Source organism: Pseudoalteromonas sp. DSM 26666, assembly GCF_900116475.1.
Classification (GTDB): Bacteria; Pseudomonadota; Gammaproteobacteria; order Enterobacterales; family Alteromonadaceae; genus Pseudoalteromonas; species Pseudoalteromonas tetraodonis.
Window position 1 is genome coordinate 230,686 of sequence record NZ_FPAR01000003.1, and the last position, 57,671, is coordinate 288,356.

General features: G+C 40.7%; 59 protein-coding genes (2 of these 59 only partly in view). 30 read left to right on the forward strand and 29 right to left on the reverse strand.

Annotated features, from left to right (window positions below; genetic code table 11):
* Positions 1-1,247: the 5' end (the start) of a bifunctional acetate--CoA ligase family protein/GNAT family N-acetyltransferase gene (locus BM380_RS07205; protein WP_090493773.1), read on the reverse strand. It extends 1,420 nt beyond the left edge of the window; the window shows 1,247 of its 2,667 coding nt (coding positions 1-1,247); its start codon is at positions 1,245-1,247; its stop codon lies off the left edge, out of view.
* Positions 1,248-1,627: 380 nt separating this feature from the next.
* Between BM380_RS07205 and BM380_RS07210 the strand changes: the two genes are divergently transcribed.
* Entirely contained in the window at positions 1,628-2,344 is a 717-nt protein-coding gene (locus BM380_RS07210) for an SIMPL domain-containing protein (protein WP_016900587.1), read from the forward strand.
* Here the strand turns inward: BM380_RS07210 and BM380_RS07215 are convergent.
* The 8 genes from BM380_RS07215 to BM380_RS07250 form a co-directional block, all read right to left on the reverse strand.
* Entirely contained in the window at positions 2,336-2,995 is a 660-nt protein-coding gene (locus BM380_RS07215) for a hypothetical protein (RefSeq protein ID WP_013465858.1), read from the reverse strand. The genes BM380_RS07210 and BM380_RS07215 overlap by 9 nt on opposite strands.
* 105 nt (positions 2,996-3,100) lie before the next feature.
* Positions 3,101-4,933 carry a DUF885 domain-containing protein gene (locus BM380_RS07220; RefSeq protein WP_090493774.1) on the reverse strand — a complete coding sequence of 611 codons (1,833 nt, stop codon included), beginning with the start codon at positions 4,931-4,933 and terminating at the stop codon, positions 3,101-3,103.
* Positions 4,934-4,970: 37 nt separating this feature from the next.
* Positions 4,971-6,107: a radical SAM family heme chaperone HemW gene (gene hemW, locus BM380_RS07225; protein WP_058155239.1), complete on the reverse strand. Its 1,137-nt coding sequence runs from the start codon at positions 6,105-6,107 to the stop codon at positions 4,971-4,973.
* Positions 6,104-6,703: an XTP/dITP diphosphatase gene (locus BM380_RS07230; RefSeq protein ID WP_016900586.1), complete on the reverse strand. Its 600-nt coding sequence runs from the start codon at positions 6,701-6,703 to the stop codon at positions 6,104-6,106. Before BM380_RS07230 ends, hemW begins: the two co-directional genes overlap by 4 nt.
* 2 nt (positions 6,704-6,705) lie before the next feature.
* A complete protein-coding gene (locus BM380_RS07235) occupies positions 6,706-7,149 on the reverse strand; it encodes a DUF4426 domain-containing protein (protein ID WP_090493775.1) in 444 nt (147 codons plus the stop codon).
* Between the two features lie 57 nt (positions 7,150-7,206).
* Positions 7,207-7,740: a YggT family protein gene (locus tag BM380_RS07240; RefSeq protein ID WP_090493776.1), complete on the reverse strand. Its 534-nt coding sequence runs from the start codon at positions 7,738-7,740 to the stop codon at positions 7,207-7,209.
* Between the two features lie 26 nt (positions 7,741-7,766).
* The gene (proC, locus tag BM380_RS07245) at positions 7,767-8,588 is read right to left on the reverse strand and encodes a pyrroline-5-carboxylate reductase (protein ID WP_024600822.1); all 822 of its coding nucleotides are present in this window, start codon (positions 8,586-8,588) and stop codon (positions 7,767-7,769) included.
* A gap of 17 nt (positions 8,589-8,605) precedes the next feature.
* Positions 8,606-9,319: a YggS family pyridoxal phosphate-dependent enzyme gene (locus BM380_RS07250; protein ID WP_024600821.1), complete on the reverse strand. Its 714-nt coding sequence runs from the start codon at positions 9,317-9,319 to the stop codon at positions 8,606-8,608.
* A 2-nt stretch (positions 9,320-9,321) separates the two neighbouring features.
* On the opposite strand from BM380_RS07250, the gene BM380_RS07255 reads away from it, so the two are divergent.
* Positions 9,322-10,362, forward strand: a complete 1,041-nt coding sequence (locus BM380_RS07255) for a type IV pilus twitching motility protein PilT (RefSeq protein WP_013465851.1) — start codon at positions 9,322-9,324, stop codon at positions 10,360-10,362.
* Between the two features lie 9 nt (positions 10,363-10,371).
* Entirely contained in the window at positions 10,372-11,508 is a 1,137-nt protein-coding gene (locus tag BM380_RS07260) for a PilT/PilU family type 4a pilus ATPase (RefSeq protein ID WP_013465850.1), read from the forward strand.
* A 56-nt stretch (positions 11,509-11,564) separates the two neighbouring features.
* Here BM380_RS07260 and ruvX read toward each other — a convergent pair whose 3' ends face one another.
* The 6 genes from ruvX to BM380_RS07290 all read right to left on the reverse strand — a co-directional run bounded on the left by ruvX (position 11,565) and on the right by BM380_RS07290 (position 15,991).
* A complete protein-coding gene (gene ruvX / locus BM380_RS07265) occupies positions 11,565-12,014 on the reverse strand; it encodes a Holliday junction resolvase RuvX (protein ID WP_033102541.1) in 450 nt (149 codons plus the stop codon).
* Positions 12,015-12,031: 17 nt separating this feature from the next.
* Positions 12,032-12,589, reverse strand: coding sequence for a YqgE/AlgH family protein (locus tag BM380_RS07270; RefSeq protein WP_013465848.1), 558 nt, complete (start codon positions 12,587-12,589; stop codon positions 12,032-12,034).
* 135 nt (positions 12,590-12,724) lie between these two features.
* Positions 12,725-13,675: a glutathione synthase gene (gene gshB / locus BM380_RS07275; protein WP_013465847.1), complete on the reverse strand. Its 951-nt coding sequence runs from the start codon at positions 13,673-13,675 to the stop codon at positions 12,725-12,727.
* 66 nt (positions 13,676-13,741) lie between these two features.
* A complete protein-coding gene (rsmE, locus tag BM380_RS07280) occupies positions 13,742-14,476 on the reverse strand; it encodes a 16S rRNA (uracil(1498)-N(3))-methyltransferase (protein ID WP_064663512.1) in 735 nt (244 codons plus the stop codon).
* 70 nt (positions 14,477-14,546) lie between these two features.
* Positions 14,547-15,020: a hypothetical protein gene (locus tag BM380_RS07285; RefSeq protein WP_013465845.1), complete on the reverse strand. Its 474-nt coding sequence runs from the start codon at positions 15,018-15,020 to the stop codon at positions 14,547-14,549.
* 77 nt (positions 15,021-15,097) lie between these two features.
* Positions 15,098-15,991, reverse strand: a complete 894-nt coding sequence (locus BM380_RS07290) for a DUF350 domain-containing protein (RefSeq protein WP_013465844.1) — start codon at positions 15,989-15,991, stop codon at positions 15,098-15,100.
* Between the two features lie 78 nt (positions 15,992-16,069).
* Here BM380_RS07290 and glnE point away from each other — a divergent pair, with 78 nt between their 5' ends.
* The gene (gene glnE, locus BM380_RS07295) at positions 16,070-18,865 is read left to right on the forward strand and encodes a bifunctional [glutamate--ammonia ligase]-adenylyl-L-tyrosine phosphorylase/[glutamate--ammonia-ligase] adenylyltransferase (protein ID WP_090493778.1); all 2,796 of its coding nucleotides are present in this window, start codon (positions 16,070-16,072) and stop codon (positions 18,863-18,865) included.
* Positions 18,866-18,929: 64 nt separating this feature from the next.
* Here glnE and BM380_RS07300 read toward each other — a convergent pair whose 3' ends face one another.
* The 3 genes from BM380_RS07300 to tolC form a co-directional block, all read right to left on the reverse strand.
* A complete protein-coding gene (locus BM380_RS07300) occupies positions 18,930-19,502 on the reverse strand; it encodes a toxin co-regulated pilus biosynthesis Q family protein (RefSeq protein WP_028835648.1) in 573 nt (190 codons plus the stop codon).
* A gap of 37 nt (positions 19,503-19,539) precedes the next feature.
* A complete protein-coding gene (gene lpxL, locus BM380_RS07305) occupies positions 19,540-20,463 on the reverse strand; it encodes an LpxL/LpxP family Kdo(2)-lipid IV(A) lauroyl/palmitoleoyl acyltransferase (RefSeq protein ID WP_090493780.1) in 924 nt (307 codons plus the stop codon).
* 107 nt (positions 20,464-20,570) lie between these two features.
* Positions 20,571-21,929 carry an outer membrane channel protein TolC gene (gene tolC / locus BM380_RS07310; RefSeq protein ID WP_013465840.1) on the reverse strand — a complete coding sequence of 453 codons (1,359 nt, stop codon included), beginning with the start codon at positions 21,927-21,929 and terminating at the stop codon, positions 20,571-20,573.
* 158 nt (positions 21,930-22,087) lie between these two features.
* Between tolC and BM380_RS07315 the strand changes: the two genes are divergently transcribed.
* The 9 genes from BM380_RS07315 (at position 22,088) to rraB (ending at position 31,078) form a co-directional block, all read left to right on the forward strand.
* A complete protein-coding gene (locus BM380_RS07315) occupies positions 22,088-22,714 on the forward strand; it encodes an NUDIX domain-containing protein (RefSeq protein WP_090493782.1) in 627 nt (208 codons plus the stop codon).
* A gap of 31 nt (positions 22,715-22,745) precedes the next feature.
* Positions 22,746-23,204: a DUF1249 domain-containing protein gene (locus BM380_RS07320; RefSeq protein WP_013465838.1), complete on the forward strand. Its 459-nt coding sequence runs from the start codon at positions 22,746-22,748 to the stop codon at positions 23,202-23,204.
* On the forward strand, positions 23,191-23,976 hold the full coding sequence (locus BM380_RS07325) for a metallophosphoesterase (RefSeq protein ID WP_013465837.1): 786 nt from the start codon (positions 23,191-23,193) through the stop codon (positions 23,974-23,976). Before BM380_RS07320 ends, BM380_RS07325 begins: the two co-directional genes overlap by 14 nt.
* On the forward strand, positions 23,961-24,524 hold the full coding sequence (locus BM380_RS07330; RefSeq protein ID WP_008110593.1) for a YqiA/YcfP family alpha/beta fold hydrolase: 564 nt from the start codon (positions 23,961-23,963) through the stop codon (positions 24,522-24,524). Before BM380_RS07325 ends, BM380_RS07330 begins: the two co-directional genes overlap by 16 nt.
* 20 nt (positions 24,525-24,544) lie before the next feature.
* A complete protein-coding gene (parE, locus tag BM380_RS07335; protein WP_013465836.1) occupies positions 24,545-26,434 on the forward strand; it encodes a DNA topoisomerase IV subunit B in 1,890 nt (629 codons plus the stop codon).
* A 27-nt stretch (positions 26,435-26,461) separates the two neighbouring features.
* On the forward strand, positions 26,462-27,556 hold the full coding sequence (locus BM380_RS07340) for a PQQ-dependent sugar dehydrogenase (protein WP_090493784.1): 1,095 nt from the start codon (positions 26,462-26,464) through the stop codon (positions 27,554-27,556).
* 10 nt (positions 27,557-27,566) lie between these two features.
* On the forward strand, positions 27,567-29,864 hold the full coding sequence (gene parC / locus BM380_RS07345) for a DNA topoisomerase IV subunit A (RefSeq protein WP_013465834.1): 2,298 nt from the start codon (positions 27,567-27,569) through the stop codon (positions 29,862-29,864).
* 165 nt (positions 29,865-30,029) lie between these two features.
* Positions 30,030-30,743 (forward strand): 1-acylglycerol-3-phosphate O-acyltransferase, encoded by a 714-nt coding sequence (locus tag BM380_RS07350; protein ID WP_029610024.1) that lies wholly within the window; start codon positions 30,030-30,032, stop codon positions 30,741-30,743.
* Positions 30,743-31,078: a ribonuclease E inhibitor RraB gene (gene rraB / locus BM380_RS07355; RefSeq protein WP_008110603.1), complete on the forward strand. Its 336-nt coding sequence runs from the start codon at positions 30,743-30,745 to the stop codon at positions 31,076-31,078. Before BM380_RS07350 ends, rraB begins: the two co-directional genes overlap by 1 nt.
* A 66-nt stretch (positions 31,079-31,144) precedes the next feature.
* Here the strand turns inward: rraB and zntB are convergent, their stop codons facing one another.
* Positions 31,145-32,116 carry a zinc transporter ZntB gene (gene zntB, locus BM380_RS07360; RefSeq protein ID WP_013465832.1) on the reverse strand — a complete coding sequence of 324 codons (972 nt, stop codon included), beginning with the start codon at positions 32,114-32,116 and terminating at the stop codon, positions 31,145-31,147.
* A gap of 532 nt (positions 32,117-32,648) precedes the next feature.
* Between zntB and BM380_RS07365 the strand changes: the two genes are divergently transcribed.
* From BM380_RS07365 to BM380_RS07375, 3 genes are all read left to right on the forward strand, one after another.
* Positions 32,649-33,071, forward strand: coding sequence for an ATP-dependent zinc protease family protein (locus tag BM380_RS07365; RefSeq protein WP_008110607.1), 423 nt, complete (start codon positions 32,649-32,651; stop codon positions 33,069-33,071).
* Between the two features lie 66 nt (positions 33,072-33,137).
* Positions 33,138-34,043 (forward strand): 30S ribosomal protein S6--L-glutamate ligase, encoded by a 906-nt coding sequence (gene rimK, locus BM380_RS07370; RefSeq protein ID WP_008110610.1) that lies wholly within the window; start codon positions 33,138-33,140, stop codon positions 34,041-34,043.
* A complete protein-coding gene (locus BM380_RS07375; RefSeq protein ID WP_008110612.1) occupies positions 34,030-35,088 on the forward strand; it encodes a succinylglutamate desuccinylase/aspartoacylase family protein in 1,059 nt (352 codons plus the stop codon). The genes rimK and BM380_RS07375 overlap by 14 nt, the downstream gene beginning before the upstream one ends.
* Positions 35,089-35,186: 98 nt before the next feature.
* Here the strand turns inward: BM380_RS07375 and BM380_RS07380 are convergent, their stop codons facing one another.
* The 4 genes from BM380_RS07380 to recQ all read right to left on the reverse strand — a co-directional run bounded on the left by BM380_RS07380 (position 35,187) and on the right by recQ (position 39,790).
* Positions 35,187-35,762: a mechanosensitive ion channel domain-containing protein gene (locus BM380_RS07380; protein WP_013465831.1), complete on the reverse strand. Its 576-nt coding sequence runs from the start codon at positions 35,760-35,762 to the stop codon at positions 35,187-35,189.
* Between the two features lie 65 nt (positions 35,763-35,827).
* Positions 35,828-37,546, reverse strand: coding sequence for a POTRA domain-containing protein (locus tag BM380_RS07385; RefSeq protein WP_090493786.1), 1,719 nt, complete (start codon positions 37,544-37,546; stop codon positions 35,828-35,830).
* 128 nt (positions 37,547-37,674) lie between these two features.
* The gene (locus BM380_RS07390) at positions 37,675-37,959 is read right to left on the reverse strand and encodes a DUF3630 family protein (protein ID WP_013465829.1); all 285 of its coding nucleotides are present in this window, start codon (positions 37,957-37,959) and stop codon (positions 37,675-37,677) included.
* Between the two features lie 7 nt (positions 37,960-37,966).
* Entirely contained in the window at positions 37,967-39,790 is a 1,824-nt protein-coding gene (gene recQ / locus BM380_RS07395) for a DNA helicase RecQ (RefSeq protein WP_028835655.1), read from the reverse strand.
* 151 nt (positions 39,791-39,941) lie between these two features.
* Here recQ and BM380_RS07400 point away from each other — a divergent pair, with 151 nt between their 5' ends.
* Together BM380_RS07400 and rarD are read left to right on the forward strand one after the other, a co-directional pair.
* A complete protein-coding gene (locus BM380_RS07400) occupies positions 39,942-40,397 on the forward strand; it encodes a thioesterase family protein (protein ID WP_028835656.1) in 456 nt (151 codons plus the stop codon).
* A 51-nt stretch (positions 40,398-40,448) separates the two neighbouring features.
* Positions 40,449-41,369, forward strand: coding sequence for an EamA family transporter RarD (gene rarD / locus BM380_RS07405; protein ID WP_090493788.1), 921 nt, complete (start codon positions 40,449-40,451; stop codon positions 41,367-41,369).
* Between the two features lie 5 nt (positions 41,370-41,374).
* Here rarD and BM380_RS07410 read toward each other — a convergent pair whose 3' ends face one another.
* Together BM380_RS07410 and BM380_RS07415 are read right to left on the reverse strand one after the other, a co-directional pair.
* Positions 41,375-42,607, reverse strand: a complete 1,233-nt coding sequence (locus BM380_RS07410) for a response regulator (RefSeq protein ID WP_090493790.1) — start codon at positions 42,605-42,607, stop codon at positions 41,375-41,377.
* Positions 42,608-42,693: 86 nt separating this feature from the next.
* On the reverse strand, positions 42,694-43,068 hold the full coding sequence (locus BM380_RS07415; RefSeq protein ID WP_008110628.1) for a MaoP family protein: 375 nt from the start codon (positions 43,066-43,068) through the stop codon (positions 42,694-42,696).
* 89 nt (positions 43,069-43,157) lie between these two features.
* Between BM380_RS07415 and BM380_RS07420 the strand changes: the two genes are divergently transcribed.
* The 8 genes from BM380_RS07420 to ung all read left to right on the forward strand — a co-directional run bounded on the left by BM380_RS07420 (position 43,158) and on the right by ung (position 50,789).
* On the forward strand, positions 43,158-44,027 hold the full coding sequence (locus tag BM380_RS07420; RefSeq protein ID WP_013465823.1) for a LysR family transcriptional regulator: 870 nt from the start codon (positions 43,158-43,160) through the stop codon (positions 44,025-44,027).
* Between the two features lie 163 nt (positions 44,028-44,190).
* A complete protein-coding gene (locus tag BM380_RS07425; protein ID WP_033102554.1) occupies positions 44,191-45,120 on the forward strand; it encodes a porin in 930 nt (309 codons plus the stop codon).
* Between the two features lie 264 nt (positions 45,121-45,384).
* Positions 45,385-46,197 carry an ABC transporter ATP-binding protein gene (locus tag BM380_RS07430; protein WP_033102555.1) on the forward strand — a complete coding sequence of 271 codons (813 nt, stop codon included), beginning with the start codon at positions 45,385-45,387 and terminating at the stop codon, positions 46,195-46,197.
* Position 46,198: 1 nt separating this feature from the next.
* Positions 46,199-47,209 (forward strand): FecCD family ABC transporter permease, encoded by a 1,011-nt coding sequence (locus BM380_RS07435; protein ID WP_090493929.1) that lies wholly within the window; start codon positions 46,199-46,201, stop codon positions 47,207-47,209.
* On the forward strand, positions 47,209-48,690 hold the full coding sequence (locus BM380_RS07440; RefSeq protein ID WP_028835662.1) for a cobyric acid synthase: 1,482 nt from the start codon (positions 47,209-47,211) through the stop codon (positions 48,688-48,690). Before BM380_RS07435 ends, BM380_RS07440 begins: the two co-directional genes overlap by 1 nt.
* Entirely contained in the window at positions 48,683-49,282 is a 600-nt protein-coding gene (gene cobO / locus BM380_RS07445; RefSeq protein WP_028835663.1) for a cob(I)yrinic acid a,c-diamide adenosyltransferase, read from the forward strand. The genes BM380_RS07440 and cobO overlap by 8 nt, the downstream gene beginning before the upstream one ends.
* Complete coding sequence (locus tag BM380_RS07450; RefSeq protein ID WP_090493792.1) at positions 49,282-50,130, forward strand: cobalamin-binding protein; 849 nt, start codon at positions 49,282-49,284, stop codon at positions 50,128-50,130. The genes cobO and BM380_RS07450 overlap by 1 nt, the downstream gene beginning before the upstream one ends.
* Positions 50,127-50,789 carry a uracil-DNA glycosylase gene (gene ung, locus BM380_RS07455; protein ID WP_033102558.1) on the forward strand — a complete coding sequence of 221 codons (663 nt, stop codon included), beginning with the start codon at positions 50,127-50,129 and terminating at the stop codon, positions 50,787-50,789. The genes BM380_RS07450 and ung overlap by 4 nt, the downstream gene beginning before the upstream one ends.
* Positions 50,790-50,848: 59 nt before the next feature.
* Here the strand turns inward: ung and BM380_RS07460 are convergent, their stop codons facing one another.
* Together BM380_RS07460 and tal are read right to left on the reverse strand one after the other, a co-directional pair.
* On the reverse strand, positions 50,849-51,037 hold the full coding sequence (locus BM380_RS07460) for a DUF3545 family protein (protein ID WP_008467780.1): 189 nt from the start codon (positions 51,035-51,037) through the stop codon (positions 50,849-50,851).
* Positions 51,038-51,264: 227 nt separating this feature from the next.
* Positions 51,265-52,215: a transaldolase gene (tal, locus tag BM380_RS07465; RefSeq protein ID WP_076922089.1), complete on the reverse strand. Its 951-nt coding sequence runs from the start codon at positions 52,213-52,215 to the stop codon at positions 51,265-51,267.
* A 218-nt stretch (positions 52,216-52,433) separates the two neighbouring features.
* On the opposite strand from tal, the gene yaaA reads away from it, so the two are divergent.
* The gene (gene yaaA, locus BM380_RS07470) at positions 52,434-53,213 is read left to right on the forward strand and encodes a peroxide stress protein YaaA (protein WP_028835667.1); all 780 of its coding nucleotides are present in this window, start codon (positions 52,434-52,436) and stop codon (positions 53,211-53,213) included.
* Between the two features lie 105 nt (positions 53,214-53,318).
* A complete protein-coding gene (locus BM380_RS07475) occupies positions 53,319-54,275 on the forward strand; it encodes a mechanosensitive ion channel family protein (protein WP_090493794.1) in 957 nt (318 codons plus the stop codon).
* Positions 54,276-55,009: 734 nt separating this feature from the next.
* Here the strand turns inward: BM380_RS07475 and BM380_RS07480 are convergent.
* Both BM380_RS07480 and srmB read right to left on the reverse strand, forming a co-directional pair.
* Entirely contained in the window at positions 55,010-55,330 is a 321-nt protein-coding gene (locus BM380_RS07480) for a BON domain-containing protein (protein WP_008110653.1), read from the reverse strand.
* A gap of 239 nt (positions 55,331-55,569) precedes the next feature.
* The gene (gene srmB, locus BM380_RS07485) at positions 55,570-56,796 is read right to left on the reverse strand and encodes an ATP-dependent RNA helicase SrmB (RefSeq protein WP_013465810.1); all 1,227 of its coding nucleotides are present in this window, start codon (positions 56,794-56,796) and stop codon (positions 55,570-55,572) included.
* Positions 56,797-56,872: 76 nt separating this feature from the next.
* Here srmB and BM380_RS07490 point away from each other — a divergent pair, with 76 nt between their 5' ends.
* Together BM380_RS07490 and BM380_RS07495 are read left to right on the forward strand one after the other, a co-directional pair.
* Positions 56,873-57,571, forward strand: coding sequence for a tRNA1(Val) (adenine(37)-N6)-methyltransferase (locus tag BM380_RS07490; protein ID WP_090493796.1), 699 nt, complete (start codon positions 56,873-56,875; stop codon positions 57,569-57,571).
* Positions 57,572-57,665: 94 nt separating this feature from the next.
* A protein-coding gene (locus BM380_RS07495; protein ID WP_016900533.1) for a DUF2147 domain-containing protein crosses the window boundary here: on the forward strand, positions 57,666-57,671 show its 5' end (the start). 453 nt of this gene lie beyond the right edge of the window; only the first 6 of its 459 coding nucleotides appear in the window; the start codon lies at positions 57,666-57,668; its stop codon lies off the right edge, out of view.

Below are 57,671 nucleotides of genomic sequence, written 5' to 3' on the forward strand. Positions count from 1 at the left end.
TCTTCTCCCATGAAATTAGTGATCACATACGGGCGTGCCATTTTTGGTAATTTGTTCAGTGCCTCAACAATAACCTGAGCGTAATTTTCACTCGGGGCCAATGCCGATGGAGTATGAATGATCAGTAAGTTTTTAACTTCTTTAGCATTAAGCAGTATTTCTAATGCGTGTTTGTAACGCACTGGCGCAGAATCGCCAAATATATCGACAGGGTTTGATGTTGTGTCTGAATGTGGGATCACTTTATTGAGTGCTTCGCGCGTTTCATCACTAAGCTGAGCAAGTTTACCTGAGCTTTGAATAAGTTCATCAACGGCCATCACTCCAGGGCCGCCGCCATTAGTTAATATAGTTAGCTGCTCTACTTGCAGTAATTTGGGGTGCATTGCTAAGGTTTGAGTGGCGGCAAAGAGTTCACGCAAATCATTTACTCTCAACATCCCTGCACGTTGAAACATGGCATCATATACTGCATCTGAGCTTTGTTTTCCGCCGGTGTGTATTTCAGCGGCAAGAGCACCTGCACTGGTTCTGCCTGTTTTAATAGCGATCACGGGCTTAGAAAATGCCGCCGCACGCGCGGCAGAAATAAAGCTGCGAATATCATTAATGTTATCTATGTAAAGTAGGATAGCTTTGGTTTTAGCGTCGCGGCCTAAAAAGTCGAGTATTTCGTCAAACTCAATATCTAAACAATCTCCCATAGATACAAAGTATGAAAAGCCAATTTCTTTATTTTTAGCCCAATCAAGAATCGTTGAACAAACAGCCGCTGATTGCGACACAAAAGCCAGTTTACCTGGCGAGGCAACAGTGTGCGAAAAACTCGCGTTTAAACCTATATGCGGAATAAGTAACCCTAAGCAATTTGAGCCAAGCAGCGTTACCTTATGCTTCGCAGCGTTATCTTTAAGTTCTTGTTTTTGAGTACTTGTTAGGCCATCAGCAATAATAATAGCGCTATGACACCCAAGCGTACCTAGCTGCTCAATAATTTTCATTAAGGTGTTTTTATTGGTACAGATAACGGCTAAATCAGGTACTTTGGGGAGGGCTTCAATACTTTGGTAAGCCAATACGCCATGCACTGCAGTATGATTGGGTGTAACAGGCATGATGGGCCCTTTAAAGCCCCCTTGTAATAAATTACGCATTACCACATTACCAGCCCGAGTAGGGGTGTTTGATGCCCCAATAACAGCGACTGAGCTTGGATTAAAAAACTGGCTAATACGTTTTAGACTCATTGCGTTTCCTTGGCTGATTAAGTTTTGCTATCTATACCTTCTCAATGTAACCTGTTTATAGTGTTTTTTCGAGCGTGAACGTGCTTATTATTGATATTAGGGTCTGTTGACCTTTCAAGGTTAAATTTGCAGCTGTCTGTTTGGTATTTAGGCAAGGCAGAGCCTATGTGGTGTGGTTATTCCCCATAAATAGGCGATAAAGCAGCATCAATGCCAAACAGGCGCTGCCCGAAGGGTTCTGCCTAGGGGCGATTTACTCTTTGTTGCTCGGTTTTTACTTAGCCCACTAGGTTACAAACCTCGCGCCGCGATTAAACCGCCCCTAGTTTGAACAAATTTTAATCCGCAAAGGTCAACAGACCCTAATCAAGGAGAGTGAAGTGAATAAAATATCGAATGTAACCGTTGTTATGGCAGCGGCGTGTTTAAGCATTGGCCTAATTGCATTGGGTTTTATTATAAAAGGGGCTGCGCTTGATATTAAAGGGATGGAGCGCACGGTGCAGGTAAAAGGGTTAGCTGAACGTGAAGTTGTGGCTGATACCGTTATTTGGCCTTTGCAGTTTAACGATGCCGACAACAATCTTGAAAAGCTTGTTGAGCGAGTTGAGCAAAAAAATGATGCGGTGATTGCCTTTTTAAAGTTACACGGCTTTGATGATGAAGAAATATCGACAGGCACTCAATCTATTATAGATAAGCAAGCCCGTGAATACGCGAATGATAATCAAAAGTTTAGGTATGTTATTAGCTCAAATATTATTGTTTACTCCAATGCTCCTGATAAAGTTAAAAACGCACTGAGCAAAGTGAGTCAGCTAGCTAAACAAAATATAGCTATTGTGCAAGACAACTATCAAACCCGTATTGAGTATATTTTTACTGGGCTTAACGATATAAAACCAGCCATGGTGCAAGAAGCCACAGAAAAAGCTCGTGAAGTGGCAGATAAGTTTGCTAAAGATTCAAATTCACGCTTAGGTAAAATTAAAACCGCTCGCCAAGGGCAGTTTAGCATTAGCGATCGGGATTCAAACACGCCGCAAATTAAAAACGTACGTGTTGTTACCAGCGTAGAATATTACTTATCAGATTAGAGCCGCCACTTGTTCAGTAGAGCGCTGTAAATAAGCGGCGCTCAGTAGCAAGGTTATCTCGCTTGGGGGATTATTTTTTAATGCCTCAAGTATTTGTAATTTTGCTGCAGGATTTTGTTTTTGCTCTATTTCCATTAATGCGAGCAAGGCCGAAAATTCATGTTTTACCGGAATGTTTGGCTTATGTGCATAGGCGATGTAACTGGCAACCGGAGTGAGCCCTTGCTTATTTGTATGTGCTAATGCATGTAGTAACTCTTCGTTAGATTCAAATAACATTAACGAGCGAACATAGTTAAAAGGCAGTTGTGTGGGCATTGCTTGCTTAAATACATTATGCAGGGCGTTATTGCCAGAGTCGTCTGTACTAATAAATCCCTTATTTAATTTAAGTGCAGGCGTAAAAAAACTCAGCGCGTCTAAACTGGTTAGTTTTTCAATAAACGGCGCTGGTGGCGTATTAGTGGTTAAAATACGCACGGCGATGTTTTGCATAAAATCGTATTTAATACTCATGCGTAGCGCACTTTCAAACAGGTAATTAAGCTGTATTACTTGCTGTGCCTCAGTGAGCTTTTTAAAATCGTTATCTAGTTCATCAAACTGCTGTTGTTTAATACGCGCATTGAGTAGCTGTATGCTTAGATCCATTCTGTTCTCCTTGAATTCCAACTTTATCCTAGCTTAATTTTTTGCTTTATAAAACAAAAGGCCGCAATTGCGACCTTTTATAACCTTTAAGTAAATACTTAAAAATTAAGCTTGTTTGCTGGCAATCCACTCATTAACGAAGTTTTCTAGTACGTTTAATGGTACAGGGCCATTTTTAAGCACTACATCGTGGAACTGGCGGATATCAAACTTATCGCCAAGTTGCATTTTAGCATCTTCACGTAGTTCTAAAATTTTCAGCATACCTACTTTGTAAGCCGTTGCTTGAGATGGCATTACAATATGACGCTCAACCATTTTTACACCGTCAGAAGTGGCGTTAGGGGTGTTGTTAACGTAGTAATCAATACCTTCTTGACGAGTCCACTTCATTGCGTGAATACCGGTATCAACCACTAAACGACATGCACGCCATAATTCCATGGCTAAGCGACCAAAATCTGAATACGGGTCTTCGTAAAGGCCCATTTCTTTTGGTAGTAATTCTGAGTATAACCCCCAGCCTTCAATGTAGGCTGTGTAACCACCAAATTTACGGAACTTAGGTACACCTTCAAGTTCTTGTGAAATGGCAATTTGCATATGGTGACCCGGAATCCCCTCATGATAAGCCAAGGCTTCCATTTGGTAAGTAGGCATTGCTTCCATGTCGTATAGGTTGGCGTAGTAAATACCTGGGCGAGAACCATCTGGCGCAGGTTGTTGATAAAACGCTTTACCTGCCGCTTTTTCACGGAATGCTTCAACACGTTTTACAATCATGTCGGCTTTTGGTTTTACAATAAACAGCTCATCTAAGCGTGTTTTCATGTTATCAATTAAGCCTTTAGCTTCACTTAGGTACTGTGCTTTACCAGCTTCAGTGTTAGCTAAATAAAATTGCTTGTCGGTTTTCATAAACTGCATAAAGGCGTTTAAGTCGCCCTCAAAACCGACTTTATCTTTAATGGCACGCATTTCATCATGAATACGTGATACTTCAGCAAGGCCAATGGCATGAATCTCTTTTGCTGTAAGGTCTGTCGTGGTGGTGCGTTTCAGTGCGTTATTGTAAAACGCTTCGCCATCAGGGAATTTCCAAGCACCGTCACGGTCATCAGCACGTTTTTCTAGCTGTGCAATGTAGTTAATTAACTTAGAGTAAGCAGGTTTAACCGCTGTTTTTAATGCTTCAGTCGCTTTACTAATAAGTGCATCTTTTTCAGCTTGGTCTATTTCTAAGGCATTAACTTTGCGTTTAAAGTCAGCTAAAAGCGTAGAATCTTCACCTTGTTCAAACGGCGCACCTTTAATGATGTTTTTGCTTGAATCAATGACGTGTGGGAATACAAATTTAGGCGCGATGATGTTTTTATCGGCGCGAATTTCTAAGCCAGTAATAAGCTGATCAAATACACCGGGCACCCCATTTAAACGAGCAATGTAATCGTTGGCTTCTTTTACGTTGCTAATTTGATGCTGGTTGATTAAAAAAGCCGGCACCATAGAGTGCGTACCAAACATTTGGTTTACTGGGTAGTTATGGTAACGCCATTTGAAATCAGCAATGCTGGCTTCTAAATCTTGTTTTTTTAAATCATAACTTACTTGGGTTGCTGTATCTAATTGCGCACGATTAATGCTGTTGAGTGTGACCAAATCGGCTTTAGCTTGTGCCAAGTCTTTAAGGGCTTTTTCTTCGCTGTTGTCATCCCATTTATCGTAATCTTTTTTGATGCCCATGTAGGTTTGATAAACCGGGCTGTTCATTACATCACGATTAAAAGTGTCTTCAAAAAAAGCATTCGCTTTGTCAATTTCACTTTGAACAGGTTGAGCTTGAACCGCAGGTGCAGGCGTTGATTGTTGTGTTGCTTGTTGGCAACCTGCAAGCAGTGCCACACTAATGGTGGCAGCAATTAGAGTAAGTTTACGCATTCGTTTCCCTTTTGTTGTTAGAAACCTATTATTGTCACTAAACAAATAACGCAAGTAGATCATTTAAAAAACGTTGCCCTTGGAGTGTAACGTGCCAGTGGCTGTCTGTTTTTGTTAGTAAACCGGCATTAATGGCTTTATCTAGTGCATGCTGTTGGCTTTGCAGTGGTTGCTGCGTCAGCGCATTAAAATCATTTATAGGGCATGGCTCTATTAAACGAAAGCGATTCATAAAAAATTCAAACGCTAAGTCGTCTTGCTCTACTTGCCAGCTTTTGTACAAGTAGGGTTTAATAATATCCATGTAGCCCCGAGGGTGTTTTACCTTTTCAGTGCGTGTTATCACCCCCGTTTTCGCATCTGTGACCTTACCATGAGCGCCGCAGCCAATGCCAAGATAATCGCCAAACCGCCAATAATTCAAGTTATGTTGGCATTGATAGCCAGGTTTTGCATACCCTGATATTTCATATTGCTGATAGCCAGCTTGTGCTAATAATGCTTGGCCTTGCTCTTGAATATCCCATAAGGTTTCATCTTGTGGCAAAGTCGGCGGTTTTGAAGCAAATTGCGTATTGGGCTCAATGGTGAGCTGATACCAAGAAATATGCGGTGGATTGAGCGCAATAATTTGTTTTAAATCACTCAGTGCATCATCAAGAGACTGCCCTGGTAAGCCATGCATTAAGTCAAGGTTAAAGCTATTTAGCCCTGCTTCACTGGCTTGCTGTGCAGCATAACTGGCTTCATCGGCACCATGAATTCGACCTAGGGCTTTTAACTTATCGTCCTGCATGCTTTGCACGCCGATAGAGATACGGTTAATGCCTGCTTTTACATAATCTTTGAAACGGCCAGTTTCGACTGTGCCGGGATTTGCTTCAAGGGTTATTTCACAGTTATCGCTTAAGCCAATTAGGCTATCTACTTCCTTGAGTAAACGGGTGTATGCCGCGCCGGTTAATAGGCTTGGTGTGCCGCCACCTATAAAAATACTGTGAATTTTACGCCCTTGTACTAAGTGTAAATCAGCTTTTAAATCGTCGATTAAATGCTGTACATACTCAGCTTCAGGGATGTCACCTTTTTGTCCGTGGCTGTTAAAGTCGCAGTACGGGCATTTTTGCACGCACCATGGCACATGCACATATAAACTTAGTGGAGGAAGGTTCACAGGCCGCCTTTGTGTTGTAGCTCTTGCAGTAACATTTTAAGTGCTTGCCCACGATGACTTAGGGTATTTTTTTGCGCTTTTGTCAGCTCTGCACTGGTGCAATTTTCTGATGGCACAAAAAAGATAGGATCGTAGCCAAAGCCACCTTCACCGTGTTGGCTAAGGGTTATTTCGCCCTCCCAGCTAGCACTGCAAATAAGTGGGGTAGGGTCGTCGGCGTGACGCATCAGTACCAATACACACCAAAAACGAGCACGGCGGTTAGGGTTATCGCCTAAATCAGCCAGTAATTTATCGATATTATCTTGATCACTTGCGCCTTTACCTGCAAAGCGGGCAGAGTAAACGCCGGGTGCGCCATTTAAGCTATCAACTTCTAATCCCGAATCATCAGCAATAGCCGGTAATCCAGTTATTTTAGCTGCATGACGCGCCTTAATTATCGCGTTTTCTACAAACGTGGTGCCTGTTTCGGCCACTTCGCTCACGTTAAAGTCGCTTTGTGGTACTACATTAATATTAAGCGAGCTGAGCATGTTAGCCAGCTCATTTACTTTGCCGGGATTGCCGGTTGCAAGTACTAAGGTGTTGGTCATATTTAATCTACGTAAAATTTTTGCTGAAACTTTAATGTTTGGAACTGGTTACCTTGTTGGATTTCAATTTCAAAACGTAAAATTTCTTCGTTGGTGTAATCTACTTGAGCGAGGTAATAAACAGCGTCGCCTTCAACCACTTCTTTAAAGTTGAGGCTTTGTTTATTGCCTAATAAATTTCTAGCGGTGCCTTGTAATGTCGCTTTTTGCGCTGTTTTATCAGTATCATTTTTTAAGATAGAAATATTAACAATACCTTTGTAGCCACTGCGTTCCAGGCCGTACGTTTTGGCTATTTGTGGCTGAATAAACGTTGATGGAAAGGCTATATAATGAACTTGCCAAGGGCCTAGTTCTTTATATTGAGCGCCTTGTTCTTGTGCGCTGTGCGCATTAAATGCTAAAGCGAGACAAGCAATAAAACAAAACTTTATTAAACGTTGCATAGTTAACTCCTGAGTATGTAAAAAGAGGCGCTAGGCCTCTTTTATATTACGTTATGCTTAAGCTAAAATGTCCATTAGCAGCATCTGTAAAAACTGAATGCCGATGATTAGTACCAGTACCGATAAATCTAATCCCCCTAATGGCGGTAAAATTTTACGGATGGGCTTTAACATTGGCTCAGTAAGCTGATGGAATACCGCTTCAATTGGGTTATAGCCTTGGCTTACCCAGCTTAAAATAGCGCGGATGATTAATACCCAAAAGACTAAATTTAAACCTTCTTTTAAAACAGTTATTAGCGCCTGTATAAGCACAGGCTGAATAGCCCAAGAGCTATAAATCAGCCACATTAGGGTACTTATTTTTGCCGCAGCCACTATAAATGCCAGCAACAAAGAGGCTAAATCAAGCCCGCCTAGCCCTGGAATGATTTTTCGCAGTGGGTTAACTGCAAACGAAGTGGCTTTGACCACAAATTGGCTCATTGGGTTGTAAAAGTCGGCTTTTGCCCACTGTAGCCAAAAACGCAGTAGTACCACCATTAAAAATAGATCAAACAAGGTGCTAATTAAAAATTGCATGGCATTCATAGTATAACCTTCAATAAAAAATGGTTTTAAAGTTCTTGTTCCATTTGCACTGCACGCGCAATACACGCATCCATTGCATCGCCTACGGTTTTAGTTAAACCTTGTGCTTTTAAATGCTCAACGGCTGCATGCGTGGTACCGCCTTTTGATGTCACATTTGAACGTAATTGTGAAATGCTAATATCAGTTTGGCTAAGTGCCATTTCAGCTGCGCCAAGGGCGGTTTGCTGCACTAAGCGGCGTGCGTCTTCATCACTAAACCCAAGCGCTTTGGCTTTTTCTTCAATGGCTTCCATAAATAAGAAAAAGTAAGCCGGTGAAGAGCCGGTAACAGCAATCACATCGTTTATTTGCGACTCTTTTTCAACCCATACAACGATGCCTGTACATTCAAATACTTGCTGTACAAACTCATGCTCGCTTTGAGTTTCGCCTGCACCATATAAGCCAGATACACCACGACCAAGTAATGATGGCGTATTTGGCATACAACGTACCATTTTTACATCTTGACCAAGCATTTCACGTAAGCGCTTAACGGTTAAGCCTGCCGCGACTGAGATAAATAATTTATCGCTAAAGTCGACACCTGAATCTTGAAATGATTGGCATAAATCGCCCATCATTTGTGGTTTAACAGACAAAACAATGACATCGGCATCGCGCATAGCTTCGTTATTGTCACTGGTGGTTTGCACTTTGAAATCGGCAGCTACCTTAGCTAGTTTTTCTTGGTTGCGGTTAGTCGCAATAATATTATTTGCGTTAAAGCCGTTTTTTACCATGCCACCAATGATGGCGTAGCTCATATTACCTGTGCCTATAAATGCGATTTTTTTATCTGACATATGTCTGTTATCACCTTTTAAGTTCGTGTTCCAAAAATATCTGTGCCGATCCTCACCATGGTTGAACCTGCCGCTATGGCAGCTTCTACATCGTTACTCATCCCCATCGACAACGTATCTATATGAGGATATTGGGTCTGTAGTTTATCAAAGCAAGTTTGTAATTGCTCAAAATATTGAATTTGCGTGTTTGCATCGTCGCTTTTAGCGGGAATAGCCATCAGTCCGCGCAACTGTAAATGGGCACATTGATCTATATATTGCGCCAGCTCAGTGATTTCATTGGGGTGACAACCAGACTTTGCTTCTTCTTCGCTAATATTCACTTGAATAAGTACATTCAGTGGCGGCATTGTTTCAGGGCGTTGACTGTTTAATCGCTTGGCTATTTTAAGTCTGTCTACACTTTGCACCCAAGCAAAATTGGCAGCGACTAAAGCACTTTTATTTGACTGAATAGGGCCAATGAAATGCCAAACAATATCGCTAAATGTGTCTAGTTGCGCTATTTTATCTACAGCCTCTTGAACATAAGATTCACCAAATTGACGTTGCCCTTGCTCATAAGCTGCCATAATATCAGTAGCGGGTTTGGTTTTAGATACTGCAAGTAACGTAATATCGTTACTATTACGTTGTGCTTTGTGCGCTGCCTCTGCAATTCTAGCGTAGGCGGATGTGAGTCGTTCTGCTATTGTAACCATATATTTATCAGTTAGTTGTGGAGTCATAAATGGATATCACCGAATTATTGGCATTTAGTGTGCAACATAAAGCATCAGATTTGCACTTATCATCAGGGGTATCACCTATGATACGTGTTGATGGCGATGTGCGACGTATTAATATACCAGCACTTGGAGATAAAGAAGTCAGCAGTCTGGTTTATGACATTATGAATGATAACCAGCGTAAGGACTATGAACAAAATCTCGAAGTGGATTTTTCTTTTGAAGTCCCTAATTTAGCACGTTTTCGTGTAAATGCCTTTAACTCTAATCGTGGCCCTGCTGCTGTGTTTCGTACTATCCCGAGTGACGTACTCACTCTTGAAGATTTAGGCGCACCTGAAATATTTAAACAAATTTCAGATAACCCACGAGGCCTAGTGTTAGTCACGGGCCCTACAGGTTCAGGTAAGTCGACCACGCTTGCGGCGATGGTCGATTACATTAACCAAACTAAGCATCATCATGTGCTGACCATCGAAGATCCTATCGAATTTGTTCACGATAATAAACTCAGCTTAATTAATCAGCGGGAAGTTCATCGTGATACACATAGCTTTTCTAACGCACTACGCAGCGCACTCCGTGAAGACCCTGATGTTATTTTAGTGGGTGAGTTACGAGATTTAGAAACTATTCGCCTTGCTATGACCGCTGCGGAAACCGGTCACTTGGTGTTTGGTACTTTGCATACGACCTCTGCACCTAAAACCATTGACCGTATTATTGATGTATTCCCTGGCGAAGAAAAAGATATGATCCGCTCTATGCTCTCTGAGTCATTGCGTGCAGTTATTTCGCAAACACTGATAAAAAAAGTAGGGGGAGGGCGAGTGGCTGCACACGAAATTATGTTGGCAACGCCTGCTATTCGTAACTTAATCCGTGAAGATAAAATTGCACAAATGTATTCATCAATTCAAACAGGTGCGTCGCAAGGCATGCAAACCATGGATCAATGTTTAACAAGCTTAGTTAACCGTGGCATTATCACTCACTCAGCGGCGTATACAAAAGCGCAAGATAAGACGCAGTTTAGCGCTTAAGGAATTATTATGACTTTATCTTTAAATCACTTTTTACAAATAATGATCGACAAAAAAGGCTCTGATTTATTTGTATCGAGCCAACTTCCTATTAGCGCTAAAATTAACGGCGAGCTAACTCCTCTTAATGACGATAAATTAACAGATGAGCAAGCGCTAGAGTTAGTTGAATCAGCGATGAGTGAAAAACAAAAAGCAGAGTTTCATAACACTAAAGAATGTAACTTTGCGATTGCAACTAGCGAAGGGCGCTTTCGTATTTCGGCTTTTTGGCAACGCGACAGAGCGGGCATGGTTATTCGCCGAATCGTCACTAAGATTCCCGACGTTAAAGAGCTTGGATTACCTTCTGCATTGACCGATGTGATTATGTCAAAGCGCGGACTTGTGTTATTTGTAGGTGGTACGGGAACCGGTAAATCAACGTCTTTGGCGGCACTTATTGGTTATAGAAATCGCAATCAACGTGGGCATATTTTAACCATAGAAGATCCGATTGAATTTGTGCATGAACATCAAAAAAGTATTATTACTCAACGTGAAGTGGGTTTAGATACTGAAAGCTTTGAATCGGCACTTAAAAGCTCTTTGCGCCAAGCGCCTGATGTTATTTTAATTGGTGAAATTCGTTCGCAAGAAACCATGGAATATGCGTTGAGCTTTGCAGAAACGGGTCATTTATGTGTTGCCACCTTGCATGCTAACAATGCTAACCAAGCCATTGACCGCATTATGCACTTAGTACCAAAAGAAAAGCACGATAAGCTTAAATATGACTTAGCATTAAATTTACGCGCTATCATTGCTCAGCAACTTATTCCTACCTCTGATGGGGAAGGGCGTGTTGCTGCCATTGAGGTATTACTTAATACGCCAATGGTCAGTGAGCTAATTAAAAACGGTAATATTGGTGGCATTAAAGAAACCATGGCTAAATCAACAGAGATGGGCATGCAAACCTTTGACCAAGCGCTGTTTGAGCTTTACAGACAGCAACGTATTAATTATGCCGATGCGCTGCATCATGCGGATTCGCCAAATGACTTACGCTTGATGATTAAACTACGTAATAACGAGCAACAAGGCGCAGGCTTCTTACAAGGTGTGACCATTGATGGCCTTGATGACAAAGGCAATATGACTTAGTCTTAACCCACATAAAAAAAGCGCCTTAGGCGCTTTTTTTATGTGGGTTAAGTTCTTTATTCACCATAACTGGCTTCAAAAAAACTCTCTAGAATGATCACTGCAGACATATTATCTACGTTACCTTTACCTAAATTTTTATAGCCACCACGTTCAAATAACCGTGCCTTTGCATCTGCAGTCGTTAAGCGCTCATCTTGAGTATGAACTGCAATGCCGTAATGGTTGTGTAAACGATTAGCAAATTTTTTAGCTTTAAAGGTAACCTCTTGTGAGGTGCCATCCATGTTTAGCGGTAAACCTACAACCATTAAATCGGGTTGCCATTCTTTTACTTGCACAGCAATGTCATCCCAATTAGGGATGCCATCTTGGGCTTTCACCGCCTTTAAGCTGGTCGCACTGCCAGTGAGCTCTTGACCAATAGCAATACCAATACTCTTGGTACCAAAGTCAAATCCCATTACGGTGCGCTCACCTTGTGGCTTTACTATTTTTTTAGTCATGTTTATCTTTTATGTTATTAAGCATGTCCAGCTTCGGGGCTTAATTGGCCAATATCAAAACCAAGCATAGAGACTGCCATTTCCCAGCGTTTTTCTACTGGAGTATCAAAAATTATTTTAGGATCGGCTTTAATGATCAGCCAGCTATTGTCTAATAGCTCTTGCTCTAATTGGCCTTGTTCCCAACCGGAGTAGCCTAAAGTAATAATAAATTGCTCGGGTGCTTGGGCAGTGGTTAACGTGGCTAACACATCTTTTGAGGTGGTGATCATAATATCACTGCTCAACTTTTGGCTTGCCGAGTACCCAGGTTTAGGTGAATGTAGCACAAAGCCACGGTCTGTTTTTACCGGCCCGCCAGCAAACACAGTCACTTGCGCGGCATGTTGAGATTTATCGTTATCAATATCAATTTTGTCGAGTAACTCACCTACGGTGACATCAATCGGCTGATTGATCACCAATCCCATAGCGCCTTCTTCGTTGTGTTCACAAATATAAGTGACGGCACGTTTAAAAAAAGGGTCTTGCATTGATGGCATTGCGATTAAAAAGTGATTTTCTAATGACTGCATAAGTTTTACCCTTTTAGTTATTGAATCTTGAGTATGGCATAGTCCCATGTTTTAACACTAAAAATTTATTCGAGTTTTCAGCGATGACACGATAAGCGTCATCGCTTTATATCTTTGAACTGATTCAGTGATAATTTATTTATTAAGCTTTTTCTCTATGGCGTCAAATAAAATGCCGGTAATTGAAATATCGTAAGCGGCTTCAATTTCTTTTACGCAGGTTGGCGCTGTTACGTTAATCTCAGTTAACTTATCACCAATAATATCTAAACCTACAAATATTAAGCCTTTTTCTTTCAAAGTAGGGGCGACCGCCTTTGCAATCTTAAGATCTGATTCGCTAATTGGGCGTGCTTCACCACGACCGCCTGCGGCTAAATTACCGCGTGTTTCGCCATTTTGTGGAATACGCGCTAAGCAATAAGGAATCACTTCACCATCAACAACCAATACGCGCTTATCGCCTTGAGTGATCTCTGGGATATAATTTTGCGCCATGGCAAAGCGGCTACCATGCTCGGTTAAGGTTTCGCATATTACGCCTATATTAGCATCATCGGCTTTTACTCTAAAAATAGAGGCGCCACCCATGCCATCAAGCGGTTTTAAAATAATATCTTTATGCTGGGCTAAAAACTCACGGATTTGTTTTTGGCTGCGTGTTACTAATGTATCTGGCGTGTGTTCACTAAACCAAGCTGTAAAGAGTTTTTCATTGGCGTCGCGCAAGCTTTGTGGTTTATTAATCACTAATGTGCCTGCTTGCTCTGCACGCTCTAAAATATACGTTGCGTAAATATATTCAGTATCAAAAGGCGGATCTTTACGCATTAAAATAACGTCTAAATCAGCCAGCGCTATGGTTTCTTTTTCTTCAAGTTGGTACCACTTTTGAGCGTTATCAAAAACTTGAGCTTTGGCTGCAGTGGCGTAGGCATTGCCTTGACGCAGCGATAAATCATCCATTTCCATGTAGTAAATTTCGTAGCCACGGGTTTGTGCTTGCATCATCATTGCAAAACCGGTGTCTTTTTTAATATTAAATCCACTAATAGGATCTGAAATAATACCTAACTTAATTGCCATGCGCTGTGCCTTAATTTATGTGTTTTTTACAACTGTAATCTTGATATGTGGGTGCTTTTAGTTATTTCAATTAGCTAAATCGCCAAATTGTAATTGCAGTGCACTTAAAACGGTTAACGCTGCTGTTTCTGTGCGAAGTACTCGCGGACCTAAGCGAATATCTACAAATTCTTGTTGTTTAGTTTGCGCCATTTCATCATCGGTAAATCCCCCTTCAGGGCCCACTAAAAAGCGTACGCCACCATCAGGAACAGTAATGGTTTTAATGCTGTGCTCGGCGCGCGGGTGTAAGGTTAATTTAATTGCATCGGTTTGCTGTTCAAGCCAGTGTTTTAAATCTACGGGAGGATTAATGGTTGGTACAAAGTTGCGTCCGGATTGCTCTGCAGCAGCAATGGCTATTTTTTGCCATTGCTGGTGTTTTTTTTCTAGGCGGTCGCCACTGAGTTTTACGCCGCAGCGCTGACTAAAAATAGGCGTTATTTCAGTGATCCCTAATTCAACCGACTTTTGAATGGTAAAATCCATTTTATCGCCACGGGATACACACTGGCCTAAATGAATCTTTAATGGCGATTCAACGTCATGAGGATTAAATTCAAGGGGCATAACAACCACGGTTTTTTTGCTCACTTCAATAATTTCACTGAGAAATTCACCCCCTTCACCATTAAAAATAGAAACCTGCTCGCCCACTTTCATTCGTAGCACACGACCTACATGGCCTGCAGCGTCATCGTCAAGATTTAAAGGGGTGTTGAGAGCAATCGGTGATGATTGATAAATATGGGGCACTCGCATGGCAAATCACTTTTTTACATAGAAGTTATATCTCTCTATGGTAAGTAAGCAAAGGCTTGGGTGCAATTATTTATTTTTCATATTCGGGGGTTAAAAGCTCTGTTAACTCTTGTGCAGTTTGAGCTATGTCGGTATCACACGATAAATGGTTTGAATGGCATTCATCTTTTATGGGCTTAATTTCATACCCTTGATCTGTTTGAATAACCATATAGCGTTTTTCATGCAGTGAATTATAAATAAAGCGCTGTGTATCATCGGCGAGCAAGTAATCTGTTTGGTTAAACAGTACCCCCTGAATATTGTGGTGTTCGTGTAGGTAGCTGGCCAGCTCAGAAATGCTTATTTCGTTTTCAATATCGCAATAGCAATAATCTTTAACGAGTTCATCAAACATCATTTTAACCAGCTTTTGGGTGTTAGCCCCGGCAATAACGATGTCTTTTTTAGCTGGATCATTTGAGTTTATATAGTGTTTAATAAATGAATGGCTAAACTCGTTGTCTATATCAATTAAGAGATAACTCGCTGTTTTTATTTCCATATGCCTAAAGTCCCTGTTAATTTACCAGACTATTAAATAGGGACGTTTAGTAACGGCTTAATTTAACCAGTTTGGTACTAAATTGAAAACATACTTATAAGTAAGTAACCAATAGCACAAAATACAGCAAATTCAATACACGCAATACCAATATTATCTTGATGATCAACTTCAAGTGCGGTGTCGATATTAGGCATTGAAATAATTTTTATAATATACGTTAAACAGTATAGTAACAGCCACATCACACCGCAATGCATTACCAAGGTAAATAAGTTTTCTACCATTTTACCATTTTGAAAGGCCGCACTAGATAAACCAGCATACGCCGCAAGTGCTAATCCAATTGACTTACCCGCATAGCGAATACCAATAGAGGTATTTTCTAAGCCAAAATTACTTTGCAATGAGGCGCCTTGATTTGCTTTAGCAAAGCGGTATTCACGTATTTTACTGTCCAAAGCAAACATTCCTTGCAACACAAAAAAGCTTACTGAGGCAATTAATAAATTACTAAACCCCTGAGTATGTGTCCATGTATATAAACCCAGCGCTAAAATACAATTGGCAATAAGCATCCCCGAGTCAACCAGCGCAGCACAGACGTTTTGCTTTAGTATTGCGGCTTCCTCATTAAAGCGGCGTAATATCCATTTACGATGGATTAAATGCCCCATTTTAATAAATGAAAAGAGCAGCACAATTAACAAAATCACTTTTAATGGGTTTGATTGTGCGGTGCTAATACTAATTTCATCAAATAAAAACGCCATGGTGGCTATAACAACAGATATTTCAGAGGCAAAACTAATCCCCATTGCAAAGTTATCATGCTGCGCCAATTCTTCTTTAAGTGCTTGTTTTGCTTTTATTTGAGTAACAATTCTTAAACTGATGATGATGACACAAATAACCACAAAACTAATAGCAATCGCAACTAAACTAGTGTTAGATAATGACAAATATGACATGGTGTTCCTAAATAGATTTACCTTGATAGGTTTTTAACCATTCTAGTATGGTTATTGGTGAGATAAAAGAGGGTATTGATGAGTAACGACACGCAGCTTCCTATTGAATTACAAAAACTCGGTGAAACACGCTTTGCCGCGCTGTACCCAGAGCAACAAAACCAGCAGCAGATAATACGGCTATTGGCGTTAAGTGATTTTGCTTGGCGCAGCTTAAGCTCTCAACCTGCGCTACTGTCTTGGTTACTGTGTGAGCACGAAATTAAAAATAGAGAAATTTTAGACCCTTTTGCACAGCTAGATATAACTAAAATAGTAGAGATTGAGTGCCATAAGTTACTGCGCCAATACCGAGAAAAATACTGGTTAAAGGTGGCTTTTTTAGATTTATGCTGCAAAAACCCGATTGAAAATAGTATTAAATACATTAGTGAACTTGCTAATAAACTGATCGACAGTGCTAATCAATGGGCCTATAAAAATGTCGCTAAAACCAATGGTGAGCCATTAGATGAGCACAACAACCCGTTACCGTTAATGGTATTAGGAATGGGTAAACTAGGTGGACAAGAACTCAATTACTCATCTGATATCGATCTTATTTTTGCATATCCTCGCAATGTTAAAACCCAAGGTGGGCGTCGCTCGCTTGAAGCATCTGTCTTTTATACTAAAGTTGCCCAAAAGCTAATTACAGCACTTAATCAATGTACGGTCGATGGCCAAGTTTTTCGCGTAGATATGCGTTTGCGACCATTTGGGGAAAGTGGTCCGTTGGTAATGAGCTTTAATGCCATTGAAGATTACTACCAAGAGCAAGGGCGTGATTGGGAGCGCTACGCGATGTTAAAAGGGCGCTTAATTGGCACGCCTAACATTTATTGGCAGGAGTTTAATACGTTATTAAAGCCTTTTGTGTATCGCCGTTATATTGATTTTTCGGTTATTGAGTCGCTAAGAAAAATGAAGCTTATGATTGCCCAAGAGGTGCGTCGTAAGCGCTTAACCAATAATATTAAGTTAGGTGGTGGTGGTATTCGCGAAGTGGAGTTTATTGTTCAGGCTTTGCAGATGGTGCGAGGTGGCAGAGAGGCAAACTTACAAACGCAATCTTTATTAATTGCATTAAAAGAGTTAACACTAAGCCAAGTTATTGATGAGCTTGAAGCTAAAGATTTAAAAAGCAATTACTTATACTTACGCAAAGTAGAGCAATACCTACAAATATTTGATGATCAACAAACACAAACACTGCCCGATGATGAGCTAAATCAACAGCGACTCAATGTGTTGCTCGCTCAGGCAGATTTTGCTGCAACGCTTGTGAAAATAGAACATGTGATGAGCCAAATACATAACGAATTTACACAGGTTATAGGCGAAGAAACTGAACCACTTGATACCTGTGAAGGGGCGTTTATTAGTGCTTGGGATCACGGCGATGTTAGCTTTTTAAATGAGCCCAGAGATGAATGGCAAACACCATTATACGACTTTAAACAACGACTTTCTAAAGCTAAAGTAGGCAATCGTGGGCGCGATATTCTTGATAAATTAATGCCGGCATTACTTAAACAGTTAAACGACTTTAATGCCAGTGCTAGCGCCTTTGCAACGGTATGCCAAATATTAAATAAAATTATTTCGCGCACCGCTTATCTAGAGTTGCTGTATGAAAATCCAGGAACGCTAAAACAATTGGTTTTACTTTGTTGTCACAGTAAATGGATTGGCGAGCATATTTCATTATACCCCATTTTGCTCGATGAACTTATCGACCCAGCTGTGCTTTACAAGCCAACCCCATTAACTGCGTATAAAGATGAAATAAGGCAGTATTTTTTACGCATTGAACATGACGATTTAGAGCAGCAAATGGAAGCGCTGCGTCAGTTTAAACAAACCCATCAATTACGCATTGCCGCAGCTGATGCGACGGGCGTTATTGATGTAATGAAAGTAAGCGATCACTTAACAGCATTGGCTGAAGCTATAGTCGATCAGGCTGTAAATATTGCGTGGTACCACTGCGTAAAACGCTTTGGTATGCCACCTAACACCGATGATGAAAACAAGGGGTTTGCAGTTATTGCTTATGGTAAAACTGGCGGTTTTGAGGTGGGTTATGACTCGGATCTCGATTTAGTCTTTGTGCATAACCATGATGGTACAAGCTACACAAATGGTGATAAAGCGATTGACTCAAGGCAGTTTTATTTAAAACTCGCACAACGATTAATGCATTTATTTAATACCCGTACCGCCTCAGGTATTTTATATGAGTTAGATACTCGTCTGCGTCCAGAAGGTGCATCAGGGCTATTAGCTATTAACCTAGAAAGCTTTAATCATTATCAGCAAACGCAAGCATGGACATGGGAGCATCAAGCGCTGGTTAGAGCGAGGCTGATTTTAGGCCAAGCTGAATTAGTAACACGGTTTGCACAAATTCGCGCCGAGATATTGTGCCAACAACGTGATGAACAAACTTTAAAAGCAGACGTGATTAAAATGCGCGAAAAAATGCGTGGCCATTTGGCTAAAGGCAATGCGCAGCAATTTGACTTAAAACAAGATGTAGGTGCCATGACCGATATTGAGTTTATAACGCAATACTTGGTATTAAAACATGCCCATGAGTTTACCCACTTATGCGATAATTCTGACAATGTGAGAATTTTAACGGACGCGGCTAAAATTGGCTGTATCAGCGATATTCAAAAACAGCAGCTTATTCAAGCGTATATAGACTATCGCTCACGCTATCATGTATTGAGCTTAGACCAGCAAGGTCGCTGCGTTAAACGCGAAGAGTTTAGTGAAAATATCAATAATGTTAGCACGGTTTGGAAGGCAATATTTGGGCTAGATTGAGCAATTTAATGTTATGCGCTCAGCAATATTTGAGCGCATATCAACAAAATTAAACCGAATGTAGTTAATTGCTTAGCTTTAAACAGTTTGAGCGTACAAATTCAGACGGTAGCTCGGTAATCACCGCTGCACGTTGTTTAGGGCAGAAAAACGCATACACTTCATTTGAAAAGTCATCATTAATAGAGCGGCTAACGCGGTATAAAGCGGAGTTAAAACTGCTATCTATACGAAAGTGATCTTTTATTACGTAATCTTTGTCTAAGTACCACATTAAAGTAATACCTTCGTTATTAGCATATTGGGTCAGTACAGTACGCAAGGTTGAGTCACGTTGAAAGCGACGCGGGCCTACTTCTCCACTCCAATTTAAAGGCATAGGCTCTACTACAAAAGAGCGTTGGTTTAGCGCTCTGTCGAGGCTAAGATCGGGTTTTTCGAGTTCAATGACAAATTTGTCATTGTCTTTATTGACAGTAATTCTATCTCGAATTGATGCATAAAACCGCGATAACCCTTCAGCAGCAGCGTTGGTGGTTTGTTGATAATTAAGTGACGACGTACCATTTAGTAAAAAGTAAATGGCTGCACCAATTAACAATAAAGCTAAAAGTATATATCTAATCCAAAACCACATGGCTGTCACTCATCTTTGTTATTTTAATAACCCATCTTTAATAAAAAGAGGGGGCGTCTTTATCGGGTCGTGTTTTAAAACGTCTATGTAGCCACATATATTGTTCAGGGGCGGCATTTATTGATTGTTCCATGCGCTGATTAACACGTGTTACATCGGCTTTATTATCGCCGCTTGGGAAGTTTTCAAGCTCAGGCACGATTTCTAGGTGATATTTTCCGTTGTCATCCCTATAAGCAATTAAGCTCATTGTTTCGCAGTTTTTACTACCTGCAAACATTAGTGTTCCGGTGGTTGTTGCTGTATCAGGTACTGCATAAAAAGGCACAAACTCACAGCGGTTACGGCCATAATCCTGATCGGGTAAGTAATAACACAGCTTTTTATTTTTTAATGATTTTAATAATCCTTTTACGTCTTTTTTTCCAACCATGTATTCATTAGAGCGAAGACGCCCATTGGTAGTAAAGTATTCCATAAGCGGATTATTATGTGGGCGGTAAAAGCCAATACCTTGGCACTTCAAACCCATTACACGACTTGTCATTTCAAGATGAAGTATATGTGGAACAAGTAATAAAACGCCTTTTCCTGATTGTTGTACGCGCTCAAAGTGCTCAAGCCCTTTTATTGATCCCAATACTTTTTTGACCCGCCATTGTGGCCACCACCAAGCCATACCGGTTTCAACCATAGCAATACCGGTATTTTCCATATTTTTAAGTACCAGCTGTTGTTGCTCGACTTCGCTCATCGTGGGGAAACAGTGTTTAATATTAACTTCAGCAATATGCCTTCTGCGCTTCATATATTTATGAACCAAGCGTCCTAGCTGCTTACCCATAGCTAATTGTATTTTTTGTGGTAACCATGAAATGAGATATAAAAATAAGACACCAATCCAAGTTAGCCAATAACGAGGACCTAAAAAAGAGGCTTTAAAAGGGGATGAGTTGACCACAAAAATTTCTCTAAAAAATAAAAGGCTAGTTTAACGCTATGCGCTCAAAAATACAAAAAGCCAGCAAAAAGCTGGCTTTAGTAATTATTTATAATGAAGTCGTGTGTTTAGTTAACGGTATTTAACCCTTGGTTTATACCCACTAAGTCTTCGCGGCTTAATGTGCCTGTTGCTTGTTTTAGACGAAGCGTTGACACAACATAGCGATAACGCACATCAGCAAGATTACGCTTTGCGTTGTACAAGTTTTGCGTACTGACGAGCACATCAACAATGGTACGTGTACCCACTTCAAAACCCGCTTCAGTGGCTTTTAGTGCACTTTGTGCTGAAATAACCGCTTGTTCAAGCGCTTTATAGGTCGCAATATCAGATACCACTTGGTTATAAGAAGTAATAACAGAGCGAGTTACTGCGCGATAATCCGTTTCAAAATCTTGGCTCGCAGCAACGTAAAATGCACGTGCTTGATCTGTTGCAGCAACCGTTGCGCCACCAGAGTAAAGTGGTACGCTAAAGTTAAGTCCAACAGATGTTGAATCTGAACGAGGCTGGTCGTCAAAACTAGCGCCATTTAACTCGCTATCTGTTAATGAGTCGCCGTAACTAGCATTTAAAGTTAGTTTTGGATAATGCCCTGCTTTAGCAAGTTCAATTTGCTCTTTAGCGATATCAACCGTTATTTTTGATACTTGCAGATTTAAGTTTTTGTCTTTCGCTATTTTAACTAAATCAGTTGCAGGCGTACTTGGCTTAACAGTAGAAAACGTTTCGGTGTTTAACATATCTAGCTTTGCATGGTATTTACCGGTGATCTCACGTAGTTGCTCACGGGCTGTTTCTACCGCATTATTAGCAATGATTTCTTGCGCTACTGAGTTATCAAATTGTGCTTGTGCTTCATGTACATCGGTAATAGCCGTTAAACCTACAGCGTAACGTTGTTTAGTTTGTTCAAGTTGGCGCTCAATGGCACGTTTTTCAGCTTGTACAAATTCAAGGTTATCAATAGCGCTTAATACGTTAAAATAGCCTTCAGCCACACGTACTATTAAATCTTGTTTAGCAAAATCGTACTGGCCACTAGCTTGCAGTGCTTGTTTGTCAGCAATGCCGAGTGAATTCCACGCGCCCAAATCAAATAGCGTTTGGCTTAAGCTAATACCACGTCTGAATTGGTCCGTTTCACTTTCGACTTTAACTTGGTTTGATAAATCACCTACGCTTTGAAAAGAGGTCGAGTCACTTTTTTCATAACTCATGCTTAAACCAATTTGCGGTAATAGTGCGCTCATAGCGCGATCGCTTTGGTATGATTGTGCATCAGCTTGGGCTTTTGCTTTTAAAACGGTAGGATCGTTGGCTGTTGCGATTTCAAAAACTTGAAGTAAATCTTCTGCATTGGCTACGGTTGAGCCCAATGCGCATGATAAACTAACCAGTGCAGCAAGGATGTTCTTTTTCATGTGATGTTCGGTCCTTAGACAATTTTTGTACTAGTAGCATGTTAACCTGTTTTAACTAATAACTAAAAAAAAAATTAGTAAAACAGCGTTCTCAAGTGTAACAGAATATATACCTAAATGACGTTGATGTATTTGCACCCTCAAAAAGGAAAGAATAGATGGCGAATAAAAGTCGTATTAAATTTACCCATGACGATGTGAGATTAAAACCAATTGAAAATTTGTATGATGGTTTTTTTAAAATAAACCTTTATCAATTTAAGCATGCCTTATTTGCGGGTGGAGAGTCTGAGGTTATTCGTCGAGAAATTCTTGAACGCGGAGATGCGGTCGCAGTTTTACCTTATGACCCAGTGACTGAGCAAGTGCTGCTAATTGAACAAATTCGAATTGGCGCAATTAAAAGCAAACACACGCCTTGGCTGTTAGAATGTATAGCGGGCATGACCGATGGCAGTGAAGATTACGAGTCGGTTGTTAAAAAAGAAGCGTTTGAAGAAGCGGGACTTAATTTAACAGAGCTTGAGTTTATGTTGTCTTACCTTTCAAGCCCCGGCGGTACCACAGAGCGTTTGTTTTTATATTTAGCTCATGCCGATTTAAGCCAAATGAGCACCGGCATTTATGGGTTAGACACCGAAGGTGAAGATATTAAAACCCATATTATGCACGTAGACGAAGCACTGCAGCGACTCAATCGTGGCGAGATAGATAATGCGGCTACGGTAATTTGCTTGCAATGGTTAGCACTAAATCGCGACAGAATACGTAAGAAGTGGGCATAGTTTTTAATTTTTTAATAGTAATGGCGGTATTTTGACAGCACTTTTAACGACTAATCGATACATTCAAAGCCTTCCAAAGTATTTAACACTTTGTGAGCATAATTACGTACGCCTTTTAAAATTACTACCTAGTGAACGAGCGATTGGCAGTGTTAGAGAAATCAAACTGGGCCACAGTGAATTTGCCATCAACATAGATGACAATGCCAAGTACACCCTTGATGTATCTATTAAACAGTTATCAGGAATGGTAAGTGGTATTTCGCCTTTGTATTTAACTGTGCGCTTATATAATGATGCTAAAGTAGCCGAAATTGTCCATCATGATTACCATCAACGAATCAAACCTTCCTATGGCTACCCTAATCCTAAGATGCATCAAAAAGATGAAAAGTATCAGTTGAATGCTTTTTTATATGATTGGTTGGTTGCCTGTGTAGAGCGAGGTCAATCAACACTTAATTGGGATGTAAATAATGGCTTGGTTTGATGATACGTATTATTTTGAGCAAGCCCAGCTTCGTATAGCCCATATAACGGATTGTCACCTTTTTAGCGATAAGCAGGGCGAGTATTTTGGGGTTAACACCGCAGAACATTTTACTAGGGCACTTACAGATATAGCAAAACAGCAGCCTGATGCCTTGATATTTGGTGGCGATTTAACCCAAGATCACAGCTTTAATTCCTATTTATTATTTGCTGAACTGATTCATAATAGTGACCTTGATTGCCCCGTATTTTGGGTTCCCGGCAATCATGATGAAATTGATCAGCTCAATTTAATTAGTGGCGGGCAAATACAACGCGCTAAACATATTGTGGCGCAAGGGTTTGAACTGATATTAATTAATTCTAAAGGAAATACCCCTGCTGGGTGGGTGACGCCCTCGCATTTAGAGGAAATTATGGCGTGTTTAGTCGATTCAGATAATCGTCATATTGCATTTTGTCATCACAACCCATTGCCTATTAATGGCTACCTAGATAAACACATGCTAGAAAATGGGCCGCAGCTATTAAATTTATTAGTTAATAATGGCCGCGTTGATGCGCTGTTTCATGGGCATGTTCACAATGACTACCAACAGCAATTTAGAGAGCTTGATATTTACGCGACACCGGCCAGTTCCGTGCAGTTTACAAAGCACAGTGCTACTTGGCAGCAAGAAGATAAAGGGGCGGCTTATCGTATGCTGCACTTAAATGCTGAGCAACAAAAGGTGCATATACGCACGGACGTGGTATGGTTAAACGAGTAATCTATATTCACGGTTTTAATAGCTCTGAAAAATCATATAAAGCTGTGCGCTTTGGTGAGCTTATGGCACACTATGATGTTGATTATTGTGTGCCACGCTTAAATCATGAACCTATAGAGGCGATTATAGCGCTTGAACAACTATTAACACCGAATACCGTATTATTGGGCAGCTCGTTAGGTGGTTTTTTTGCCACGTATTTATCGCAGCGTTATCAAATTCCTGCGGTGGTAATTAATCCTGCCGTTGCCCCATATACATTATTAGAGCCTATACTTGGGCCTAATTATAATCCGTATCAAGATTATAATTACCAATTACAATCTCGTCATATAGATGCGTTAAAAGCATTAACGGTGACAGAGTTAAAACACCCTGAACTGTTGTATTTATTACAGCAAACAGGGGATGAAGTGTTAAATTTTCAGCACGCAATAAAGTATTACTCACAATGTAAACAGTTAATTGAATTTGGCGGCGATCATAGCTTTAATGGCTTTGAGCGAGCTTTTTCAAGCATTGTCGATTTTCTTAAAATCAGATATTAGCGTATATAAAGATAAAAACTATGACTCAACAAAATTATAACGCCGAAGCCATTGAAGTACTTAATGGATTAGAGCCGGTAAAACGCCGCCCAGGCATGTATACAGACACATCGCGCCCCAATCATTTAGGCCAAGAGGTTATTGATAACAGTGTTGATGAAGCAATGGCCGGGCATGCGACGCGTATTGATGTCATTTTGCATGAAGATAACTCACTTGAAGTGAGCGATGATGGTCGGGGGATGCCGATAGATATTCACCCTGAAGAAGGTATTCCTGGGGTTGAACTAATATTCACCAAATTACACGCAGGTGGTAAGTTTTCAAATAAAAATTACCAGTTCTCTGGTGGTTTGCATGGGGTAGGTATCTCGGTCGTTAATGCGCTATCTACCCGTGTGGAAGTAACGGTTCGCCGTGACGCACAGCAATTTAGAATGGCTTTTGAGCATGGCGATAAAGTTGAAGATTTAAATGTTATTGGCTCAGTGGGTAAACGCAATACCGGTACTACCGTGCGCTTTTGGCCAGATACCAGCTATTTTGATTCTGCTAACTTTTCACTGACTAAGCTTAACCATTTATTAAAAGCCAAAGCGGTACTATGCCCAGGTTTGCGTATTAAGTTTGTAAATAAACAAACGAAAGAAACCCAAGAGTGGTTTTATGAAACCGGCTTAAAAGATTACTTAGTAGAAGCAGTTAAAGGCTATGAGATACTGCCTAAAGACCCATTTGTAGGTGAGTTTTCAAGTTCTATTGAAGGCGCTGATTGGGCCGTTGTATGGATGCCTGAAGGCGGTGAGTCAACAGCCGAAAGTTATGTAAACTTAATTCCTACCGCACAAGGTGGCACCCACGTAAATGGCCTGCGCCAAGGGCTTTTAGAGGCGATGCGTGAATTTTGTGAATTTAGAAACTTATTACCACGTGGTGTAAAGCTCACCCCAGATGATATTTGGGAACGTTGTAGTTATGTATTGTCGGTAAAAATGCAAGACCCACAATTTGCAGGGCAAACCAAAGAAAAACTCTCATCACGTTCATGTGCTGCGTTTGTATCGGGTGTCGTAAAAGATGCTTTTAGCTTATGGCTAAATGAGCACACTGACACCGCAGAGTTACTTTCTGAATTATGTATTTCAAATGCACAGCGTCGCTTACGCGCGGCTAAAAAAGTAGTTCGTAAACGTGTTACTTCAGGCCCTGCATTACCAGGCAAACTGACCGATTGTAGTGCTGCTGATAATGACCGCACGGAATTGTTTTTAGTAGAGGGTGATTCAGCGGGTGGCTCAGCTAAACAAGCGCGAGATCGTGAGTTCCAAGCAATCATGCCACTAAGAGGTAAAATTTTAAATACTTGGGAAGTAGAATCAGGGCAAATTTTGGCCTCTCAAGAAGTGCATGATATTTCAGTGGCATTGGGTATTGACCCCGATTCAAGTGATTTATCAGGGCTGCGTTACAATAAAATATGTATATTAGCGGATGCTGACTCGGATGGACTGCACATTGCTACTTTATTGTGTGCCTTATTTGTGCGCCACTTCCCACAATTGGTTAAAACTGGGCATGTATATGTTGCTATGCCACCGCTGTTTAGAATCGATATTGGTAAAGATGTTTATTACGCGCTTGATGAAGATGAAAAAACCGGAATATTAGCGCGTATAGAAGCAGAGAAAAAACGCGGTAAGGTGAACGTACAACGCTTTAAAGGCTTGGGTGAAATGAACCCGCTACAATTGCGTGAAACAACCATGGATCCAAATACCCGTCGTTTAGTGCAGCTAACACTTGATGAAGAAGAGCAAACAATGGAAATGATGGATATGTTACTCGCTAAAAAGCGTTCATCAGATCGCCGCCAATGGCTTGAAGATCACGGTAACAAAGCACAAGTTTAATAAGCCTTTGGGCTACAGGAGAGGCAAATGAAAAGACTATTTAGCACACTGTTGTTACTCGGCTTGATATCATCGCCAGTGATGGCGAAAAATATTCTCGACAAGCTGACGGCTGCCCCAGGGTTTGAAATAAGCTTATTTGCTGATGATGTTGAAAATGCTCGGCAAATTGCAGTATCAAGCCGAGGTATAGTGTATGCAGGTTCGCGTAATGCGGGTAATGTGTATGCATTGATTGATCATAACAGCGACGGCGTTGCAGATAAAAAAATAGTGATTGCAGAGGGACTGAATATGCCCTCGGGTTTAGCGATTAAAGACGGTGACTTATATGTAGGTGAAGTGCACCGTATTATTCGTTTTAAAAATATCGATAAGCACCTCAAAAACCCTGAGTATGAAGTGTTTTATAGCGATTTACCGTCAGAGCGCCACCATGGCTGGAAGTTTTTACGCTTTGCGCCAAACGGCGAGCTGATTATTCCGGTGGGTGTTCCCTGTAATATTTGCGAAGAAGATCCTCGGTTTGGTCGTATTTTTTCGTTAAACACCGACACCAAAGAAATAACCACTTTAGCCAAAGGTGTGCGCAATACTGTAGGCTTTGACTTTCACCCTAGCACGCAAATGCTATGGTTTAGCGATAATGGCCGCGACATGATGGGGGATGATATTCCACCCGATGAGCTAAACCGCATCACTAAAGAAGAAGAACATTTTGGTTTTCCATACGTGCATGGCGGCGTTATTGTTGATCCGGAGTTTGGTGAAGGCAAAAACATTGCTGACTACACTCAACCTGCATTGGCATTAGGTGCGCATGTTGCGCCATTAGGTATTCATTTTTATACCGGCAAGCAGTTCCCTGATAGCTATAAACAACAGTTATTTGTAGCTGAGCACGGTTCATGGAACCGCTCTAAAAAGGTCGGTTATAAAGTGGCAGTGGCAACTATAGAAAATACCAAGGTAACAAAGTATACGCCACTGATCACCGGCTTTATGCAAGACGAAACGACATTTGGACGCCCTGTTGCATTTGCACAATTAAATGATGGCAGTCTATTGGTAAGCGATGATTACGCAAACGTAATTTACCGCGTAATCTATAAGAAAAACTAGGTAAGCTTTAATGAGTGATACAGATACCTTGCTAATGCAAGGAATTGAACAACAAACAATGGGGCGTTTTACCGAAGACGCCTATTTAAATTATTCAATGTACGTGATCATGGATCGTGCCTTACCGCACGTTGGTGACGGCCTAAAACCAGTGCAACGTCGTATTATCTATGCGATGAGTGAGTTGGGATTATCGGCAAATGCAAAATACAAAAAATCAGCCCGTACCGTGGGTGACGTATTAGGTAAATACCATCCTCATGGTGATAGTGCCTGTTATGAAGCCATGGTACTGATGGCGCAGCCGTTCTCTTATCGCTACCCCTTGGTGGATGGGCAAGGTAACTGGGGTGCAGCTGATGATCCTAAGTCATTTGCGGCAATGCGTTATACCGAAGCACGTTTATCTAAATTCTCTGAGGTATTACTTAAAGAATTAGGTCAAGGGACCGTTGATTGGACGCCAAACTTCGATGGCACCATGGATGAGCCTTTAGTGTTGCCATCGCGCTTACCGCATATATTACTTAATGGGGTAACTGGTATTGCTGTGGGTATGGCAACCGATATACCGCCGCATAATGTGCGTGAAGTGGCCAGTGCCTGTTGTTTATTACTTGATAAGCCAAAAACAGAGCTCGAAGAGTTACTGGATTTAGTGCATGCGCCAGATTACCCAACCGATGCTGAAATAATTACGCCTAAAGCTGATATTCACAAAATTTATAAAACCGGCCGTGGCTCAATTAAAATGCGTGCAGTGTATTGTGAAGAGCAGGGCGATATCGTCATTACCGCTTTGCCGCACCAATGTTCGGGTGCAAAAGTACTTGAGCAAATTGCAGCGCAAATGAACGCTAAAAAGTTACCAATGGTGGCTGACTTACGTGATGAGTCTGATCACGAAAATCCAACCCGTATTGTGATTGTGCCGCGTTCAAACCGAATTAAAGCTGAGCCATTAATGGCGCACTTATTTGCAACAACCGATCTTGAAAAAAATTACCGCGTAAACTTAAATATGCTGGGCTTAGATGGCCGTCCACAAGTTAAAGACTTACGTAGTATTTTAACTGAATGGCTGACTTTTAGACGTGAAACAGTGCGTCGTCGTTTGCAATATCGACTCGATAAAGTACTCGCAAGATTACATATTTTAGAGGGCTTGCTTGCTGCCTTTTTAAATATTGACGAAGTTATAGAAATTATCCGCTCTGAAGATAAGCCTAAACCATTATTAATGGAACGCTTTGAGTTAACCGATATTCAAGCGGAAGCCATTTTAGAATTAAAACTTCGCCATTTAGCAAAGCTTGAAGAGTTTAAAATTCGTGGTGAGCAAGACGAATTAGCCAAAGAGCGTGACAAATTAGAGCAAACATTAGGCTCAGACCGTCGCATGTCGACGTTGCTTAAAAAAGAAATTCAAGAAGCCGCAGAAATGTATGGCGACGATCGTCGCTCACCTGTTATTGAGCGTGTGGAAGCCAAAGCTCTGAGCGAAAAAGATTTAATCCCTTCAGAGTCTGTGACTGTTGTTCTATCTGATAAAGGCTGGGCACGTGTTGGTAAGGGTCATGACTTAGATGTAGAAGGGTTAAATTACCGTGCCGGTGATGGCTATAGAGCATCAGCGCGAGGTAAAAGTAATCAACCTGCGGTATTTTTAGATTCAGCTGGGCGTGCATTTGCGACCGATGCCCACAGCCTACCTTCTGCAAGAAGCCAAGGCGAGCCTATGACAGGGCGCTTTAACTTAACCTCAGGCGCAAGCTTTGAGCACGTAGTTATGGGTGAAGACGCTCAAGTATTGCTAATGGCTTCTGATGCCGGTTATGGCTTTATTACTGACTTTAAAGATTTAGTCAGTAAAAACAAAAACGGTAAAGCCTTAGTGAGTGTGCCAAAAGGTGGTGTGTTACTTTCGCCAATTCGCGTTAATGACGTTGCCAGTGATTACTGTATGGCAATTTCTAACGAGGGGCGAATGTTGTTATTCCCACTGCGTGATTTACCTAAGCTAGGTAAAGGGAAGGGCAATAAGATTATTTCTATTCCGGGCGCTAAAGTACAAGCGCGCGAAGAGTTTGTAAAAGTATTAGCTGTTGTGCCGCAAGGCAGCAGTGTTACGCTGCATGCAGGTAAGCGTAAATTGACGCTTAAACCAAGCGACCTTGAGCATTACCATGGCGAGCGAGGCCGCAGAGGGAACAAGTTACCTCGTGGTTTACAGCGCGTTGATGAAGCCGTGGTAGAGTTAACACCTCAGCAAGTTGATGAGCCAAATTCAGATACTGAGCAAAGTTAAAACACTCGAAAAATTAGACTAAACTAGATAACGGCTTACTTAGGTAAGCCGTTTTTTATGACTGTTTTATTTCAGCGAACGCTTGTGCGCTATTTTCTCGTCTGCGCAACAAAATAACGTTATAATAAAGCAATACATGATTGTGGTTATATTGGAGAGGCGCACTTGCTAGCTGTTATACGTATTTTAATAATGCTGTTGTTTATATTATTAAGTTGTTTTTTTGGTTTGTTGTTATCAATATTTAGACCATTTCATCCTAATAATGTGCATGTTATTGCAAGTTGGTTTGGCTCAATGGCTAAAATGCTTGGGGTTAAATTAGAACTAAAATATCATCCCGATGCGCTTAAGGTGGGGCCTGCTGTGTATGTAGCGAATCATCAAAATAGCTACGATTTATTTACTATTCCAGCCATGGTACCAAAAAATTGTGTGAGCGTTGGCAAAAAAAGTCTTAAATGGATCCCATTTTTTGGGCAGCTTTATTGGTTGTCGGGTAATATTTTAATCGACCGTTCAAATCGTTCAAAAGCTGCTGGCACAATCTCAAAAGCAGCGGCTAAAATAAAACAAAAAGGCTTATCGGTGTGGATGTTCCCTGAGGGGACGCGTAGTTATGGTCGTGGTTTACTCCCCTTTAAAACCGGTGCATTTCATACCGCAATGAGTGCAGAGGTGCCTGTTGTGCCAGTATGTATGAACACAACCGATAAAACCATTAAACTAAATCGCTGGGATAATGGTACAATTTACATTGAAATGTTAGCCCCCATAGCACTTGATAACAGTATCAGTGCCCGTGAACATGCTAAAAGTGTGCACAGTATTATGGCTGCTAAAATAACAGAATTAGATGCTCAAGTGAGAGAGAAATAATGGAAAACTGGCGTGAAATAAGTGAAGACATCGTAACTTCACTACTTGAAGATGGTTCCGATCCAGAAATTCTTTATGAAGTAGAACACCACTTTGTATGTGAAGACTTTACTAAGTTAGAACAAGCGGCATTGGCTGCGTTTAAACTAGGTTACGATGTAGAAGAGCCAGCAGAACTTGAGCTTGAAGACGGTGAAAAAATTTGGAGTTTTGACATTGTTGTTGAAGCCGAATTAGATGTCGACGTGATAATGGAAGACGTTGACAAACTCGCGCAACTTGCTGTTGAATGCGATGTTGAATACGACGGTTGGGGCACTTACTTTCAAGAGTAAGGATTACCAATGCAAAAGGCGAACAATATGTTCGCCTTTTTGTGTCTTATTGGATCTGTATTATAATTACAGCCACTTTTTATTTTTAAAGTAAATACCAATCCCACCAGTTAAAACAATTAAAAACACCACAAATGCAGTGAATGCATAGGGGCTTTCTGTTCCAGGTATACCGCCGACATTGACCCCCAATAATCCCGTTAAAAAGCCCAGCGGTAAAAATAAAGCAGCTACCACCGACATTACATACATCCGCTGATTTAATTGCTCAGAGACCTGATTTGTAATGGTTTGTTGGATAACAAGTGCGCGCTCTATTGAACTATCGAGCTCTTCTAAATAGCGAATAAGTAAATTGGTGGTTTCATTTAGCTTGGCTTTATCATCGTCAAAAAGCCATGGGTAATGATTATTAACCATGCTACTGAGTGCTTCTTTTTGTGGTTTTAAGTAACGTTTTAGCGCGATGGTTTGACGGCGAAGTTGCGACAAGCCTTGGTTATCAAACTTTTTACTGGGCTCATCAATTTCCTCTTCAAAATCATCTAAGCTTTCATCTAGCTCATCAATTACTGTTTGCATACGTGAAGTGAGCTTGTGCGCTAATGTACACACCAATTCAGAAATACTGCATGGCCCCTCATTATTATTCAACGAGGCTAGAATATCTTGCACTGATAATAATCGGCGCTTACGCGTGGTGATCACCACATCGTTATTTATAAATAACCGAATAGATACCATGTCTTCAGGGCTTTGTGCTGGGTTTAAGTTGATCCCGCGTAAAAATAACATATGGCCATTAGTTGTTGGCGTTATTCGTGGACGCGTTTCATCAGCAGTGAGTGATTCCAGTTCATAGTCGTTTAACAGCCCGCAGTTTTTTAACCAATCTACCGCATCTGTTTGGCTGTAGTCCATATGCACCCACAGTTTTCCATCAGTAGGTTGCCATTGGTGTAATTGCTTGCTGTTTTCTATGGGGCGTGCACCGCCTTTTTCATCAAGAATAAGCGCATGAAGTAAGCCATTAATCATAATAATTTCTCATCGATAGTATATTTTTAATACAGTTAACTGTAATGTATTTAGGATCTGTTTATCTTTCAAGGTTAAATTTTCAGCAGTCTATTTGGTATTTAGGCAAGGCAGAGTGTGGTTATTCCCCATAAATAGGCGATAACACAGCATCAATGCCAAATAAGCGCTGCCCGAAGGGTTCTGCCTAGGGGCAGTTAACTCTTTGTTGCTCGATTTTCACTTAGCCCACTAGGTTACAAACCTCGCGCCGCGATTAAATTGCCCCTAGTTTGAACAAATATTAATTCGCAAAGGTCAACAGACCCTAGTTAAATAAATAAAATTTAGCTTTACTTTGTATATGTTAAACTGAGTTTAGCAACAAAAACTTATGTTTTAGCCTATGGTTAAGTGCATACGTAAGAGCTGCATTGTTAAACGAGTTAACTTAAAAGGTCAATCAAATCGGCTTATCGAGTAGATTAATTTATTTTGTTGGTGTTTTATTTGCTGTAGCGTATAAAACACTTTTTTTACTAAGGGCACATTTATGACGACAAAAATAACAGTTGGTTGGCGTGAGTGGTTGAGTTTACCCGAGCTGGGCATCGAGCAAATTAAAGCAAAAATAGATACCGGTGCGCGTACTTCCTGTATTCATGCAATTAATATTGAAGAATATGAAGTGGAAGGCGAAAAATGGGTTAAATTTATAGCCCAACCATTGCAAGAAGACGAGCAAACGCAAATTACCTGCAATGCCAAAGTTAAAAAAATGAAGTACGTTACCAGCTCTAGTGGCCAAAAAGAACTGCGTTACTTTATTGAAACTACATTACATGCTGGCGAATTTAGTTGGCCAATAGAAATTACATTAACAAGTCGTGCGTCAATGAAGTTTAGAATGTTATTAGGACGCACAGCTATGGAAAATCGTATAGTCGTTGATCCGGCTTTATCACATTTATTATAAGAATTCGTTGAGTAGCAAACATACTTATATGTGCTTGCTCAACATAATTTAGTTAAGGTTTTAACTATGAAAATTGGTATTTTATCTCGCAACAAAAATTTATATTCAACGCGTCGTTTAATTGAAGCGGCTGAGCAACGTGGTCATGAAGTAAAAGTGATTAACGCGCTACGTTGTTATATGAATATAAACTCAGATCAACCTGAAATCCATTACCGCGGCGAAAACCTAAAAGATTTTGATGCCATTGTTCCGCGTATTGGCGCATCAGTTACTTTTTATGGCTGTTCTGTATTACGCCAGTTTGAAATGATGGGTGTTTATCCGGTTAATGAATCTGTGGCTATTTCTCGTTCGCGCGATAAATTACGTTCTCTACAATTATTATCACGCAAAGGCGTAGGCATGCCGGTAACAGGCTTTGCTAGCAAGCCAGATGACGTAAAAGACTTACTCGAAATGGTAGGTGGCGCACCGGTCGTTATTAAGCTACTTGAGGGCACTCAAGGTATTGGTGTGGTACTTGCTGAAACACGTAAAGCGGCTGAAAGTGTTATTGAAGCGTTTATGGGTTTAAAAGCCAATATCATGGTACAAGAATATATTAAAGAAGCGGGTGGTGCGGATATTCGTTGCTTTGTACTCGGAGATAAAGTGATTGCTGCAATGAAACGTCAAGCACAAGAAGGTGAGTTCCGCTCAAACCTTCACCGTGGTGGTAGCGCCACACTGGTGCGTATTACGCCAGAAGAGCGTAAAACAGCGGTTGCAGCGGCAAAAGCAATGGGCTTAAACGTTGCTGGCGTTGACTTACTTCGCTCATCTCGTGGTCCTTTGGTTATGGAAGTAAATTCATCGCCAGGTCTTGAAGGGATTGAAGTGGCAACAGGTAAAGACATTGCGGGCATGGTGATTGATTTCATCGAGAAAAATGCTGCAAGTAAAGGAACGGCAACTCGTGGCAAAGGTTAAAATTAACCGACCTTTCACCCTATTAGGTGAAAGTATTGGTGTAGGTGAACGTAAAACACTCGCGCTAGAAGCTGCAAAGCTTTACACCCATTCACCGCTTAATATTCCTATTGAAGTGGTTAACGGTGTAATGGAAGGCCCTGTATTGATGGTGTGTGCGGCTATACACGGCGACGAACTAAATGGGGTTGAGGTTGTGCGCCAGTTACTGGCTAAAATCGACCCTAATCAGCTTCGTGGTACATTAATTGCGGTCCCGATTGTGAATGTATTTGGTTTTATTCATAAATCGCGTTATCTGCCCGATCGCCGTGATATGAACCGAAGTTTTCCGGGGTCTGAGCGTGGTTCATTAGCAGGTCGCATGGCGTATATGTTTTTTAACCAAGTAGCTGTGCATTGTACGCATATTATTGATTTGCATACGGGGGCGATTCACCGTACTAACTTACCGCAAATTCGCGCTAATTTAGCCGATGAAGCAACAGCGCAAATGGCTAAAGCCTTTGGTACGCCTGCGGTTATAGATGCGTCATTACGTAATGGCTCGCTGCGTAGTGAAGCCGCTAATTTAGGTATACCTGTTATTACTTATGAGGCGGGTGAAGCACTACGCTTTGACCCTATTGCGATTGCTGCAGGCGTGCAAGGGGTTGATTATGTTATGCGACATTTAAAAATGATACGCGGTAAACGCCCTAAAAAACTGCCTGATCCTGTGATTGCAAGTTCAACTAGTTGGGTGCGTGCTGAAGTAGACGGCATAGTAAGAGCGCAAGTATCGTTAGGTGAGCGAGTAATGAAAGGCCAAGTGCTTGCTTATATTAGCAGTCCGCTTGGCGATTCAGAACTTGAACTCCTTGCTCCTCGAAGCGGTATTATTATTGGCCAGCAGACCATGCCACTGGTAAATGAAGGCGATGCCGTATTCCATATTGCTTATTTTGCACATGCAAATAGCTTGGTAGAGCAGCAGTTAGAAACGTTTATTGATGAGATAAATGATTTAGATGATGAGCTGAAAACGGCTGAACTAAATAATTAATACCAATTTTCTCAATTAAGTGAATTGGTATGACTCTATCTGTAGATATAAAAAACCGCCTTAGTTTTAAGCTAACGCGGTTTTTTAATAGGTGTTGTTTAGCTACGCGGTTTAGGGCCAATAATGCGTTTAATTTTAGGCGCTTTTGTTGGTTTAGGCTCCGTATTAAGCACTAACACCGGGCGGGTAACAAATAAGTTATTAGGGTAAATCACTCTGTGGCCATCAACGTGTTCGAGTAAGACATTCATCAGCCCCATTTCAATAATACGCCCTTCAATGGCGTTGGCTCCATCCACAATTCTTACCCAATAACCTACACGGCAGTCATTTTGAATAAACATCAGTAAAAACGCGGTTAAGTTACTCAGCAATGACCATGCCGCAAAGAGTGCAACGCCTAGCATGGCAAATAAAGAAGAGCCTAATACCAGTAAACCACGCAGTTCTATTCCCCAAAAAACTAATACTAAACACAGCATCACAAAGGCGAGTATTATTTTTAGTAGTAGCTCTGCACGGTACTTTCGGTGTAAATCGATTTTACCTCTGATAGCTTTTTCGAGTAATTTTTTAGTTACTTTTAATAGTAGCGGAAAGCTCAAAAGGGCAATCACGGTCACGATAAGTTTATATTGTGTGCCCAAAAGCTCTAAAAGGGTGATTAATTCCAAAATGTACTCTCACAATAATGATAGGCGCAAAGTGTAACGTTTAACGTAGGCGCGCAGTAGTGATTTTAAAAAGAATTTTTGACGCTGAGCAGCCATTGTACCGAGTCAACATCATCATATTTATTTAGCGGCGCGGCTATATCAAGGTGGATCATGGTACCCGCATTGGCGCGACTTGGCGCAAGGCGCAAACCTAAGCCCACATTTTTTAGCACTGGGGTGTTCTCAACTTGATACTGAGTGTTCGAGTCGTTGTTATACCAAGCTCGACCAATATCTAAAAAAGCCGCCCCTCCCACTTTAAACAGCTGTAGTAAGTCATATTCCCAGTAATAGCGCTTTTCTAAACTGACTAAAAAACTCCGATCCCCATGTTGAAATTCCATAGGATAGCCACGAAGTCCAGTTTCGCCCCCTAGGGTGAGCTGTTTATCATTAGTGAGGTTTTTTGCGTATTGCAGCCTTGCTTTTACATACCAAGATTGATCAATACTGGTATTTAAATAATATTGAATTTGGCTAGTAGTGAGCAAGTTTTCGAGCTGTTTTTTCTCGTTATTCCAATAGCCTTGAATATCTGCATGAAAACGCCAAAGGGTATGGTTAGTGCTAAAATGTGCTTTGTTAAAATTAAACGAGTACACAGCGCGGCTATCGTCGTTACTCATTGATTCATCGGAGTAGCCCAGGGTGGCTTTGATATTCCAGCCTAAATTTAAATCCTCAGTACGATAAATACTGTCAAAGTTACGTACTTTTATAAAGTTATCTTCAAACCAATGGCCGCTGATGTAGGGGTAACTTAAGCTTCTGTTTTCAGCCAATGCTGTAGTGGTAGAATCAATCGCTTTGAAAGTGTGTTGCTCATCAATATAACCAAGGCTCAAGCGCTGGGTCCAGTTATGACTAAGGGCTTTAGAATGGCCAAAAAATACCTGGTTTAGGTCGGTTTTTTGTTCAAACTCACTAAACTTTTCACCTCTGATGTATAAGGCTTCTTCTCGTTGGGTTGAGTAACTCAGGGCGCCATAACTATAGGGCGTATCGATGGCATAAAACGGGTAGGTTAGTTCAACTAAATGACTTTTGCCGTCGCTGTTGTCGGCATACTCTAAACGCCCTCGGTAGCGAGTTGATAAGATATTAGGATCATCGTAAACAAATAAATAACCATTTCGGTCACTGTCTGTTTTACGTGCAAACGATAACCGTTTGCCCCAACCAAATAAGTTAGATTCGCGAAAACCAATACTTGATTTATTTTCACCACCACTACGGCTAAAACTAAGTTCGGGCAGTAAAGTCCATAAGTCTCGAGTAATTACTGTTACATCAATATTTCCATCACAATTTTCGTCAGCAATAATTTGTGCATCATATAAATAACTTTGTTTTCTCAGTAACCGCTCAGATTCAGCCAGCGCTTTTGGATTAAAGGTATCGCCTGACTTAAACAGTAAAATACTCTTAATTACCTCAGGCTCGGTTTGTATGTGCGCCCGATTGGCAAAACGAAATAATGCATTGTTCTCAGCCTCTAGTTCAGTATTAAATACATTAAGCTGTTGCAAAGTGATGGAGGCAATTTTAGTGTTACTTTGTGCTGTGAGTGTTGGAGTTTGAGATGTAATTTGACGACGCAAATTACTTTCATGAGTTTGTGATGAGTCGTCACTAGGGCAGCTTTGGGCTAGTGGCGCTTCTTGCGCGCAAACGCTGAGCATAAACATACTCGAAATAGAAAGGCTAAAACAACTACGTGCAATCCATTTTCTATTTAACATTGACCCTCTTTAGCGCTATTTTGCAAAATAAAACACTTACCCTTAGCTTACATCATTGTTATTGATATGTAAGTAAAAGACAGGTTTAGTTTTATTTTTATAGCGATTATAAGGTATTAGCTATGCATTTAAGTTAAATAAAATGTTAACGCTGCCAATAGGTTGTCGGCATCTTGCCCTTCACCATTAATCCACACACTTTGGCTGTAATGCTCAAAATTTAAATTAAATGTGTGGTTAGCATAGTTAAAACGCAGTTGATGACGATCTGCCCCAGCGGCATACTCATTAATGCTAATTTCATCGCTGTGCAAAAATAACGTTCCCCACAATTCAAAGTCTTCATCGTGCGGCAGCTCTGTCGGTTTAACAATAATACATTGATGTGTGTGATCGTATTCAAGTTCGGTCATAAGGGGCTTATTGCGTTGCTAGGTAGTGTCGAATTGCGGTTAAAAACTCACCGCCATACTTGTTTAATTTAGTAAAACCAACCCCCGACACTTTTAAAAATTCACTGTCGTTAGTGGGCATAAGCTGCGCCATTTCGGCTAGCGTTTTATCGTTAAATACTACATAAGGCGGCACATCATCGGCATCGGCTAACTCTTTACGCAATGCACGAAGGCGAGCGAATAGTTTTTTATCGTAATTAAACTGCGCTAACTTATCCTGATAAACGTGTTTAGCTTGTAAGCGAGGCTCGGCCAATTGCAGCGCATATTCACCTTTTAAAATAGCGCGTGCAGCTTCAGTTAAACGCAATGAAGCGCCTTGAGTTATATCTTGGCTTAATAGCCCTTGATGAATAAGTTGGCGTAAAATACTAAGCCAAAATTCACTGCTTTTATCTTTACCTATGCCATAAGTACTAAGTTCATGGTGATTGTTATCACGAATGCGGCTAGTATTCGCGCCGCGTAATAACTCTACAATGTAACCCAATCCAAATCGTTGTTGCGCGCGATACACACACGAAAGCGCTTGCTGTGCGACTAATGTGCCATCAAAACTTTTAGGTGGATTTAAGCAAATGTCACAGTTCCCACAGGGCTCGCGTTGGTACTCACTAAAGTAGTTCAATAATATTTGACGACGACACGTTTGTGCTTCGGCAAAGCTGGCCATGGCATTAAAGCGCTGCTCTTCTACGCGACGGCGTTGTTCATCGTCAATATCTTCAAAAAAGCGTCTAACCCGGCCTATATCGGCAGGGTCAAAATACATGATGGCCTCTGCAGCCAGTCCATCTCGTCCAGCACGGCCTGTTTCTTGGTAATAAGCTTCAATACTTTTTGGAATGTCGTAATGCAGAACAAAGCGTACGTTAGGCTTGTTAATTCCCATACCAAAGGCAACGGTGGCAACCACAATTTGAATATCGTCACGGGCAAATCCGGTTTGCACAAACTGACGTTGCTCGTTACTCATTCCCGCATGGTAAGCGGCAGCATTAAGGCCTGCATCAGCAAGCTTTTCAGCTATATCATCAACACGTTTACGACTGGTGCAATAAATAATACCACTTTGATTTTTTTGCTCTTTTAAATAACGCAGTAATTGCACCATAGGTTTAAATTTTTCTTCTATGGTGTAACGAATATTAGGGCGATCAAAACTGCCGGTATGAATGTAGGGCTGTTGTAGCTTGAGTTGCTCAACAATATCAAAGCGAGTCGCTTTATCGGCAGTGGCAGTGAGTGCCATCATAGGCACATGTGCAAAGCGTTGTTTAAGCTCATTTAAACGAAAATAATGCGGTCTAAAATCGTGACCCCAATGAGAAACACAGTGTGCTTCATCAATAGCAAACAAGCTCACATTCAAATGAGAGAGCCGTTCTAAAAAATCGCGTTGTAGCACTTTTTCAGGAGCTACATAAAGTAGCTTTATCAGCCCTTGATGCAGTTGCTGATACACTAATTGTTGTTCTTCGCGAGCTAGGCTGTTATTGACATAAGCGGCCTTAACTCCCAGTGCTTGTAACTGGGTGACTTGATCTTGCATTAAAGAGATCAGCGGAGAAATAACAATGGTGACTCCCTCTAATACCAACGCGGGTATTTGGTAACACACCGATTTACCACCACCGGTGGGCAGTAATACTAATGAATCTTGGCCATTAATGGCGGCATCAATTACTGCACTTTGACCGTCGCGAAATTCACTGTAACCAAACACTTGTTTGAGTACAGTTTCGGGTTTACGCACAAGCGTATTAGGAGAAGGAGTTAGTGTATTCATCGGCGCTATTTTAGTGGTTTTTTATCAGGATGTCTTTAGCTTTCATTACTTGGTACACACATCTGTAGTGATAAACTAAAATCTGCAGGGGGTTACAATAGCCTCAAGCTGTGCTTTACTCATCGTACCACTAAAAACATAGAGAATAACAATGAATAAAGAAATGTTGATCGATCAAGTAGGGGCGCTGTTTGTTAATAACATGCCCTTTAACCAGTTTTTAAAAATAGCAGTAGAGTCACTTAGTACTGAACAAGCTAAAATATCATTTCCTTGGCAAGACGTATTAATTGGCAATCCGGCGCAAAAGATTCTTCACGGTGGAGTGATTTCTGCGGTGCTCGACAATGTAGGCGGAATGCTTGCTGCAGCAAGTGTAATAGGAAAACTAGACGATGCCGACTTACCCAGTGTGCATAAAAAGTTAGCAACACTGGGCACCATAGATTTACGTACTGATTATTTACGCCCAGGTAAAGGGGAGGTATTTATTGCCAGCGCCACACTTATTCGTTCAGGAAATAAAGTGTGTGTATGCCGAATGGAGTTACATAACGAACAGTCGGTACAAATAGCGTTTGGAACGGGCACGTATTTAGTTGGCTAAAAAGTGAGAGGGGGTTAAACTTACGGCCTTTTAAATCATCAAGTGGTTACTATGTCGATTGATACCGAGCAGCGAAAGGGCGCCATTTTTGCCTGCCTCGCCTTTTTTATGTGGGGCCTAGCACCCATTTATTTTAAGATGATCCAACATGTATCAGCATTTGAAATTTTAATGCATCGTGTTATTTGGTCAGTGATGTTTCTTATTTTGGTGGTGAGTGTGCTCAACTACTGGAATAAAATTAAACGCATTTTAATCCAACCTAAATTAATTCTGATGCTAGTTGTTACCTCGACCTTATTGGGGTTTAACTGGGGGTTGTTTATATGGGCTATTAATAACAACCACATGCTAGATGCCAGCTTAGGCTACTATATCAATCCTTTGTTAAATGTATTACTTGGTATGGTGTTTTTAAACGAGCGGTTACGTAAGTTGCAAGGAGCTGCTGTTGCCTTGGCTTTTACAGGTGTTTTATTACAGTTAATTAGTTTTGGTTCATTTCCGGTTGTGGCATTTTCGTTAGCGACTTCTTTTGCGTTATATGGCCTATTACGTAAAAAACTACAGGTTGATGCCCTGCCTGGGATTTTAATTGAGGCATTAATATTATTACCGGTGGCACTGACCTATTGGTGGTTAATGGTGCCGACTGAAACGTCTAATTTACCAGCGAATGATTGGCTAACTAATGCGCTATTAGTAAGTGCAGGTATAGTGACTACACTGCCATTGCTGTGTTTTACCGGCGCGGCTAAGCGATTGCAATACACTACGCTTGGGTTTTTTCAGTACATAGGGCCTAGCTTAATGTTTATTTTAGCAGTGGTGTTTTATGGTGAAGTGTTTGATGCTGAGCGTGTAATTACCTTTGCGTGTATTTGGAGTGCACTGGCTATTTTTAGTTGGGATTCATACAATCAGTCGCGTAAACGCAGAAAAGCAGCCATTGTCGCCTCAGGTGTGGTTTAGTTAAACTAAACCACTTTATTACGACCCGACTCTTTAGCTTTGTAGAGCTTTAAGTCGGCTTGTTTTAATAGTTCGTCAATTTGATAGGTTTCACTGTGGCTGAAGCCTATCGACAGCGTAAACTTGATTTGTGCTTGGCTAAAATCATGGCTATTAAGCTCAATAAATAATCGAAAGCTTTCTAGTCGTTTTAGCGCTTCTTGTTCGGTCAGTTCAGTAAAAAATACCGCAAATTCTTCTCCGCCTAAACGGGCAACCAATTGGTTTTCAAAATATTTATTAAAGCATACCGCCAGCCCTTTAAGCACTTCATCTCCGGCATCATGGCCATAGGTATCATTAATAGCTTTAAAATGGTCAATATCAAGCATAGCTAACATGGCTGGTGCTTTTGCTTTTTTAAACTGCTTTAATGACTTGTCAGCCTCTTCAAAAAAGTAACGACGATTAGGGAGTTTAGTTAAGTAATCTGTATTGGCTTGTCGTTTTATAGTTTCGATATGCTCTAGCATATCGACGTTTTGACTTAACCGGCAGTAAAATTCTTCACTGTTAAATGGTTTGTATAAATAGTCATTTGCTCCATTTTTTAAAAATAAGGCAGATAAATTAGACGAAGTAGCGCCTGAAATACCAATAATGGCTTTTTCGTTATTACTATAAATGCGTCTAATTTCATTACACAGCTCAATACCGCCCATATTAGGCATTTCTTTGTCGGTAATAATCACAGAAATATCGGGGGTGCTTTCAAGCTCTTTAAGCGCCTCTAGGCCATCGGCTGCTTGTAATATTTGATATTTGTGACGTGTTAATAAACTACATATGTATTGGCGTGTTGACGCAGAGTCATCAACAACCAATACTTTTACATGCTTATTACGGGGCAGGCGGTAAAGCTGCTTTTCTAAATACTCGTAGGCTTGTTTATTGCCTTTAATGATGTAATCAATAATGGGGTATTTTTCAACGGTGTCACGGGTATGCTTATCGATATTGCCTGTCATCACTATGGTAGGAATATCTGCTGCAATGGTGCATGGAACCGCTTCACCTTGTGGCGCGTCAGGTAATATAAAGTCGACCACTGCGCAAAAATAATGGTGCTTACTTATAAGCTCTTTAGTCTCAGCCAAGGATTGAGCAATATCAACCTCGTAGCCGACTTTTTGCGCGATATGCTTTTGCACTCGCGCAATAGTAGGAGTGTCTTCAACAATAAGTATTCTGTGCGTCACGTAACAGCCTTGTTTAAATTTTGCAAAATTGTTTGCTTATACAAGTTGTAACTGCTAAAACGCCAAAAAGCAACTATTGTAGTGACTTATAGATTGTCTGCCTCAGAATAATAATCTTGGCTTATTGGTGTTGGCCCTGAAATTTTTGAGCGTCCAAATAATGTATGGAATTTTGTTTTGCAGGTTGTTAACTTTAAATATTTAACCCATGCTCGCTCAATTGGGTTACTTGGCTCTATTATGCCACTGACAGCATTTACAAATTGTTGCTGATGTTCGTTTTGTGGCTCAACTGTTTTGTTATACAGGCTTTTTAAAACAACACCGTGCTGTTCTAAAATACTTGCCTCTAACAGGGTAAAGTGTCCGCTGCGGCTAAATCCGCGTGGAAAGTTTTGGTCATCATAAAATTGACGTTGACTTACGAATGCTTGACGAAGTAGTGAAATATCATTGCTCATAGCTGTACCCTCATACCAATTATTAGCTGGAGTATGGGACATAATCGCTATTTTTTTAAACAAAAAATTTTTATCGTGAGGATAAAAAATTGGACATAGATTTATTAAAAACATTTGTTGAAGTGGTGCGTACTCGCCATTTTGGTAAAGCGGCAGAAAACCTATACATAACGCAGTCTGCGGTGAGTTTTAGAATTCGCCAATTAGAGCAGGGCTTAGGCGTAAATTTATTTATTCGTCAGCGTAATAATATTCAACTCACCGCCCCGGGTGAGCGTTTGTTACCGCATGCGCAAATGATTATTACTGGGATGCAAAGAGCCAAAGTGGATGTTGCACTTGCAGATAATATGCATAAGCAAATTAGCTTAGCAGGTACGCCTAATATTTGGGATGCATTTTTACAGTTTGGTATTACAAATATTGTATCGGCGATGCCTGGTGTATCGCTGGTGGCAGAAGTGAAAGCGCAACAAGAAAGCACTCGCTTATTGTTGGAGCGTACGCTTGATTTAGCTATTTTGTTTGATCCCCCTAAAGTTGATGAACTTGTGGTTGAACGTATTTGTGAACTGCCTATTATTCCGGTGAGTGGTTACGATACGGCAACCAGTGATAACTTTTTTGATAATCAATATGTGTATGTTGATTGGGGAACCACGTTTTCTCTTTGGCATGCGCGTCAGTTTACCGGTAAAACACCGCCTTATTTTAGAACCAGTACAGGGCGTATAGCGCTTGATTTAATACTGCAATGTGGCGGCAGTGCGTTTATTCCACAGGTATTAGTTAAAGATCATTTAGAAAAAGGCGAACTTTTTCATGTAAAAGGGGTAGAAAATACCTCAAGAGATGTATTTGTTGCCTATCATAGAGATAACGAACAGAAAGAGTTAATAGAAACCTTGGTTAATTTGTTGTCGCAAATGACACCGAGTTTATTGAAACAAAGTAAGTAGTCGGTAGGCAGTTTATTTTACATGTTATTTTGATTTCAGATTTAATGCAGTTTTATTAACTTAAAAAGACAAAAATGTGTCCTTTGTAATATTTTTGTCATTTAGTGGTGACACACTGCTGCTGTTTTAAAAATTAGTCTATTGTGATTATCGAGGAAATAACATGAAATTTGCAAAATCGAGCTTATGCTTAGCCCTACTTAGTGGTTTATCTTTTAATGCACTTGCAGAGGTAGACATTTACGGTAAAGCAAATGTAACCGTTCAATCATCTGATGATGGTGAAGGGTCGTTTACTGAAATTAAAAGTAATGCATCTCGTTTCGGACTTAAAGGGTCTGAAAAAATTTCAGACGGTTTAGAAGCGGTTTATAAGTTTGAATTTCAGGTTGATGTGTCTGATGCCGATTCTAAAGGTGATGACGACAATATTTCAGCGCGTAATCAATATGTGGGCTTTAAAGGCGGATTTGGTCAGGTTGTGATAGGCCGCAACGACACCGCGCTTAAGCAAGCGCAGGGGAAACTAGATCTTTTCAACGATCTTGAAGGTGATATAAAAAATACCTTTAAAGGTGAAAATCGTTTAGGTAACTCAGTATCTTATGCTTCAAACTCATATGAAGGTTTTAAAGTATTAGCGTCATTTATTGCAGAAGACGACGTAGATGCCAAAAATGGCTACTCAGTGGCGTTAACTTACGGTGATGCAGGCCTTAAAAAGAGCGCAGTATATGCTGCCATTGCTGCTGATAGCGAAGTAAATGGTTACGATGTAGTGCGTGCAACAGTTCAAGGTAAAATTGAAGATTTTAGACTTGGCGCAATGTACCAAACACAAGAAAAAGTAGATGGCAGCGCTGAGGCTGACGGTTACTTAGTGAATGCAGCTTACCTTATGGGTAGCAACACTTTCAAAGTGCAATACCAAACAATGGATTTTGATGACAGCGATGATAAAAGCGCGGTATCGGTAGGTGTTGACCATAAGCTAAACAAAAACCTTAAAGTATTTGGCTTTTACTCAAGCTTTGATATGGACAACAATGTTGACCAAGATTACCTAGGTTTAGGTATGGAATATAAGTTTTAACTAAACCTTAGTTAAAACACTCCCTTTTAACCGCACTCAGTTGAGTGCGGTTTTTTTTTGCTTTAAATTATTTACTTATCTGCGCATAATAGCCAAGCATTTGGAATGAGGTGGAACTCCTCAACTATTCCCGTAACTGTGATCAGTTTTACTGTAAGTCAGATACAAATGCCTTAAAACTTCATATAACGAGCGGGTTAACTCATTTTCTTTTTGGTACGTATTAGTACTGAGTGTGGGTGTTTCCCTGCCTAGGATAATTTTTTGCACACTCACACCTCTTTAAACTTACCGCTTTTAACCGTTAACAACGTTTCTTGGCGAGTGGACAATACATTAATTCTTAAGCACATTAATGTGAGCATTGAGCGTGGTAAATTTATTGGTTTAATTGGCCCTAATGGGGCAGGAAAGTCGAGTTTACTGCGGTGCTTATATCGATTTAATAAGCCATCAGCAGGCGACATTAAATTTAACGATACCGATATTTGGCAGCTAAAAAGCGAAGACTATGCCAAGCAAGTTGCGGTAGTGCTACAAGAAACACCGTCGCAATTTAATCTCTCGTTATTCGATGTTGTAGCTCTAGGGCTTACCCCGCATAAAACGCTATTTAGCTCGACCACTCAAGCAGATAAACAAAAAATAGCGCAGGCTATTAGTCGTGTTGGGCTTGAATCTCATAGCAATCAGTCATTTGACTCACTATCTGGCGGTGAAAAGCAACGAGCGCTTATTGCCAGAGCGATTGTGCAGCAACCACAGCTACTCATTATGGATGAACCCACAAGCCACCTTGATGTTAAATATCAAATTCAATTAATGGAGCTGGCTAAATCTTTGGGCATTACTGTGTTTGCTTCATTTCATGATTTAAATTTAGCGGCAGCCATGTGCGATGAGTTAGTGGTTATTAAAAACGGAGAAATCGCTAGCGCGGGAAAGCCTAATAAGGTGATCACCGAGCAAATGCTTGATGAGGTTTTTGGTGTTTGCGCGCAAGTTAATACTCACCCTCAAACGGCGTCCAATGGCGAGTCTATTCCCCATATTACCTATTATTATGGATACCAATAACATGGCGATTATGTCTAACCATGGTGTGGCGTTAATTATTGCACTGTTATGCGCTGTATTTAGTTTATTTGTGGCATTGAGCTTTGGTGCTGCCCCTACCTCGCTCGCAGATGTATACCATAGCTTAACTTTTTCAAGCGAGGCCTCATTTACCAGCCGCATTATTATTGAATTAAGAATGCCACGTACGTTACTGGCTTTTTTGGCCGGCAGCGGTTTAGCGATTGCTGGATTGATATTACAAACAGTTACTCGTAATCCATTGGCTGACCCTTATTTGTTTGGTATTTCGTCGGGAGCATCATTAGGAGTCGTAGTATTAATGGCTTTTGTTGGAATAGGCGCAGGCATTGCGCTATCAGCAGCAGCCTTAATTGGCAGTTTAGTGGCAATGGGGTTATTAATTTTAATTGCTGGCAGTCAACGTAACGCCCAAGTTGAGTCGATGTTATTGGCTGGGGTGGCCTTATCATTTTTATTTAGCGCCTTTACCAGTTTGTTACTTTATTGGAGCGATCCACAGGCCGTCGCGGCTATTTTATTTTGGACTTTGGGAAGTTTTGCTAGGGCGCAATGGCCGTCACTGTTATTACCTGCCTTGGTCATCATTACATGTACAGTCATTATGTTAGGTTTTAGACGCCAACTTAATGCCATGTTGTTAGGTGATGAAAGCGCAACAACGCTTGGTGTACGGGTGCATCGCTTTCGAATTTTAATGCTTATTTTAAGCTCATTGATCACAGCCGTATTGGTTGCTATGTGTGGCGGAATTGGCTTTGTTGGCTTAATGGTGCCGCACATAGTGCGCTTTTTTATCTCTCAAGGCAGCAGCGTTGGATTATTAATGACCGGATTAGTCGGGGGCATATTTATGGTATGGGTCGATGTACTGGCACGTTCATTACTCGCTAACCAAGAGCTGCCAATAGGGGTGATCACGGCGGCTATTGGTAGTCTATTCTTTTTAAGTATCTTGTATTTTTGTAAGCGCCAGCTGGTGGGTAAATAATGAAAACATTAATGGTACAAGGTACCACCTCCGATGCGGGTAAAAGCACCTTAGTGGCAGCACTTTGCAGAGTGTTTGCTAACCAAGGGGTTAATGTTGCACCGTTTAAACCACAAAATATGGCACTTAATAGCGCCGTAACGCACGATGGTGGCGAAATTGGCAGAGCCCAAGCATTACAAGCCATAGCCGCAAAAGTTGAACCTGAAATCGACTTTAACCCTATATTACTCAAACCCAATAGTGATACCGGCGCACAAGTTATTATTCATGGTAGAGCTATCAGCAATATGGAAGCCGATGCTTACCATGACTACAAAAAAGTGGCTATGGATGCGGTATTAACCTCGCATAAGCGTTTAGCTAAACGCTTTGATTTATTACTGGTAGAAGGGGCTGGCAGCCCAGCCGAAATTAATTTACGCGCAAACGATATTGCAAATATGGGTTACGCCGAGCAAGTGGATTGCCCTGTTATTATTATTGCCGATATTGATAAAGGAGGAGTATTTGCGCACTTAGTCGGGACTTTGGCGTTATTAAGCGAGTCTGAGCAAGCACGAGTAAAAGGCTTTGTGATTAACCGTTTTCGTGGTGATATTAGTTTATTACAAGGTGGGCTAGATTGGCTCGAGGAGTACACCGGTAAACCTGTATTAGGGGTATTACCTTACTTGCACGATTTAGCACTTGATGCAGAAGATGCTGTGGCCATAGATAATAATGTGACCGATGCCAGTATAAATATTGCTGTACTGTTATTGCCACATATTAGTAACCATACCGATTTTGATGCTCTGCGATTACACCCGAATATAAATATAACCTACGTGCGCCATACACAAGCAATTCCTGCTGTTGATTTAATTATTGTACCTGGCAGTAAAAATGTACTCAGCGATCTCGCGTTTTTAAAAAATGAAGGCTGGGATCAGCAAATTAAGCGCCATCTACGTTATGGTGGCAAAGTATTGGGTATTTGCGGTGGTATGCAAATGCTGGGTAACACTATCAGTGATCCAAATGGGGTGGAGTCATCGTTGGGGCAAGTGACGGGTTTAGCGCTTAGCGATTTTGATACGCTATTGGGTGAGCAAAAAGTGTTAAGCCGAGTGAGCGCAGTGCTTAATTTAAATGAGCAACAGGTTGCATGTGATGGCTACGAAATACATGCAGGTATTAGTCAAGGAAAGGCGCTCTACAAGCCACTCATTCGCTTTAATAAACACCCCAATGACTTTAAAACCGATGGTTTTGTGAGTGACGATAATGCCATTGCTGGTACCTATTTACATGGCTTGTTTGATAGCCCTGCAGCCACAGAGCAGCTGTTAAAGTGGGTGAAACCAGAAAGTGCAATTAGTGCGATTAGTATAAATGAGCATCGTGAACGCCAATTAGAACGCCTAGCTGATATGTGTAAAGCGCATTTAAATATTGAACAAATTATTAAAATTTATCAAGGACATAACAATGACTGAATCAACTAACGACAAGCACCAACAGCGCCAACAAAAAGTAAAAGAACAGGTTGATGCGCGAGTAGCCGCAGCGCAACGAGAAAAAGGCATTTTTCAGGTTATTACTGGTAACGGTAAAGGCAAATCGACTTCTGGCTTTGGTGTGGTTGCACGCTGTGTTGGGCACGGCAAAAAAGCTGCGGTATGTCAGTTTATTAAAGGCACATGGGAGTGTGGTGAGCGTAATTTACTGCAAGGTGCTGGGGTTGAATTTGCTGTTATGAACACCGGGTTTACGTGGGATACGCAAAATAAAGAGGCCGATACCGCGGCAGCGCAAGCAACATGGCAAGAGTCAAAGCGGATGCTAAGCGACAGCAGTATCGATGTGGTATTACTCGATGAACTCACCTATATGGTGACCTATGGTTATATCGACCTTGAAGAAGTGGTTGTTGCTGTAAATAATAGACCGCCTATGCAATCGGTAATTATTACTGGTCGTGCTGCGCATCGCACCTTAATAGAGCTTGCCGATACGGTAAGTGAAGTACGTAATGTAAAACATGCGTTTGAGTCGGGCGTAAAAGCATTGAAAGGCTTTGATTACTAATGTTAAAGCGTATTGTTTTTGGGCTGTTATTGTTTGCTGTTAATGTACCTCAAGCCCTAGCTGACAAGCCGCTTCGTATAGTGGCTTTAGCACCACACATAGTTGAAAATTTATATGCTATTGGGGCGGGTGATTTAATAGTGGGCACGCTGGATTACGCAGATTACCCGCAAGAGGCGACTAAAATTGAGCGTATTGGTGGCTACAATGGCATTTCTATTGAAAAGTTACTCATGCTAAAACCTGACATGGTGATTGCGTGGAAAAGTGGTAATCAGGCTGAAGATTTAGCACAAATAAAGCGTTTAGGAATTGAATTATATTTAAGTGATCCAAGTTCTATTGAAGGGGTTGCCTCGGAAATACTAAAACTAGGTCAAATAACGGGTCATATTGAGCAAAGTAAAAAAGTAGCCGAGACATTTACGGCCAAACTCAACGCAATTAAAGTTACACAGAAAGATAAAACCACGCTTACTGGGTTTTATCAGTTGTGGCCTGAGCCTATGATGACTGTATCAAAAAATACATGGATCAATCAGTTAATCGAAACTTGCCAAGTAACCAATGTATTTGCAAACAGCGACACAGATTACCCACAAATTAGCATCGAAAACGTGATAGTTACTAAGCCACAAGTTATTATTATTCCTGATGAAAAATCAAAAAGGGTAATGCCTACGGTAAATTGGCAGCAATGGCCTGAAATCCCTGCGGTAAAGTATGAGCAGTTTATTAGCGTCAATGCTGATTTATTACATCGGTTTACCCCCAGAATGTTGGATGGATTAGCGCAGATGTGTCACAAAGTAGATATATCTAGAGAATTTATTAAGAGTCAATTATGAGCAACTGGTCATCTTTTTTAAACCATGAACTTAGCCAAACATATATGCAGCAAACCCTTGAATATATTGCGAATAAACGAGCCGAAGGCACTGCTGTATATCCGCCAAAATCACAGGTGTTTAGCGCATTTGATGCAACTCCACTTAGCGACATTAAAGTGGTTATATTAGGTCAAGACCCTTACCATGGAGAAGGACAAGCGCATGGTTTGTGTTTTTCAGTATTGCCTGAGGTTAAAAAGCTCCCGCCTTCGCTTAAAAACATTTATAAAGAGTTAGTAACTGATATTAATGGCTTTACCACGCCAGAACACGGCTATTTACAAGGCTGGGCAGAGCAAGGTGTATTTTTACTCAATACTGTATTAACTGTAGAGCAAGGGCAAGCCCATTCCCATAAACACTTAGGTTGGGAGCAATTTACCGATAACGTGATTGCTCATATAAATGAGCACTGCCAAGGTGTGGTGTTTATTTTATGGGGCGCACATGCACAAAAAAAAGGTAAAAGTATTGATCGCCAGCGCCATCATGTATTGGCAGGGCCTCATCCTTCGCCGCTTTCAGCGCATCGCGGCTTTTTTGGTTGCCAGCACTTTTCCAAAACCAATGAACTGTTAATAGCGCAAGGGGCGCAGCCCATTAATTGGCAGGTATAGGGTAATAGGCATTAAAAAAGGCTTTCATTTATGAAAGCCTTTTTAGTTGCTTATGTTGGTTAAAACTCTAACTCATCAATAGCAACACTATCTGCAAAATAGTCAAGCTCCTGTAGTTCTTTGCGCAAACGTTGCTTATCTTTTATTGCTTCTATTTCGCGCCATTTTCTTTTTTTATTTTTTTGAGAGGTTTTTTTCGATGTATCAGAACCTTCTAATATCTCTATTATTTCGTTTAGGCTATCCATTGATTATCTCCTATTGACCACTTTTTGAACCTCGGCAGTATCTATACCACAGCTATTAATAAAATAGAATATAAATGTGACGAAACTGTTACTAACGGGTGGTATTTTGATGAAGATCAATGAGAACAGCACTTAAATGGGGACAAGGCGAGTATTTAAAATAAAATTGCAGGTATAAAAAAACGCCGCAATAAGCGACGTTTTTAAACTCTTAAAACAGCGGTTAGTTACATCGCTTTAAAGCGTGCTTCTAATTGTTCCTGTGCATCTGCAAATGAGCGAATACCTTCAGCGAGTTTTTCAGTCGCCATGGCATCTTGGTTATGTAACCAACGGAACTGTGTTTCGCTAAGTGGCTCAGGTTTTGGCTCTTTAGTAATATCACTTGCTAGCAAGTATTCTTCAGCACCTTCTAAATTACCCAAATCTTCTAAAAGATTAGGGCTAATTGTTAGCTTATCGCATCCTGTAAGGGCAATAATTTCACCGGTATTACGAAAGCTTGCGCCCATAACTACGGTTTTGTAGTCGTGACGTTTGTAAAACTCAAAAATGCTACGTACAGATTGCACACCCGGATCTTGAAGCGGATCGGTTGGTTTTTCCATACCGTTTGCCACGTGCCAATCTAAAATACGGCCAACAAATGGAGAGATTAAAAATACGTTTGCATCAGCACAGGCGCGCGCTTGGGCATCGCTGAATAATAAAGTAAGGTTACACTTAGTGCCTTCTTTTTCTAATTGCTCAGCCGCTTTAATACCTTCCCACGTTGACGCTATTTTAATTAAAATTTTGTCTTTGCTTACGCCTTCTTTTTCGTAAAGGCTCAATAGCGTGTGTGCTTTATTAATTGTTGCTTGGGTGTCAAATGATAAACGTGCATCAACTTCGGTAGAAATATAACCCGGTACAATTTCACTAATTTCTTTACCAAGTAATACAGCAAAATAATCACAAGCCAGCTCTAGCTGTTTTGCAGGCTGCTGCTCTGTTTCTTTTGCATACTGCCATGCTTTATCTAGATAAGGTTTGTAAGCTTCAATCTCGCTCGCTTTTAAAAGTAGCGATGGATTGGTAGTCGCATCTTCAGGTTGATGTTTTTTTATGGCTTCTATATCGCCCGTGTCGGCCACGATAGAAGAATGTTGTTTAAGCCTTTGTAGAGCGCTAGTCATTTGCTTTTCCTCATTCCAAGCAAGTTAAAAGAAAATCTAAACTACCTTAATATAGCTATACTGCAACAGTGTGACAATGCTTGATAGGTCTTATGTCCTTATCAATAAAAAAACGGTAACGGTTGAGTTTTAGGTAGGATAATTTTAAACAAAACGTGCTTTTCGTTTCATTTAATGTTGAAATTGACATTAAATAATTTACAAGTCAATAGCTAACTATGATCACTGTTATTTCACCAGCAAAGAATCTTGATTACGACACGCCACCCGCAACAGATAAGTTCACTCAACCTGAATTACTTGAGCACAGCGAAGCGCTCATGAAAGTATGCCGTGAACTAACTCCTGCGCAAATTGGCAGTTTAATGAAAATTAGCGATAAACTCGCAGGCCTCAACGCAGCGCGTTTCAGTGAGTGGGCACAACCATTCACTACCGATAATGCTAAACAGGCCGTGCTTGCCTTTAACGGCGATGTATACGGCGGGTTAGATGCTAATACCCTCACTACTAAGCAGCTTGATTACGCTCAAGACCATTTACGTATACTTTCGGGATTATACGGAGTATTAAAGCCGCTTGATTTAATGCAGGCTTATCGCTTAGAAATGGGTACAAAACTTGAAAATAGCCGGGGTAAAAACTTATATGAGTTTTGGGGCAGTGTTATTGCTAATAAACTTAACGACGTATTAGCGGCACAAGATGCACAATACTTAGTAAATCTAGCCTCTAACGAATACTTTAAAGCAGTAGATAAAAAAACGCTTAACGCACACATTATTACACCACACTTTAAAGACTGTAAAAACGGCCAATATAAAGTGATTAGCTTTTACGCTAAAAAAGCGCGCGGCATGATGGCACGCTACATCATTGAAAATCAAGTGACTCAATTAAGCCAACTCAAAGAGTTTACTGTGGCCGGCTATTACTTTAGCCCAGAGGCAACCACCAAAGAACTTGAACCGGTATTTTTACGCGAAGAGCAAAACTAACACATCGTTTAAAGTATTTAATAAGCCATGCATTGCATGGCTTTTTTATACTGGCGTTATTTTTGCAAACCTTAGATTACTAACCCTAACTAAGGTATAAAATAAATGCTCTCAATTCCCTCAATTACAGAAGCCGAAAAGTTGATAGAAGAAAAGCTCGGCGGTTGGTTTGATGTAGTTATAAGTCATATCCCAAACTTTATCGTTGCAGTAATTATTGCCATTCTATTTTCATTTATTGCCCGTTTGGCAGGCAAAGGAATGAAAAATGTTTTACGTCGCTCGCTCGACTCTACGCAAATTGCCGATTTAATGGCCTCAATATTTAAAGTTATTGTACTGAGTGTGGGGGTATTTATTGCCCTTGATTTTATGGGCTTAAAAAGTACCGTCACTTCTCTGCTTGCTGGTGCAGGTATTGTTGGTCTTGCCATTGGTTTTGCTTTTCAAGATATGACCGAAAACCTGATAGCGGGTATTGCCATGGGAATTCGTAAACCGTTTAAAGCGGGTGATGTCATAGAAACCGATAATGTGTTTGGTTCGGTACATTCAATAAACTTGCGCAACACACTAATAGAAAGCTTTTACGGGCAATTGATACTGGTACCTAATAAAATACTATTTAGAAATGTACTGCGTAATTACAGCACCTTAGGGGTAAGACGAATAGAAGTGCCGGTGGGTATTTCTTACGCTGACGACATAGAAAAAGCCAGTGAGGTCATCGTCGACAAAATTAACCAATTTGACTTTGTGATCCGCAAAAATGAAACCGCTGTTTATGCCGAAGGCTTTGGTGATAGCAGTATAAACTTGTTGGTGTGGTTTTGGATCAAATACCCTGGTGAGCCTGATTTTATGACGGTGCGTCACAAAGGGGTTGTGGCAGTTAAGCAAGCACTCGATGCGGCTGATATTAGTATTCCGTTTCCTATTCGTACGTTGGATTTTGGTATTAAAGGCGGTGAAAAACTCGATGCCATGATAAGCGATAAAATAAGTCAGCAGTCAGCAAATAAAGAGGGTGACAATAATACTTATGCAAGCCAAGGTGAGTAAATAATTTAAAACCCCGAAGGTAAAAGCATTGGGAAATAGTTACTGACTATCAGCGCGTTTTTACAAAGTAAAACGCGCTTTTTATAATAAATAATATAAGGGTCTGTTGACCTTTGCGGATTAAAATTAGTTCAAACTAAGAGCTATTTAATCGCGACGCGAGGTTTGTTGCCTAGTGGGCTCGATAACTGCTCCTGCGTTATTCTACTGGGTAAGAATAAGTAAAAACCGAGCAAAGCTTCCGCGTCCTGCTCACGCTCCTTACCACCATCCATGTAGGCAACAAAGAGTAAATGTCCCTGGACAGCACCCTTGGCTAAATACCAAACAGACTACTGCAAATTCAACCTTGAAAGAACAACAGACCCAATTGATAATCTGAAGTAATTAAAGCCTTGCGCTAACTGCCTTAAAAACGCCTCAATTAGAAAACTATATCGATAAGGTTTCTCATCTCAAAATAGATTATTTAATCAACCGAACTAGAGCCCAAGCTTGATGTAAGCTCTTTATAATAAGTGTCTATAAACAAAGGTTTCAAAAGTATAAGCAGCTGCAATGAGCGTCGCGATTGGTGCGTAAACTAAAAGGCTTTTAATTAAGTATTTAAACTGGCTTGGGAATATGCTCTGCAGTGAATTATATTGTGCAAACCATAAAAAAGCGCCGCTTGTGTTGGAGAAACAAGCAGCGCTGAGGGATAAGTTAAGTGTATTAGTTAAGAAAAAGTTGTATTAAATGACACTAATTTTGTTATGAATGATTTTAACCCCATCCATATTTTCTAAAAACTTTTGTGCAAGAGCGCGTTCAAAACCGTTATTGGCTTCACCTTTAAGTTCAACGTCACCGTCATTAACGTGTACGTTTAGTTTTTCTAACTTTAAATTTGGGTTAGTGCGCAATTCATGAGTAATAGATTGTTGTAAATTAGGTTGTGTAGCCACACTGCTAACTACAGCTAAATGCGTTGCTGCACTGACTTTAAAAGCAGAGACTAATAAAAATAAACAACAAAACGAAATAAAACCGATAGTAAATTTAATGCGACTCATAACTATATCCTTAGTGTGTTACTAAAAAACAACGCCATTACTCGGCGTTTTAATACTCGTATATTCGATAGGGTTACAAGTTTCATTCCAAGATTAACTATTTGAAATAACTTACTATTTTATTAATTAGTTATTCAGCTAAGTATTTTTTACATATTACTATGAATAGCTTACTCACTGTTTTTAAGCCACAAAAAAGCCGACAAACGTCGGCTCAATTAAATGTGTTAAAGCTAAAGCTATTTTTTCTTTTTAGCTTTGGCTTTTTTCTTTGCTTTCATTTTTACTGGATCTTTACGCTTTTTAACCGGTGGCTTGGCTTCTTTATGCTTTGGTTCTAATCCTTTAAATACACGGCGTTTTAGCTTTTGCTCTATGTAACGTTCTACTTTGTAAAGTATGCCAATGTCGTGCGCTTCAATGAGTGAAATTGCAATACCTTTTTTACCCGCGCGACCTGTACGGCCAATACGGTGTACGTATACATCTGCAGTGCGAGGCATATCAAAATTAATTACGTGGCTTATATCAGCTACATCAATACCGCGGGCCGCCACATCGGTAGCGACTAAAATACGGGTTTTGCCACTGTGGAAGTTTTCCATGGCTTTCATGCGTTTGTCTTGTGGCATTTCACCACGTAACCACGCAGCTTTTACGCCGTTATTAGTAAGCTCACCAATTAGGGTTTCAAGGCGCTCACGGGTTTTTACAAACACAATCGCTTTACTTACATCAGGGCCATTTAAGGTGTTAACTAATAGCTCTAGTTTATGGCGGTAGTCGTCGGCTAAATGAACCCATTGATGAATTTTAGCTTTTTCTTTGCGTGATGATTCGGCTTCAAGTAGCGCGGGGTCGTTTAAAATACGCTCAGCAAATAATTCTACGCTATCGCCCTCAAGGGTGGCTGAGAATAAAAAGCACTGACGACGGTTTTTAGCTTCATCACAAATGCGCAGCATTTCTTTACGAAAACCCATGTCGAGCATGCGGTCGGCTTCATCAAGAATGAGCATTTCTACGTTTTCTGCGTGGAAGTTCTCGGTTTCCAAATACTCCATTAAACGCCCAGGTGTGGCGATTAAAATGTCATTATTATTTTCAAAAATTTCTTTGTGTGTACCGTAGTTTATACCGCCGGTAACCACCCCAATTTTTAACTGGGTTTGTTTTGCAAGTAACTCACATTGTTCATGAATTTGATAAGCAAGCTCGCGCGTTGGGGTCATAATTAATACCCGTGCAAAGCCCGGATCACGACGCGGAAAATCCATTAAATATTGAATTGCCGGAATTAAAAATGCCGCCGTTTTACCTGTACCTGTTGGTGCAGACGCTAAAATATCGCGTCCTTGCAACGCCTCAGGAATGGCTTGTTGTTGAATGCTAGTGGGGGTTTCATAGCCCATTTTATTAATAGCATTGAGTAGCTTATCATCAAGATCAAATTCAGAAAATTGCATAGAGTGTCAAAAATAGGGGACAATTGCCGTTAATTATACGCACTTAAACCTGCTTGGTGAATGAAAAGGTGAAAAAATGTCTGGTTTTGCATTTAAACAATTTAAGGTTGAGCACGACCAGTGCGCCATGAAGGTCTCTACCGATGGTATTTTACTGGGCGCATGGGCTGATTTAAGCCACGCAAATACGTTACTTGATATAGGAACAGGCACAGGGTTACTGGCTCTAATGTGTAAGCAACGAGCGCCACATTTAAAGGTGAGTGCGGTTGAAGTTGATGAAGCCGCCTACCAGCAGGCTTTACAAAATTGCCAGCAAAGTCCTTGGCCGGATATTAGTATTTACCATCAGCCTATTCAGCAGTTTGAGGCTGCAGGTTTATTTGATTGTGTTATAGCTAATCCGCCTTATTTTAATCAAAGTTTAAAAGGTGATAATGCAGCGCGAAATACCGCTCGCCATACCGATGGTTTAAGCTTTGCAGAACTGCTTGGTGCGTTTAGGCATCTAAGTCATCAACATTCGCGTTTTAATCTTATTTTACCCACTACTGAGGCGCAGTTATTTATAACATTAGCACAGCAGCAAGGGCTGTATTTAAATCGTCACTGCCAAGTACAAGCTATGCCAAATAAGCCCTTTAGCCGCAGTTTGATGACTTTTAGTTTTGATGATTGCGAAGTAAGTAAAAGCACCCTATGCATAAGGGAGTTAAGTAATGCTTACAGTCAAGACTACATTGCACTGTGCAAGGCGTTTTATTTAAATATGTAATACCACGCTGTATGCCTAAAGCATTTTTACGTAGAGTGTTTTATAAAGGATTGTTAGTATGGCGCCATTATTGACTCATGTTTAAAGTAATCTGATGAAT

Coding starts and splice junctions, on each gene's coding strand:
- BM380_RS07300 (WP_028835648.1), bottom strand. CDS start 19,502: ATGTGGTTTTGGATTAGATATATACTTTTAGCTTTATTGTTAATTGGT.
- tolC (WP_013465840.1), bottom strand. CDS start 21,929: ATGAAAAAGAACATCCTTGCTGCACTGGTTAGTTTATCATGCGCATTG.
- BM380_RS07315 (WP_090493782.1), top strand. CDS start 22,088: ATGGCGAATAAAAGTCGTATTAAATTTACCCATGACGATGTGAGATTA.
- BM380_RS07230 (WP_016900586.1), bottom strand. CDS start 6,703: ATGACCAACACCTTAGTACTTGCAACCGGCAATCCCGGCAAAGTAAAT.
- ung (WP_033102558.1), top strand. CDS start 50,127: ATGAGCAACTGGTCATCTTTTTTAAACCATGAACTTAGCCAAACATAT.
- BM380_RS07390 (WP_013465829.1), bottom strand. CDS start 37,959: ATGACCGAACTTGAATACGATCACACACATCAATGTATTATTGTTAAA.
- BM380_RS07435 (WP_090493929.1), top strand. CDS start 46,199: ATGGCGATTATGTCTAACCATGGTGTGGCGTTAATTATTGCACTGTTA.
- BM380_RS07460 (WP_008467780.1), bottom strand. CDS start 51,037: ATGGATAGCCTAAACGAAATAATAGAGATATTAGAAGGTTCTGATACA.
- BM380_RS07290 (WP_013465844.1), bottom strand. CDS start 15,991: ATGTCATATTTGTCATTATCTAACACTAGTTTAGTTGCGATTGCTATT.
- yaaA (WP_028835667.1), top strand. CDS start 52,434: ATGATCACTGTTATTTCACCAGCAAAGAATCTTGATTACGACACGCCA.
- BM380_RS07400 (WP_028835656.1), top strand. CDS start 39,942: ATGAATAAAGAAATGTTGATCGATCAAGTAGGGGCGCTGTTTGTTAAT.
- BM380_RS07425 (WP_033102554.1), top strand. CDS start 44,191: ATGAAATTTGCAAAATCGAGCTTATGCTTAGCCCTACTTAGTGGTTTA.
- BM380_RS07450 (WP_090493792.1), top strand. CDS start 49,282: ATGTTAAAGCGTATTGTTTTTGGGCTGTTATTGTTTGCTGTTAATGTA.
- parC (WP_013465834.1), top strand. CDS start 27,567: ATGAGTGATACAGATACCTTGCTAATGCAAGGAATTGAACAACAAACA.
- zntB (WP_013465832.1), bottom strand. CDS start 32,116: ATGATTAATGGCTTACTTCATGCGCTTATTCTTGATGAAAAAGGCGGT.
- BM380_RS07235 (WP_090493775.1), bottom strand. CDS start 7,149: ATGCAACGTTTAATAAAGTTTTGTTTTATTGCTTGTCTCGCTTTAGCA.
- BM380_RS07220 (WP_090493774.1), bottom strand. CDS start 4,933: ATGCGTAAACTTACTCTAATTGCTGCCACCATTAGTGTGGCACTGCTT.
- BM380_RS07325 (WP_013465837.1), top strand. CDS start 23,191: ATGGCTTGGTTTGATGATACGTATTATTTTGAGCAAGCCCAGCTTCGT.
- BM380_RS07385 (WP_090493786.1), bottom strand. CDS start 37,546: ATGTTAAATAGAAAATGGATTGCACGTAGTTGTTTTAGCCTTTCTATT.
- parE (WP_013465836.1), top strand. CDS start 24,545: ATGACTCAACAAAATTATAACGCCGAAGCCATTGAAGTACTTAATGGA.
- BM380_RS07475 (WP_090493794.1), top strand. CDS start 53,319: ATGCTCTCAATTCCCTCAATTACAGAAGCCGAAAAGTTGATAGAAGAA.
- BM380_RS07215 (WP_013465858.1), bottom strand. CDS start 2,995: ATGGATCTAAGCATACAGCTACTCAATGCGCGTATTAAACAACAGCAG.
- BM380_RS07240 (WP_090493776.1), bottom strand. CDS start 7,740: ATGAATGCCATGCAATTTTTAATTAGCACCTTGTTTGATCTATTTTTA.
- gshB (WP_013465847.1), bottom strand. CDS start 13,675: ATGGCAATTAAGTTAGGTATTATTTCAGATCCTATTAGTGGATTTAAT.
- BM380_RS07340 (WP_090493784.1), top strand. CDS start 26,462: ATGAAAAGACTATTTAGCACACTGTTGTTACTCGGCTTGATATCATCG.
- recQ (WP_028835655.1), bottom strand. CDS start 39,790: ATGAATACACTAACTCCTTCTCCTAATACGCTTGTGCGTAAACCCGAA.
- proC (WP_024600822.1), bottom strand. CDS start 8,588: ATGTCAGATAAAAAAATCGCATTTATAGGCACAGGTAATATGAGCTAC.
- BM380_RS07260 (WP_013465850.1), top strand. CDS start 10,372: ATGACTTTATCTTTAAATCACTTTTTACAAATAATGATCGACAAAAAA.
- tal (WP_076922089.1), bottom strand. CDS start 52,215: ATGACTAGCGCTCTACAAAGGCTTAAACAACATTCTTCTATCGTGGCC.
- rsmE (WP_064663512.1), bottom strand. CDS start 14,476: ATGCGAGTGCCCCATATTTATCAATCATCACCGATTGCTCTCAACACC.
- BM380_RS07250 (WP_024600821.1), bottom strand. CDS start 9,319: ATGACTCCACAACTAACTGATAAATATATGGTTACAATAGCAGAACGA.
- BM380_RS07490 (WP_090493796.1), top strand. CDS start 56,873: ATGTCTGGTTTTGCATTTAAACAATTTAAGGTTGAGCACGACCAGTGC.
- BM380_RS07365 (WP_008110607.1), top strand. CDS start 32,649: ATGACGACAAAAATAACAGTTGGTTGGCGTGAGTGGTTGAGTTTACCC.
- BM380_RS07330 (WP_008110593.1), top strand. CDS start 23,961: ATGGTTAAACGAGTAATCTATATTCACGGTTTTAATAGCTCTGAAAAA.
- srmB (WP_013465810.1), bottom strand. CDS start 56,796: ATGCAATTTTCTGAATTTGATCTTGATGATAAGCTACTCAATGCTATT.
- ruvX (WP_033102541.1), bottom strand. CDS start 12,014: ATGACTAAAAAAATAGTAAAGCCACAAGGTGAGCGCACCGTAATGGGA.
- glnE (WP_090493778.1), top strand. CDS start 16,070: ATGAGTAACGACACGCAGCTTCCTATTGAATTACAAAAACTCGGTGAA.
- BM380_RS07270 (WP_013465848.1), bottom strand. CDS start 12,589: ATGCAGTCATTAGAAAATCACTTTTTAATCGCAATGCCATCAATGCAA.
- rarD (WP_090493788.1), top strand. CDS start 40,449: ATGTCGATTGATACCGAGCAGCGAAAGGGCGCCATTTTTGCCTGCCTC.
- BM380_RS07440 (WP_028835662.1), top strand. CDS start 47,209: ATGAAAACATTAATGGTACAAGGTACCACCTCCGATGCGGGTAAAAGC.
- rimK (WP_008110610.1), top strand. CDS start 33,138: ATGAAAATTGGTATTTTATCTCGCAACAAAAATTTATATTCAACGCGT.
- rraB (WP_008110603.1), top strand. CDS start 30,743: ATGGAAAACTGGCGTGAAATAAGTGAAGACATCGTAACTTCACTACTT.
- cobO (WP_028835663.1), top strand. CDS start 48,683: ATGACTGAATCAACTAACGACAAGCACCAACAGCGCCAACAAAAAGTA.
- BM380_RS07255 (WP_013465851.1), top strand. CDS start 9,322: ATGGATATCACCGAATTATTGGCATTTAGTGTGCAACATAAAGCATCA.
- BM380_RS07480 (WP_008110653.1), bottom strand. CDS start 55,330: ATGAGTCGCATTAAATTTACTATCGGTTTTATTTCGTTTTGTTGTTTA.
- BM380_RS07415 (WP_008110628.1), bottom strand. CDS start 43,068: ATGAGCAATGATATTTCACTACTTCGTCAAGCATTCGTAAGTCAACGT.
- BM380_RS07285 (WP_013465845.1), bottom strand. CDS start 15,020: ATGGAAATAAAAACAGCGAGTTATCTCTTAATTGATATAGACAACGAG.